The sequence below is a fragment of the Nonomuraea sp. NPDC050691 genome (assembly GCF_040654455.1).
Taxonomy (GTDB): Bacteria; Actinomycetota; Actinomycetes; order Streptosporangiales; family Streptosporangiaceae; genus Nonomuraea.
Genome location: NZ_JBFAIA010000034.1, coordinates 1 through 57,297 on the forward strand (window position 1 = coordinate 1; position 57,297 = coordinate 57,297).

The 57,297-nt window shown below is 71.8% G+C and carries 49 protein-coding genes and 1 pseudogene; 26 read left to right on the plus strand and 24 right to left on the minus strand.

Annotated features, from left to right (window positions below):
* Positions 1-156 precede the first annotated feature (156 nt).
* Positions 157-1,548, minus strand: coding sequence for a sigma 54-interacting transcriptional regulator (locus AB0H81_RS16015; RefSeq protein ID WP_358374780.1), 1,392 nt, complete (start codon positions 1,546-1,548; stop codon positions 157-159).
* 171 nt (positions 1,549-1,719) lie between these two features.
* On the opposite strand from AB0H81_RS16015, the gene AB0H81_RS16020 reads away from it, so the two are divergent.
* Both AB0H81_RS16020 and AB0H81_RS16025 read left to right on the plus strand, forming a co-directional pair.
* Complete coding sequence (locus AB0H81_RS16020; protein ID WP_358374904.1) at positions 1,720-2,898, plus strand: FIST N-terminal domain-containing protein; 1,179 nt, start codon at positions 1,720-1,722, stop codon at positions 2,896-2,898.
* 184 nt (positions 2,899-3,082) lie between these two features.
* Positions 3,083-4,636: a serine hydrolase domain-containing protein gene (locus tag AB0H81_RS16025; protein WP_358374783.1), complete on the plus strand. Its 1,554-nt coding sequence runs from the start codon at positions 3,083-3,085 to the stop codon at positions 4,634-4,636.
* A 197-nt stretch (positions 4,637-4,833) separates the two neighbouring features.
* Here the strand turns inward: AB0H81_RS16025 and AB0H81_RS16030 are convergent, their stop codons facing one another.
* The gene (locus tag AB0H81_RS16030) at positions 4,834-6,072 is read right to left on the minus strand and encodes a hypothetical protein (RefSeq protein ID WP_358374786.1); all 1,239 of its coding nucleotides are present in this window, start codon (positions 6,070-6,072) and stop codon (positions 4,834-4,836) included.
* A gap of 195 nt (positions 6,073-6,267) precedes the next feature.
* On the opposite strand from AB0H81_RS16030, the gene AB0H81_RS16035 reads away from it, so the two are divergent.
* Together AB0H81_RS16035 and AB0H81_RS16040 are read left to right on the plus strand one after the other, a co-directional pair.
* Positions 6,268-6,588: a sigma-70 family RNA polymerase sigma factor gene (locus AB0H81_RS16035; protein ID WP_358374791.1), complete on the plus strand. Its 321-nt coding sequence runs from the start codon at positions 6,268-6,270 to the stop codon at positions 6,586-6,588.
* Positions 6,585-7,208 (plus strand): hypothetical protein, encoded by a 624-nt coding sequence (locus AB0H81_RS16040; protein WP_358374793.1) that lies wholly within the window; start codon positions 6,585-6,587, stop codon positions 7,206-7,208. The genes AB0H81_RS16035 and AB0H81_RS16040 overlap by 4 nt, the downstream gene beginning before the upstream one ends.
* A 12-nt stretch (positions 7,209-7,220) precedes the next feature.
* On the opposite strand, the gene AB0H81_RS16045 is transcribed toward AB0H81_RS16040, so the two are convergent.
* Positions 7,221-8,651, minus strand: coding sequence for a M1 family metallopeptidase (locus tag AB0H81_RS16045; protein WP_358374796.1), 1,431 nt, complete (start codon positions 8,649-8,651; stop codon positions 7,221-7,223).
* 99 nt (positions 8,652-8,750) lie between these two features.
* On the minus strand, positions 8,751-9,860 hold the full coding sequence (hppD, locus tag AB0H81_RS16050; RefSeq protein WP_358374799.1) for a 4-hydroxyphenylpyruvate dioxygenase: 1,110 nt from the start codon (positions 9,858-9,860) through the stop codon (positions 8,751-8,753).
* A 103-nt stretch (positions 9,861-9,963) separates the two neighbouring features.
* On the opposite strand from hppD, the gene AB0H81_RS16055 reads away from it, so the two are divergent.
* Complete coding sequence (locus tag AB0H81_RS16055) at positions 9,964-10,461, plus strand: Lrp/AsnC family transcriptional regulator (RefSeq protein ID WP_358374802.1); 498 nt, start codon at positions 9,964-9,966, stop codon at positions 10,459-10,461.
* 81 nt (positions 10,462-10,542) lie between these two features.
* Positions 10,543-12,663, plus strand: a complete 2,121-nt coding sequence (locus AB0H81_RS16060) for a transglycosylase domain-containing protein (RefSeq protein WP_358374805.1) — start codon at positions 10,543-10,545, stop codon at positions 12,661-12,663.
* Between the two features lie 64 nt (positions 12,664-12,727).
* Here the strand turns inward: AB0H81_RS16060 and AB0H81_RS16065 are convergent, their stop codons facing one another.
* Positions 12,728-14,689 carry a thioredoxin domain-containing protein gene (locus AB0H81_RS16065; protein ID WP_358374808.1) on the minus strand — a complete coding sequence of 654 codons (1,962 nt, stop codon included), beginning with the start codon at positions 14,687-14,689 and terminating at the stop codon, positions 12,728-12,730.
* 107 nt (positions 14,690-14,796) lie between these two features.
* Here AB0H81_RS16065 and AB0H81_RS16070 point away from each other — a divergent pair, with 107 nt between their 5' ends.
* Positions 14,797-15,951, plus strand: coding sequence for a hypothetical protein (locus tag AB0H81_RS16070; RefSeq protein ID WP_358374811.1), 1,155 nt, complete (start codon positions 14,797-14,799; stop codon positions 15,949-15,951).
* Between the two features lie 5 nt (positions 15,952-15,956).
* Here AB0H81_RS16070 and AB0H81_RS16075 read toward each other — a convergent pair whose 3' ends face one another.
* From AB0H81_RS16075 to mca, 3 genes are all read right to left on the minus strand, one after another.
* Complete coding sequence (locus AB0H81_RS16075; RefSeq protein WP_358374814.1) at positions 15,957-16,247, minus strand: GNAT family N-acetyltransferase; 291 nt, start codon at positions 16,245-16,247, stop codon at positions 15,957-15,959.
* The gene (locus tag AB0H81_RS16080; protein WP_175603033.1) at positions 16,248-16,412 is read right to left on the minus strand and encodes a hypothetical protein; all 165 of its coding nucleotides are present in this window, start codon (positions 16,410-16,412) and stop codon (positions 16,248-16,250) included.
* Positions 16,413-16,473: 61 nt separating this feature from the next.
* Complete coding sequence (gene mca, locus AB0H81_RS16085) at positions 16,474-17,358, minus strand: mycothiol conjugate amidase Mca (protein WP_358374817.1); 885 nt, start codon at positions 17,356-17,358, stop codon at positions 16,474-16,476.
* 134 nt (positions 17,359-17,492) lie between these two features.
* Between mca and AB0H81_RS16090 the strand changes: the two genes are divergently transcribed.
* From AB0H81_RS16090 to AB0H81_RS16130, 9 genes are all read left to right on the plus strand, one after another.
* Entirely contained in the window at positions 17,493-17,912 is a 420-nt protein-coding gene (locus AB0H81_RS16090; protein ID WP_358374820.1) for a DUF4307 domain-containing protein, read from the plus strand.
* A 106-nt stretch (positions 17,913-18,018) separates the two neighbouring features.
* Entirely contained in the window at positions 18,019-18,519 is a 501-nt protein-coding gene (gene greA, locus AB0H81_RS16095) for a transcription elongation factor GreA (protein WP_175592775.1), read from the plus strand.
* 203 nt (positions 18,520-18,722) lie between these two features.
* A complete protein-coding gene (locus AB0H81_RS16100; RefSeq protein WP_358374823.1) occupies positions 18,723-19,871 on the plus strand; it encodes a C40 family peptidase in 1,149 nt (382 codons plus the stop codon).
* A 68-nt stretch (positions 19,872-19,939) separates the two neighbouring features.
* Positions 19,940-20,461 carry a hypothetical protein gene (locus AB0H81_RS16105; protein WP_358374826.1) on the plus strand — a complete coding sequence of 174 codons (522 nt, stop codon included), beginning with the start codon at positions 19,940-19,942 and terminating at the stop codon, positions 20,459-20,461.
* A gap of 250 nt (positions 20,462-20,711) precedes the next feature.
* Positions 20,712-22,505, plus strand: coding sequence for a phosphoenolpyruvate carboxykinase (GTP) (locus AB0H81_RS16110; protein ID WP_358374829.1), 1,794 nt, complete (start codon positions 20,712-20,714; stop codon positions 22,503-22,505).
* A 157-nt stretch (positions 22,506-22,662) separates the two neighbouring features.
* Entirely contained in the window at positions 22,663-23,490 is an 828-nt protein-coding gene (locus AB0H81_RS16115) for an amidohydrolase family protein (RefSeq protein ID WP_358374831.1), read from the plus strand.
* A gap of 70 nt (positions 23,491-23,560) precedes the next feature.
* Positions 23,561-24,079 (plus strand): hypothetical protein, encoded by a 519-nt coding sequence (locus tag AB0H81_RS16120; protein WP_358374834.1) that lies wholly within the window; start codon positions 23,561-23,563, stop codon positions 24,077-24,079.
* Positions 24,080-24,187: 108 nt separating this feature from the next.
* Positions 24,188-24,952: an isoprenyl transferase gene (locus AB0H81_RS16125; RefSeq protein WP_358374837.1), complete on the plus strand. Its 765-nt coding sequence runs from the start codon at positions 24,188-24,190 to the stop codon at positions 24,950-24,952.
* Between the two features lie 207 nt (positions 24,953-25,159).
* Positions 25,160-26,479, plus strand: coding sequence for a PhoH family protein (locus tag AB0H81_RS16130; protein ID WP_358374839.1), 1,320 nt, complete (start codon positions 25,160-25,162; stop codon positions 26,477-26,479).
* A 9-nt stretch (positions 26,480-26,488) separates the two neighbouring features.
* Here AB0H81_RS16130 and AB0H81_RS16135 read toward each other — a convergent pair whose 3' ends face one another.
* The 3 genes from AB0H81_RS16135 to AB0H81_RS16145 are packed head-to-tail and all read right to left on the minus strand — an operon-like array spanning position 26,489 to position 29,135.
* Entirely contained in the window at positions 26,489-26,983 is a 495-nt protein-coding gene (locus tag AB0H81_RS16135; protein WP_358374842.1) for a hypothetical protein, read from the minus strand.
* A gap of 44 nt (positions 26,984-27,027) precedes the next feature.
* Positions 27,028-28,464 carry a HAMP domain-containing sensor histidine kinase gene (locus tag AB0H81_RS16140; protein ID WP_358374845.1) on the minus strand — a complete coding sequence of 479 codons (1,437 nt, stop codon included), beginning with the start codon at positions 28,462-28,464 and terminating at the stop codon, positions 27,028-27,030.
* Positions 28,461-29,135 carry a response regulator transcription factor gene (locus tag AB0H81_RS16145; RefSeq protein WP_175603042.1) on the minus strand — a complete coding sequence of 225 codons (675 nt, stop codon included), beginning with the start codon at positions 29,133-29,135 and terminating at the stop codon, positions 28,461-28,463. The genes AB0H81_RS16140 and AB0H81_RS16145 overlap by 4 nt, the downstream gene beginning before the upstream one ends.
* A 262-nt stretch (positions 29,136-29,397) precedes the next feature.
* Between AB0H81_RS16145 and AB0H81_RS16150 the strand changes: the two genes are divergently transcribed.
* Together AB0H81_RS16150 and AB0H81_RS16155 are read left to right on the plus strand one after the other, a co-directional pair.
* Positions 29,398-30,105 (plus strand): lytic transglycosylase domain-containing protein, encoded by a 708-nt coding sequence (locus tag AB0H81_RS16150; protein ID WP_358374848.1) that lies wholly within the window; start codon positions 29,398-29,400, stop codon positions 30,103-30,105.
* 70 nt (positions 30,106-30,175) lie between these two features.
* The gene (locus AB0H81_RS16155; protein ID WP_358374851.1) at positions 30,176-32,173 is read left to right on the plus strand and encodes a glycosyltransferase; all 1,998 of its coding nucleotides are present in this window, start codon (positions 30,176-30,178) and stop codon (positions 32,171-32,173) included.
* A gap of 3 nt (positions 32,174-32,176) precedes the next feature.
* Here AB0H81_RS16155 and AB0H81_RS16160 read toward each other — a convergent pair whose 3' ends face one another.
* The 8 genes and pseudogenes from AB0H81_RS16160 to aceB form a co-directional block, all read right to left on the minus strand.
* Positions 32,177-33,340 (minus strand): tannase/feruloyl esterase family alpha/beta hydrolase, encoded by a 1,164-nt coding sequence (locus tag AB0H81_RS16160; RefSeq protein ID WP_358374854.1) that lies wholly within the window; start codon positions 33,338-33,340, stop codon positions 32,177-32,179.
* Complete coding sequence (locus AB0H81_RS16165) at positions 33,340-34,458, minus strand: alpha/beta hydrolase (protein ID WP_358374856.1); 1,119 nt, start codon at positions 34,456-34,458, stop codon at positions 33,340-33,342. Before AB0H81_RS16165 ends, AB0H81_RS16160 begins: the two co-directional genes overlap by 1 nt.
* Positions 34,455-35,726, minus strand: coding sequence for an MFS transporter (locus AB0H81_RS16170; RefSeq protein ID WP_358374858.1), 1,272 nt, complete (start codon positions 35,724-35,726; stop codon positions 34,455-34,457). Before AB0H81_RS16170 ends, AB0H81_RS16165 begins: the two co-directional genes overlap by 4 nt.
* A 54-nt stretch (positions 35,727-35,780) precedes the next feature.
* Entirely contained in the window at positions 35,781-36,002 is a 222-nt protein-coding gene (locus tag AB0H81_RS16175) for a helix-turn-helix domain-containing protein (protein WP_358374905.1), read from the minus strand.
* Positions 35,988-36,419 (minus strand): annotated as a pseudogene (locus AB0H81_RS16180) (4Fe-4S dicluster domain-containing protein); the annotation flags it as partial. The gene AB0H81_RS16175 and the pseudogene AB0H81_RS16180, both read right to left, overlap by 15 nt.
* 1 nt (position 36,420) lies before the next feature.
* On the minus strand, positions 36,421-37,599 hold the full coding sequence (locus AB0H81_RS16185; RefSeq protein WP_358374861.1) for an FAD-binding oxidoreductase: 1,179 nt from the start codon (positions 37,597-37,599) through the stop codon (positions 36,421-36,423).
* Entirely contained in the window at positions 37,599-39,059 is a 1,461-nt protein-coding gene (locus AB0H81_RS16190) for an FAD-linked oxidase C-terminal domain-containing protein (RefSeq protein WP_358374864.1), read from the minus strand. The genes AB0H81_RS16185 and AB0H81_RS16190 overlap by 1 nt, the downstream gene beginning before the upstream one ends.
* A gap of 10 nt (positions 39,060-39,069) precedes the next feature.
* Positions 39,070-40,647, minus strand: coding sequence for a malate synthase A (gene aceB / locus AB0H81_RS16195; RefSeq protein ID WP_358374867.1), 1,578 nt, complete (start codon positions 40,645-40,647; stop codon positions 39,070-39,072).
* A 159-nt stretch (positions 40,648-40,806) separates the two neighbouring features.
* On the opposite strand from aceB, the gene AB0H81_RS16200 reads away from it, so the two are divergent.
* The 5 genes from AB0H81_RS16200 to AB0H81_RS16220 all read left to right on the plus strand — a co-directional run bounded on the left by AB0H81_RS16200 (position 40,807) and on the right by AB0H81_RS16220 (position 47,384).
* A complete protein-coding gene (locus AB0H81_RS16200) occupies positions 40,807-41,505 on the plus strand; it encodes a DUF4097 family beta strand repeat-containing protein (RefSeq protein ID WP_358374869.1) in 699 nt (232 codons plus the stop codon).
* Positions 41,506-41,616: 111 nt separating this feature from the next.
* Positions 41,617-43,029: a GTPase HflX gene (gene hflX / locus AB0H81_RS16205; protein WP_358374872.1), complete on the plus strand. Its 1,413-nt coding sequence runs from the start codon at positions 41,617-41,619 to the stop codon at positions 43,027-43,029.
* 428 nt (positions 43,030-43,457) lie between these two features.
* Positions 43,458-44,666: an imidazolonepropionase gene (gene hutI / locus AB0H81_RS16210; RefSeq protein ID WP_358374875.1), complete on the plus strand. Its 1,209-nt coding sequence runs from the start codon at positions 43,458-43,460 to the stop codon at positions 44,664-44,666.
* A 42-nt stretch (positions 44,667-44,708) separates the two neighbouring features.
* Positions 44,709-45,524, plus strand: coding sequence for a DegV family protein (locus AB0H81_RS16215; RefSeq protein ID WP_358374878.1), 816 nt, complete (start codon positions 44,709-44,711; stop codon positions 45,522-45,524).
* Between the two features lie 225 nt (positions 45,525-45,749).
* A complete protein-coding gene (locus AB0H81_RS16220; RefSeq protein WP_358374880.1) occupies positions 45,750-47,384 on the plus strand; it encodes a helix-hairpin-helix domain-containing protein in 1,635 nt (544 codons plus the stop codon).
* Between the two features lie 349 nt (positions 47,385-47,733).
* On the opposite strand, the gene AB0H81_RS16225 is transcribed toward AB0H81_RS16220, so the two are convergent.
* Positions 47,734-48,063 carry a hypothetical protein gene (locus AB0H81_RS16225; RefSeq protein WP_358374882.1) on the minus strand — a complete coding sequence of 110 codons (330 nt, stop codon included), beginning with the start codon at positions 48,061-48,063 and terminating at the stop codon, positions 47,734-47,736.
* 90 nt (positions 48,064-48,153) lie between these two features.
* Here AB0H81_RS16225 and AB0H81_RS16230 point away from each other — a divergent pair, with 90 nt between their 5' ends.
* Both AB0H81_RS16230 and holA read left to right on the plus strand, forming a co-directional pair.
* Positions 48,154-50,304: a ComEC/Rec2 family competence protein gene (locus tag AB0H81_RS16230; protein ID WP_358374884.1), complete on the plus strand. Its 2,151-nt coding sequence runs from the start codon at positions 48,154-48,156 to the stop codon at positions 50,302-50,304.
* 662 nt (positions 50,305-50,966) lie between these two features.
* Complete coding sequence (gene holA, locus AB0H81_RS16235; RefSeq protein ID WP_358374887.1) at positions 50,967-51,950, plus strand: DNA polymerase III subunit delta; 984 nt, start codon at positions 50,967-50,969, stop codon at positions 51,948-51,950.
* 538 nt (positions 51,951-52,488) lie between these two features.
* Here the strand turns inward: holA and AB0H81_RS16240 are convergent.
* Complete coding sequence (locus tag AB0H81_RS16240; protein ID WP_358374890.1) at positions 52,489-52,974, minus strand: MarR family transcriptional regulator; 486 nt, start codon at positions 52,972-52,974, stop codon at positions 52,489-52,491.
* A 102-nt stretch (positions 52,975-53,076) separates the two neighbouring features.
* Between AB0H81_RS16240 and AB0H81_RS16245 the strand changes: the two genes are divergently transcribed.
* On the plus strand, positions 53,077-54,294 hold the full coding sequence (locus AB0H81_RS16245) for an MFS transporter (RefSeq protein WP_358374892.1): 1,218 nt from the start codon (positions 53,077-53,079) through the stop codon (positions 54,292-54,294).
* On the opposite strand, the gene AB0H81_RS16250 is transcribed toward AB0H81_RS16245, so the two are convergent.
* The 3 genes from AB0H81_RS16250 to AB0H81_RS16260 all read right to left on the minus strand — a co-directional run.
* Positions 54,224-54,922 (minus strand): ABC transporter ATP-binding protein, encoded by a 699-nt coding sequence (locus tag AB0H81_RS16250; RefSeq protein ID WP_358374895.1) that lies wholly within the window; start codon positions 54,920-54,922, stop codon positions 54,224-54,226. The genes AB0H81_RS16245 and AB0H81_RS16250 overlap by 71 nt on opposite strands.
* Entirely contained in the window at positions 54,912-55,835 is a 924-nt protein-coding gene (locus AB0H81_RS16255) for an ABC transporter ATP-binding protein (RefSeq protein ID WP_358374898.1), read from the minus strand. The genes AB0H81_RS16250 and AB0H81_RS16255 overlap by 11 nt, the downstream gene beginning before the upstream one ends.
* A 107-nt stretch (positions 55,836-55,942) precedes the next feature.
* Positions 55,943-57,297, minus strand: a 1,355-nt coding sequence (locus AB0H81_RS16260; RefSeq protein WP_358374901.1) for an FtsX-like permease family protein, incomplete at its 5' end; no start/stop codon positions are given.

The window sequence follows — 57,297 nt, forward strand, 5'->3', positions numbered from 1 at the left end:
CCCGGCCCGTGCGGCGGTGGCGGCGGCCGGTGCCGCGGGCGCGCAGAGGAGAGCGCACAGGGCGAGAGCTGTGGCGTGGGCGAGCAGGCGCATGGGACGGTCCCCCCGGTCAGAGTGCTGGATCCTTCACTCTGACGCGGGAGAGGCCCCCGATGTTCACGTGCGGTAGACGGTCATCCCGTCGAGGTCGTCCTTGGACAGCCGGCGCATGAGGTACAGGCCCTCCAGGGCGAACTCCAGCGCCGCCGCGGCGTGCCCCGGGGACTCCTCGCCCTCGCCCATGCCCAGCCGCGACATGATCTTGGCGAGGCCCTCGACCGGGCCGATGCGGTGCAGCAGCTCGCCGGCCGGCACCAGCTCGCCCGACTCCACCTGGTTGCCCTCGGCGAACTTGTCGGTCAGCGCCGACAGGTCCATCCCGCCCAGCCGGCTCCGGAACGTCTCGGCCGTGGCCCGGCGCAGCAGGTGGGCGAGGATCTCGGTCTCCCGGCCCTCCTCGCTGACCTCGAACTCGACCTTGCCCCGCAGGCTGTGGACGACGCAGGGCAGGTCGCACACCCGGGTGACGGGCCGTTCCTCGCCGGTGATCGCGGCCCTGCGCACGGCGGAGGCGGCCGCGGTCTCGGCGGCGGCGATGGAGAAGCGCGCCGAGACGCCCGAGCGGGCGTCGACGGACGTGGACTCGCGGACCAGGCGGGTGAACCGGGCGATGGTCTCGACCAGGTGCTCCGGAACGTCGGCGCCGATGTCGGGCATCGACTCCTGCCGGATCAGCGCCAGCTCGTCCTCGACCGTCATCGGGTAGTGGGTGCGGACCTCCGCGCCGAACCGGTCCTTCAGCGGCGTGATGATCCGGCCGCGGTTGGTGTAGTCCTCGGGGTTGGCGCTGGCGATGAGCAGGACGTCGAGCGGGAGCCGCAGGTTGTAGCCGCGTACCTGGATGTCGCGCTCCTCCAGCACGTTGAGCAGGGCGACCTGGATGCGCTCGGCCAGGTCGGGCAGCTCGTTGACGGAGAAGACGCCCCGGTTGGTGCGCGGGACCAGGCCGTAGTGGACGGTCTCCGGATCGCCCAGCCGCCGGCCCTCGGCGATCTTGATGGGGTCGACGTCGCCGATCAGGTCGCCCACGGACGTGTCGGGCGTGGCGAGCTTCTCGCCGTAGCGCTCGTCCCGGTGCTTCCACGCGACGGGCAGCTCGTCGCCCAGCTCCTCGGCGAGGGCCCGGCAGCGTGTGCAGACCGGCGCGTACGGGTGGTCGTTGATCTCGCAGCCCTCGACCACCGGGGTCCACTCGTCGAGCAGCCCGGTCACCGTGCGGATCAGCCGGGTCTTGCCCTGGCCGCGCTCACCGAGGAGGACCAGGTCGTGCCCGGCGAGCAGAGCCCGCTCGAGGTGGGGCAGGACGGTGTCGTCGAAGCCCACGATGCCTGGAAAGCGGGGCTCGCCCGCCCTCAGCCTGGCCAGCAGGTTCTCGCGGACCTCTGCTTTCACGGTGCGATGAACGTGACCGCTTTCTCGCAACTCGCGGAGATTTAGAGGCTGATGCACGGGATCGAGACTACGTCCCCCAGGACGAATGCGGCAGAGGTTTCGCGTCCGGCGCAGATTACGGATCTTGAGGATTGAGTGACGCGTTGTGTGCGTGCTTGTTCCTTTAGTGGGGAGAATCGGAGCCTAGGGAACTTGGAGCTGCCGAGGGAGGCGGGAAGCGTGGCCCTGATGACGAGCCGCTTCGCGGACGGCCTCGCCGTGGGTGCGGACCTTGAGGAGATCGCCGAGCGCGCCGTCGGGCAGGCGCTGTCACGACTCGGCGAGCAGGCCGATCTGGTCTGTTTCTTCATCTGCGGCGACGACCCCGACGACGTCGCGAGAGCCGGGCTGCGGGCGATGGCGCTCGCGCCCGACGCGCACGTGATCGGCTGCAGCGCCACGGGAGTGATCGGCGGCGGGCAGGGGGTCGAGCTGACGCCCTCCGTGAGCGCCTGGGCGGCCACGCTCGGCGAGGCGCGGCTGACGACGTTCGCGCTGGAGACCCTGAACGCCGAGGACCGGTTCGTGGTGGTCGGCCTGCCGGACCGCAACCCCGACGACCACGTGGCGATCCTGCTGGCCGACCCCTACTCGTTCCCGACCGACGCGTTCGTCGAGCGCTCGGCGGACGTGCTCGGCGACCTCCCGCTGATCGGCGGCCTGGCCAACGGCGTCGGCGGGCGCGGCTCCGTCCGGCTGTTCGCCGACGGCGAGGTCTACACCGAGGGTGCGATCGGCGTCGTGCTCAGCGGTCCGGTGCGGATCCGCACCGTGGTCAGCCAGGGCTGCCGCCCCATCGGGCCGTCCATGGTCGTCACCCGCGCCGAGGACAACCTCCTGCTGGAGCTCGCCGGGCAGCCCGCGCTGGCCCGCCTGGAGGACATCGTCAGCGAGCTGGACGAGGACGACCGCGAGCTGGTCGCCGCCGGCTTGCAGATCGGGATCGCGATCGACGAGTACGCCGAGCGCCACGAACGCGGCGACTTCCTCATCCGGGGCGTGATCGGCATCGACCCGGAGCGCGAGGCCGTGGCCATCGGCGACATCGTGGAGATCGGGCGTACCGTCCGCTTCCAGGTGCGCGACGCCGCCACCGCCGACGAGGACCTGTACGACCTGCTCGACGCGCACAAGGCCGAGTTCGGGCAGGCGGACGGAGCGCTGCTGTTCTCCTGCAACGGGCGGGGCTCGGCCATGTTCGGCAGCGCCGACCACGACCCGGTGGCGCTGCGCGAGACGCTGGGCCCGATCGGCATGGCCGGCTTCTTCGCGGCGGGTGAGGTGGGACCCGTCGGCGGCCACAACCACGTGCACGGCTTCACGGCGTCGGTGCTCGTCTTCTCGTCGGGGGCGGCGGACGGCGCGTGATCCTCGGGATCGACGTCGGCGGCACGTGACCGGCCGCCGGGCTGGTCGGTCACGACGTCTGTCTCGGAACCCCCGAAGTCGCTGTGAGCCAGATCACGGTTGAGGTTGACCTTGGGTCAGGGTGAAAGCTCGGCGCAGCGGCGGACGCCGCGCCGGAAACACCAGACCCGAAGGACGGACCGCCATGACGCTCACCCTTTCCGACCAGGACAAGCACACCCTGCGGATCGCCGCGTACGGCGCCGTGTCGCTGATGGCCGCCGCCGGTGCCGCCGGCAAGCCGAACAAGATCGCCGCCAACGGCAGCATCGCGCTCGGCTCGGCCACCGGTCTGATCGGGCACGTGCTCGCCGACCACCCCAAGGGCAAGGACCTGGCCGGCGCGTCCGTGGCCGAGATCGCCGACCGCGTGCTGCCGGCCCTGACCGCGGCCATGAACCTGCTGAAGGAGCAGGACCCGGCCGAAGCCGACAACTTCCGCGGCACCGTTGTCATCGCGGTCGAAACCGCCCAGCTGCACCAGGACCGGCCGAGCCCCGCCACGGCCGAGATGGCCCGCAAGATCACCGAAGCCCTCGACGCCGCCGGAGCAGCCACCGCGGACAGCGCGGCCGCGACGGGCCAGGACCGCCCGCACCTGCAGAAGGCGCTCGAGGAGATCGTCGAATCCGGCTTCGTCGGGCTGTCGCTGCGCGTGCACGACGAGCGCGGCCAGTGGGCCGGCAGCGCCGGCGCGGCCGAGCTGGGCGGAAGCGCCAAGCCGCCGATCAACGGACACGTGCGGATCGGCAGCAACACCAAGACCTTCACCGCGACCCTGGTGCTGCAACTGGTGGCCGAGGGCAAGGTCGGGCTCGACGCCCCGGTGGCCGGCTATCTGCCCGAGTTCGGGCTGGACGAGCGGATCACGGTGCGGATGCTGCTGCAGCACACCAGCGGGCTGTTCAACTTCACCGGCGAGGTCCACGCCGACGGCACCATCGTGCCCGGGATCCCCATCCCCTACGGCACCACCGGCCGGCAGTGGATGGACAACCGGTTCATGATCTACCGGCCGCAGGAGCTGGTGCAGCTGGCGCTGTCCAAGCCGGCCCGGTTCGAGCCGGGAACGGGCTGGAGCTACTCCAACACCAACTACGTGCTGGCCCGGCTGCTGATCGAGAAGGTCACCGGCCGCTCCTACGCCGAGCAGATGCAGCGGCTGATCCTGGGGCCGCTCGGACTGTCGGGCACCGTGGTGCCCGACACCTCGCCGGAGATCCCCGCGCCGCACGCCCACGCCTACTACCGCTACACCGACGCCGGCGAGCACAAGACGATCGACATCACCCGCCAGAACCCCTCCTGGATCTCCACCGGCGGCGACATGATCTCCACCACCCAGGACCTGCACACGTTCATCTCCGCGCTGCTGGGCGGCAAGCTCCTGCCGGCCCCGCTGCTGGCCGAGATGTGCACCCCGCACCCGACGGGCATCCCCAACATGGACTACGGCCTGGGCGTGTTCGTGGTGACCACCGACGACGGCGACACCCTCATCTCCCACAACGGCGCCGCCGTGGGCCACGCGGCGCTGATGTACAGCACCCCCGACGGCAGCAAGACCCTGACCGCCGCGCTGAACTGCGTGGACGACGCCGACCTGTCCATCGCGGCAGCCTTCCAGAAGGCCCAGCACAGGCTCCTCAACGAGGTGTTCGGCACCGGCCAGGCCGACCCCGCCCAGCCGACGGGCTGAGCATCCATGCCCCGTACACCTCAAGGGGTCCCTTCCGGGACGTCCTCGGGACGTCCGGGGCACGGAGCCGCGCCGGGCCGCGTATCGGGAGGATCGGGGCGTGACCGCGCAGGTGCTCGCCGCGGACGCGCGGGCGGGGGGCGCGGTGGCGATACCGGGCTGGTCGGCGCGGCGGCGCTCGTCCTCGCGGGCGACCGTTACCGGCCGAGCCCCCAGGTCGCGGCCAGCCGCTCGGCCACCGCCTCCTGCCTGGGCCGGTAGACGGCGAAGAACCGCTTGCCGCACTCCAGGTCGTCGAGGGCGGAGGCGATCTCCCGGCGCAGGTACGGCTTCGCGAGGCGCGCGGGCAGCGCCGTGGGCGACTCGGCCGACACGTCCATGGAGGACGGCTGATCCTCCGCGCGCCCGCCACGGCCCACCCTGGCGGCGTCACGGCGGTCCTTGAGGTCGTCGCGGCGGCCCCGGAGGTCGCCATGGCCGTCCCTGCGCTCGCCCTGGCTGTCCTTGTGGCGGCGGGCGGCGGCCTTCTCCAGCTTCTCCCTGAGCGCGGCGAAGCGGTCGCGCTCCAAGGTGGCCAGCTCGGTGGGCGCGGTGGTGGCGACCTCGTACCCCTCGCCGGTCAGGCAGGTGGCGTAGGAGCCCGCCAGGGCGACCAGCCCGGGATCGGTGTCCAGCTCGTTCTTCCAGGCCAGTTCGAGCGCCCGGACGTACTTCCTGCGCAGGTGGGCCGCGTCGGTGACGTCCCGGCCGAGGGTCTGCTTGATGGTGGTGACGTAGCACTCGCCGCCGGCCGCGGCGTACGCGGCGGAGCCGCCGTCCATCCCCTGCTCGCTCACCGGGGGAGTGCCGGGCTCCACGGCGACGGGCGTTCCGATGGCCGGGGGCGTGTCCGGGTCCTCCGCGGTGTCCGGGTCCTCCGCGGTGTCCGGGTCCTCCGCGGTGTCCGGGTCCTCCGCGGTGTCCGGGTCCTCCACGGGGGCGTCGGGGACGCGGGCCTCCACGGTGGGGGTGCCGATCGCGGGCGGCTCCGGGGCGCGGCTGCGTGTGGGGGTGGCGCCGGGGACCTCGGGCCGTTCGGGGGCAGCCGTCGCGAGCAGCGGGTCGGCGTCCGGGAGGGCCGCCGGCGGCGGAGGCGTCTCGGGGACGTGCGCGAGCGGATCGCTCGGGTGGACGAGCGGGGCGAAGATCCCGTATCCGTACCGCGCCCGGTACTCGCGCATGGCCGCGTAGTCGCCCGAGCGGCGCCGCGACTCGTCGGCGGCCGGCGGCGCGGGAGTCCCCGGTACGGCAGGCGTGTACGCGAAGCCCCGTCCCTGCATGCACGCGGCCATGACCTGCTGCTGCCGCCCCAGCACGCCCGGGGCCGGAGAGGGCGGGGGCACGCCGCACCCGGTCGCCACGGCGGCGACGCCCAGGAGGGCCACGATCTTGCGCATGACGGCCAGGGTAGAGGCTCCCGCGCCCAGCCCCGGCACGGTCCGCACGCGGCGGCGCGTGACTGGCACGTGATCCGCACGTGGCGGCGGCCGACGGGCGGGCGATTCGTGTCATAGGTCACTCCTGTCAGGCTTGTAACGCTTCGGTGGGCTCCTTCCAAGCACGGGTGTAGATCGACGAAGGGAGCTTGGCCGGTGCGTCGCAAACAGGCGGGGATCGCCACGGATCCCGTGGCCTTCGAGGCCTTCTACCGGCGGCTGCTGGACTCCGACGACGTCGCCCGTCTGGAGGAGCAGATCGACGCGGAGAGCAGGGCCAGGCGGGCCTTCGAGGCCATGGCCGGGCTGCCGGAAGGGGAGCGCGCCGTGCTGGAGCTGGTCGCCATCGACCAGCTCACCGTCACGGAGGCCGCGCAGGCCCTCGGCATCCGGCACGGGACCGCCCGGGTCCGGCTGCACCGCGCGCGCCGCGCGCTGCGCGACGTTCCCCTCGTCATGGAAGGAACCACAGGATGAGTTTCGAGGAGCGCCTGCTGATGGAACTGAAGACCGAAGTCGCCGCCCGCGGGGCGGAGCACCGCCGACGGGTGACCGTCCGCCGTCTGTTCGCGGGGGCGGCGGTGGCCGGGGTGGCAGCCGCGGCCGCCGTGGCCGTGCCGCTGCTGACCGGCACCGAGTCCCCGGCGTACGCGGTGACGAAGAACACCGACGGCACGATCCGGGTCCAGATCAAGGAGTTCAGGGACGCCGACAAGCTGGAGGCGGACCTGGCGCGCATGGGCGTCACGGCCGATGTGACGTTCCTCAAGCCCGGCACGTGGTGCAAGGACGGCAGGGGCAAGGTCGCGGGGGACGAGGTCAAGAACCCCGAGGAATGGGACAAGTCGATCTCCGGCCGGGCCGTGCGCCATCGCAGGGCGGGAGTGGACATCGACCCCAGGTACATCGGCAAGGGCCGGACCCTGGTGCTGATGTACACCGAGAACGAGGACCAGACCTCCGGGCCGGAAAAGCCACGGGCGCTCTGGCAGTACGCCGGCCTGGTGATCGAGGGCCCGGTCAAGCCGTGCGTCGTGGTGAAGAACCCGAGCTGGGACGACGTCGACGGCGAGGGTCAGCCGCCGCCCGGCAACTGACCTCGCGCGCCGTCACACCTCGGGACGGCTGGGCTGGTAGAGCCAGGTGTCGAACAGCGAGTCGAGCTGCTTGCCCGACAGCCGCTCGGCCAGCGCGATGAACTCGTCGGTGGTGACGTTGCCGTACTTGTGGTCGGCCACCCACGTGCGCAGCAGCGTGAAGAACGTCTTGTCGCCGACGGCGCGGCGCAGCACCTGCAGCGTCATGGCGCCGCGCTGGTAGACCGACTGGTTGAACAGGTCGCCGGGCCTGGCCCGGCCCGGCGGGTACTTCCAGATCGGGTCGTTCTTCGCGGCGTACTTCCGGCGGAACATCTCCTCGGCCGTGGCCCCGCCGGTGTGCTCCGACCACAGCCACTCGGCGTAGGTGGCGAAGCCCTCGTTGAGCCAGAGGTCCTTCCAGCGCTTGATGCTGACGCTGTCGCCGAACCACTGGTGGGCCAGCTCGTGGGCGATGATGCTCGTGTCGGGGTCGAAGCCGCCGTACATGGGCTTGGTCTGGTTCTCCAGGGCGTAGCCCGCGGAGAAGTTGTCGACGACGCCCCCGGTCGAGGAGAACGGGTAGGGGCCGAAGACCTTGCTCCAGTAGTCGGTGACCTCGCCGGAGACGCTGTAGAGCTTGCCGAGCGCCTCGTGGTAGGCGGGGTCGACGGCGGCGAGGTTGGGGATGCCGCCGGGGGTCCTGCCCTGGCGCAGCTCGAACTTGCCCAGCGTCGCCGTGGCGAGGTAGGTGACCATCGGGTGGGTCTCGCGCCAGGTGAACGTGGTGCGCCCGCCCGGGGCGGCCCTCTTGCCGGTCAGCTCGCCGTTGGCCAGGGCGGTCAGGCCCCGCGGCACGGTGATCCGGAAGTCGAAGGTGGCCTTGTCGGCCGGGTGGTCGTTGTTGGGGAACCAGGTCTTGGAGCCGGAGGGCTCGGAGGCCACGAACGCGCCGTCGGTCGTGGGGATGAAGCCGTAGGTGCCGAGGTTGGACGGGTCCTTGATCGGCTTGGGCTCGCCGGCGTAGGTCACCTTGACCGTGAAGCGGGCGCCGTCGGCCAGCGCGGTGGCAGGGGTGATGACGAGCTCGTCGCGCTGGCGGGAGAAACCGGCCTTGGCGCCGTCGACGGTGACCTCGCTCACCTCCAGCCCGTGCAGGTCGAGGTCGAAGCGCGACAGCGCCTGGGTGGCCGTGGCGTCGATCGTGGTGACCCCGTCGAGGCGCTTGGTGGCGGGCGTGTAGCCGATCGTGACGCCGTAGTGGCCGACGTCGTAGCCGCCGTTGCCGTCGAGCGGGAAGTCGCTGTCGCCGATGCCGGGCGCCCCCGCGCCGGCGTCGGCGACGGGGGCGGGCGTGCCCTTGCCGGAGGCCGCCGGGGTGGCGGCGGCGCCGTCGCTCGGCGCGCAGGCGGGCAGGGTCAGGAGCGCGACCAGCGCGGCGGTCGCCTGGCGGGTGAACCTCATCGGAGTCGCGCTCCCCCTTCGTAGCGTGACACGTAGCTTACGCGGTGTCACGAGCGCGCAGGGAGCTCCGCGGCGTCGGCGCGGTCACGCTCGGACCTCTCAGAGGTTACCTCTGCGCTCCTGCTCGCGCTCGATGGCTTCGAACAGCGCCTTGAAGTTGCCCTTGCCGAAGCCCAGGGAGCCGTGCCGTTCGATGAGCTCGAAGAACACGGTCGGCCGGTCCTGCACCGGCTTGGTGAAGATCTGCAGGAGGTAGCCGTCCTCGTCGCGGTCCACCAGGATGCGGCGCTTCTTGAGCTCCTCGATGGGCGCCCGCACCTGACCGATCCGTTCCCGAAGTTCCGGGTCGTCGTAGTACGAGTCGGGCGTGTCGAGGAACTGCACGCCGGCCGCGCGCATGTGGTCGACCGTGGTGAGGATGTCGTTGGTGGCCAGCGCGATGTGCTGGACGCCGGGGCCGCCGTAGAAGTCGAGGTACTCGTCGATCTGCGACTTCTTGCGGCTGATGGCCGGCTCGTTCAGCGGGAACTTGACCTTGCGGGTGCCGTCGGCCACGACCTTGGACATGAGCGCGGAGTACTCGGTGGCGATGTCGTCGCCGACGAACTCGGCCATGTTGGTGAAGCCCATGACGCGGCGGTAGAACTCCACCCACTCGTCCATCTTGCCGAGCTCGACGTTGCCCACGCAGTGGTCGACGGCCTGGAACAGCCGGCCGTTCTTGACCGCGGGCGCGGCCACGAGCGGCTCGGCGGGCTGGTAGCCCGGCAGGTAGACGCCGCCGTAGTTGGACCTGTCCACGAGCGTGTGGCGCGTCTCGCCGTAGGTGGCGATGGCGGCCAGCGTCACCTTGCCGCGCTCGTCCTCCACCGTGTATGGCTCGGCGAGCCCCTTGGCGCCGTGCCGTACGGCGTGGGCGTAGGCGGCCTCCACGTCGGGCACGTCGAGGGCGAGGTCGATCACCCCGTCGCCGTGCTCGGCGACGTGCCGGGCCATGTCGGTGCCGGGCCGCACCGACGAGCGCAGCTCGAACCGGGCCGAGCCGGAGGTCAGGACGTAGGCCACCTCGTCGCGGCTGCCGGTCTCCGGCCCGCGGTAGGCCACCAGTCTCATGCCGAAGGCGGTCGAGTAGTAGTGAGCGGCCTGCTTGGCGTTGCCCACGGCGAACACCACGGCGTCCATGCCGTTAACCGGAAAGACATCAGTCATGCCACTAAATCTCGACTTATCTGGGCCGGTTGTGCAAGAGTTGCTTGGATCGGTGGACAACTTGTCCAGTGAGTCAGCGAAACCGCCGGAGTGTCTGTACACCATGACGATCGACGATCTCGACGCCCGCCTCATCGCGCTGCTCGCAGCCGAGCCGCGCCTCGGCGTGCTGGAGTGCTCGCGCCGCCTCGGCGTGGCCCGGGGCACCGTCCAGGCCCGGCTCGACCGGCTGCTGGCCAGGGGAGTGATCACCGGGTTCGGGCCCGACGTGTCGCCCGTGGCCCTCGGCTACACGGTCACGGCGTTCGTCACGCTGGAGATCAGGCAGGAGGCCGGGCACGATCCCGTGTCGCACGGCCTCGCGCGCATCCCCGAGGTGCTGGAGGTCCACACGATCACCGGCGGCAGCGACCTGCTCTGCCGGGTCGTGGCCCGCACCAACGCCGATCTGCAGCGGGTCATCGACCAGATCGTGGACGTGCGGGGCGTGCGCCGCACGTCCTCCGTCATCGCCCTGGACACGCCCGTTCCGTACCGGGTGCTCCCGCTGGTGGAGGATGTTCCGCGCCATGCCGGGAACCAGTACATACGATCGCGGTAGGGACGAGGCACCGTCTTCGGTCGTCTAACCTTGACGTTCGCCCAGCATACGGGGGTTTGCGAGGTGCGGAGCGGTGGTGGGATGGCCAAGCGGAAACATCGGATCCTGAGGCGGCTGCTGATCGCCGGCGGCGCCGGGCTCCTGCTCGCGATCGTCGCGTTCGGCATCGCGTACGCCATGACGCCGATCCCCGACAGCACCCAGAAGCAGGCCACGGCCCAGGGGTCGGTCATCTACTACCGCGACGGCAAGAGCGTCATCGCCCGGCAGGGCGTGGACCGCCGCGTCGTCGAGCTGGCCAAGGTGCCGCAACACGTGCGCGACGCGGTCATCGCGGCCGAGAACCGCTCCTTCTACGAGGACGCCGGCGTCTCGGTCAAGGGCACCGGCCGCGCCGTGTGGTCCACGCTCACCGGCCAGCAGCTCCAGGGCGGCTCCACCATCACCCAGCAGCTCGTGCGCAACTACTACAGCGGGCTCAGCCAGGAACGCTCCATCACCCGCAAGATCAAAGAGATCATGATTTCGATCAAGGTGGACCAGTCGAAGTCCAAGGACTGGGTGCTGGAGCAGTACCTCAACACCATCTACTTCGGCCGCGGCGCCAACGGCATCCAGGCCGCCGCCCAGGCGTACTTCGGCAAGGACGTCGGCAAGCTCACCGTGGCCGAGGGGGCCTACCTCGCCTCGGTGATCCAGCAGCCCAGCCGCTTCGCCGACCCCAAGGGCGCCGACCTGGAGGCCGCCCGGGCCCGCTGGGGGGCGGTCATCGAGGCGATGCGCCAGACCGGCACGCTCGGCGCCCAGGAGGCGGCGGCCCAGACGTTCCCCACGCTGAAGGCGCCGAAGAAGCCGTTCGTGCTCAGGGGCCAGGCGCAGTACATGCTCGACCAGGTCACCGCCGAGCTCAACCGGCGCGGCTACAGCGACGAGACCATCAGCAGCGGCGGCCTGCGGGTCGTGACCACGTTCGACAGGAAGCTCATGCAGGCGGCCGAGCGGGCCGTCAAGAACACCGTGCCCGCCGCCGCCCCGAAGGCGGTCCGCACCGGCCTCGCGGCCGTCGACCCCGCCACGGGGGAGGTCGTCGCCTTCTACGGCGGCAACCCCAAGCTCACCGGGTACGACAACGCCTTCTCGGCCAAGGTGCCGGCCGGTTCCACGTTCAAGGCGTACACGCTGGCCGCCGCGCTCAACAACGGGTACGACCTGTCCACCCAGGTCAACGGCAACTCGCCGATGCGCGTGGCCTCCGACCCCACGCATCCCATCCCCAACGACGGCGGCCGCTCGTACGGCACGATCGACCTCGTGCGGGCCGCCCAGAACTCCGTCAACACGGCGTTCGTGGACCTCGGCCAGAAGGTCGGCCTCGACAAGGTGGCCGCCACCGCCGAGGCGGCGGGCATCCCGGCGGCGCAGCTCCAGCCGCACCAGGCCGCGGCCACCTTCCCGCTGGGCGTCGCCTCGGTGAGCGCCGCGCAGAACGCCTCCGGCTTCTCCACCTTCGCCAACAAGGGCGTCCACGTGGAGGCGCACGTGGTCAAGTCCGTCACCGACGCCAAGGGCGTCAAGAACGTGATCAAGCCCTCGTCCCGGCAGGTGATCGGCGAGCAGGCCGCCGCCGACACCACGTACGCCCTCCAGCAGGTCGTCAAGTACGGCACCGGCACCGCGGCCCGGCTCTACGACCGCCCGGTCGCCGGCAAGACGGGCACCACGGACGACTCCAAGTCGGTCTGGTTCAACGGGTTCACGCCGCAGCTCGCCGTCGCCGTCGACATGTTCCGCTCCGACAACAAGACGGTCACCATCCCCGGGTACGGCGTGCAGTTCGGCGGGCAGCTCCCGGCGCAGGTGTGGCGGGCGTTCATGACCGAGGCCATGCGCGGCAAGCCCGTCGAGGAGTTCCCCGAGCCGTCCGACTACGGCTACCGTGCCCCCACCTCGCCGTACGACGACCCGTACGGGCAGCCCGACCCGCGCGTCCCCGACGACGGCTGGGAGGAGCCCGACCCCCAGCCGAGCGGGCCCCCGGAGACCACGCAGCCCGACTTCACCGACCCGCCGCAGACGCAGCGACCGGACGAGCAGGGCCCGCCGGACCTCCGCGACGACGGCGGCGGGTTCACCCAGGAGCCCGAGAACCCGACCGGCCGGCCCGACGACCAGGGCGGCCCCGCCCGGTCACCCTTCGGCTAGAGCCCGCCCGGCCGCTCCCGAGGTCACCCCGGGCGGTCCCGAGGCCACCCGGGCGGTCCCGAGGTCACCCGCCGGCCAGCTCGCGGCGCAGCTCCTCGGGCGTGGTGACGGGCATGCGGCAGGTGAAGCCCCGGCACACGTACGCGGCGGGCGCCCCGCCCACGAGCCCGCGCCCCTCCAGCAGAGCGGGCCCGTCCGGCGCGGAATCGGCCCCCAGGGCCACGACGAGGCCGGGTGTGTCCGCCAGGAGCGCCTCATGGTGCAGCGCCCGCGTACGCGCGTCGTCCGGCGGCCCCACGACCGCCACCTCCACCGGCCCGTCCAGGGCCGCCCGCGCCACCGCGAGCCCCCACCCGGCGAAGCGCGCGTGCGCGCCGGCCAGCACCGACACGGTGCCGAGCGCCGAGTGCGCCGCCTCCCGGTGCCGTCCGGACCCGGTCAGCGCCGCGAACGACAGCAGGGCGCCCGCGGCGGCGTACTGCCCCGACGGCGTGGCGTTGTCCGTGGGGTCCTGGGGCCGCTGGAACAGCCGCTCGGCGTCGTCGGCGGTGTCGAAGAACCCGCCCGTCCCGTCGGCGAACCGGCCGAGCACGGCGTCGAGCAGCGTCGCGGCGAGCCGGAACCAGTGGGTGTCGCCGGTGACGCCGTAGAGCGCGATCAGTCCCTCGGCGACGTTCGCGTAGTCCTCCAGCACCCCCGCGTTCGCCCCCGCCCGGCCGTCGCGCGAGGTGCGCAGCAGCCTGCCGTCGCGCAGGTGGACGCGGTCGAGCAGCCCGGCCGCGGCCACGGCGGCCTCGACCAGGTCGGGCCGGTCGAACACCGCGCCGGTCTCGGCCAGCGCCGCGACGGCCAGGCCGTTCCAGGACGCCACGACCTTGTCGTCGCGCCCCGGCCGCACCCGCGTCTCCCGGGCGGCGAGCAGCCGGGCGCGCACCGACGCGAAGCGCTCGGCGTCGTCCGGGTCCTCCAGGAGCTGGAGCACCGACGTGCCGTGCTCGAACGTGCCGGTGACGGCGAACAGCCGGGCCGCCCAGGCGCCGTCGTCCTCGCCGAGCACCTCGCGCAGCTGCTCCGGCGTCCAGACGTAGAACCGGCCCTCCTCGCCCTCGCTGTCGGCGTCGAGCGCCGAGGCGAAGCCGCCCTCGGGCGTGCGCATCTCCCGCAGCAGCCACTCGGCGGTCTCCAGCGCGATCCGCCGGGCCCGCTCGCCCCCGCCGGCCTTCCACCAGTGGGTGTAGACCCGCAGGAGCAGGGCGTTGTCGTAGAGCATCTTCTCGAAGTGCGGCACGACCCACAGCGCGTCCACGCTGTAGCGGGCGAACCCGCCGCCGAGCTGGTCGTAGATCCCGCCCCGCGACATGGCGTCGAGCGTCTTCCCGCTCATCTCGTGCTCGCCCGAACGCAGCAGGAACTCCAGCACCATCGACGGCGGGAACTTGGGCGCCCCGCCGAACCCGCCGTGCGCCGCGTCGAACGAGGCCCGCAGGTCGTCCATGGCCCGCTCCAGCGTCTCCGCCGTGGGCAGCGGCCCGCTGGGCAGCGCCGTCTGCGAGGTGAGCGCCGAGACCACCTGGGAGCCCTGCCGCAGCACCGCCTCCCGCTTGTCCGTCCACGCCTCGTGGACGGCTGCCAGCAGCCGCTGGAAGTCGCGCCGCGGGAAGTACGTGCCGCAGTAGAACGGATGGCCGTCGGGCGTGGCGAACACGGTCATGGGCCAGCCGCCCTGGCCCGTCATGGCCTGGGTGGCGCCCATGTAGACGGCGTCCACGTCGGGACGCTCCTCGCGGTCCACCTTCACGTTGACGAAGTTGTCGTTCATCAGCCGCGCCGTCTCGGCGTCCTCGAAGCTCTCGTGCGCCATGACATGGCACCAGTGGCACGCCGAGTAGCCGACGCTGACCAGCAGCGGCACGTCACGCCGCCGCGCCTCGGCGAACGCCTCCTCGCCCCACGGATGCCAGTCGACCGGGTTGTCCGCGTGTTGGAGCAGGTACGGGCTCGTCGAGTCCTTCAAGCGGTTCATCATGACCTCCCCGGGGTCACCCTACGGGGCGTACCTGCCCCCGGCTCCCGCTCACATACCGGCTTCGCGCACGTACCGGGGCGTGGAGGCGTAGGTTACGGAGAGTGGACATGGAGTACGTGCGCGCCCACGCCGGGCGCCGCGTCACGGACCTGACCCGCAGGGACGTGGCGCGGGCGCTGCTGTCCGTGCCGTCGGGCATGGCCCTGGTGGCGCTGCCCGACCTGCGGCGCGCGATGGACGCGGCGGGCAACCCGCTGTCGCCGGTCTTCTGGGAGTCGGCCAAGCAGATGCTGCTGCTCATCGAGGCGGGCGTCGCCACGGTGGGCGAGGTGCAGCGCTGGGTCGAGTCCACCGGCACCGAGCCGATCCTGCTGACGCCCGGCTTCTTCATCTGGCCCGAGGAGGACGAGCGGGGGCCGGTGAGCGAGGAGATGTACTCCCGGCTGGTGCGCCACCTGGAGGAGCGCCTGCACGCCGGCGAGATCGACTCCGACGCGCTGCTCCAGGGCGACCAGCGGGCCCGGCGCGCGTACGAGGAGCTGCAGGACCGGTGGCTGAACACGCCGCTGCCCGACGGCCGGGTCCCGGGCCACGCGGTCGCCGACGAGCAGAACGAGGAGATCATGGCCGCCTTCGACGAGCAGGAGGCGACGGCGCTGAGCGAGCTGCGCCGCATCGTCGTCGGCCTGCCGAGGCAGCCGGAGCTGCCGGTCGCCGAGCTGGAGGGGGCGGCGGCGCGGCTGCGGGTGCTGCTCGGCCAGCCGGGCTACCCGGCCAACGTGCTGCGCGCCTGCGCCGGGTTCGAGGAGCGGCCGATGCCCGACGACGACATGGAGCTGTGGCTGTCGGTGGCGGCGGGCATCGCGGGGCCCATCTCCGACCTGTCGGAGGAGGACGACACCGTCGAGGAGTTCACCGACCTGGACGGCGAGGTGAGCCACGAGGACGAGGTGCTCGCCAACCTGTGCGAGATCCAGTTCGCCGACTGGCTCGCGGCGGTCGCCGCGCTGGCCCGGCTCGGCCCGGGCGTGCTGGCCTCGCCCGAGCGGATCGCGCGGCTCATCGCCGAGTCGCCGGACATCACGACCGAGATCGACATGAGCGACCCCGACGAGCTGCGCGCCAGCGAGCGGCTCTTCACGGCCGTGGTGACGCTGTGGGGACATCTCGGCGTCGTGGACGCCGACGACGTGCTCACGCCCCTCGGATGGTGGGGGCTCCCGCTGGCGCTGGAACGCGCGTGGTCACCGAAGGAGTACTGACCGGCTCAGGGCCGCTCGGTGTCGACGAGGTCCTTGTACTCGGGGTGACGCTCGATGTACTTCCCGACGTACGGGCAGAGCGGCACGACGCGCAGGCCGGTGTCGCGGCTCAGGTCGAGGGCGTGCCCGACCAGCCGCCCGGCGAGGCCCTGGCCCTGGTACTCGGGGCGTACCTCGGTGTGGGTGAAGACGATCTTCTGGGGCAGCAGCCGATAGTCGGCGAACCCGGCCACCTCGCCGTCCACGAGAACCTGGAACCGGCTCCGCGCCGGGTCGTCGACTACTTCGATGGTCATCTACTCGGCTTTCCTGTCGTCCGTGTCGCCCTCGTGCGGGACCTTGATCTTCGACATCTGCTTGTTCATCGACTTGATCAGAAAATACAAGGCCAGCCCGATGAGGGCGACGACGACGAAACCGAGCAGGCCCGGGCTCACGTCACCGGCTGCGAGAACTGTCACCTTTCCAGTGTGCCACCGGGGTGCCGTGGTCGGCCCAGGGGCCGAGCCGGGGCAGGCCGGCTCAGGGGCAGGCGGGCGAGACCTCGTCGGCGTGGATGCCCGTGAACAGGTCGTCCTCGGGCAGCTCGGTGTCGACCAGCGAGCGGGCCAGGTGGTAGTCCTCGGTCGGCCAGATCTCCTGCTGGAGCTCGCGCGGGCAGACGAACCACCAGCTGTCGGGGTCGATCTGCGTGGCGTGCGCCTTGAGCGCCTCGTCACGGATCTCGAAGTAGTCGCCGCACGGCACGCGGGTCGTCACCGGCCACTTGGCGGGGCGGTCCTCCCAGCGCGCGATCCAGTCGGCGTACGGGGAGCCCATGCCGCGGGAGGTCATGGCCTCGTGCAGCGCCTCGAACCGCTCCTTGGTGAAGCCCATCTGGTAGTAGAGCTTCAGCGGCTGCCACGGCTGGCCCGTGCCCGGGTAGCGGTCGGGGTCGCCGGCGGCCTCGAACGCCTCCACCGAGACCTTGTTCGTCATGATGTGGTCGGGGTGCGGGTAGCCGCCGTCGTCGTCGTAGGTGATGATGACGTGCGGCCGGAACTCGCGCACGGCGGCGACGAGCGGCCGGGACGCGTCCTCCAGCTTCTGCAGGGCGAAGCAACCCTCGGGCAGCGCCTCGTCCTCGTTCTCCGGCAGGCCGGAGTCGACGAAGCCGAGGAACTCCTGCCGCACGCCGAGGATCTCGCGCGCCCGGTCCATCTCGGCCTTGCGCACCTCGGCGATGTTGGCCACGATCTCGGGCCGGTCCATCTTCGGGTTGAGCACCGAGCCCCGCTCACCGCCCGTGAGCGTGCAGACCAGCACCTCCACGCCTTCGCGGACATAACGGGCCATCGTCGCGGCGCCCTTGCTGGACTCGTCGTCAGGGTGGGCGTGGACGGCCATCAGCCTCAGCGGTGCACTCACGGGCTCGATGTCTCCTCAGTCGGACCGAACAGGCGCCCAGAGAGGTTACTTTCTGCTGGGCGGTCGCGAGGGCACGCCCCCCGCGGGCGACAATTGTCTCGGATAACGCTGAGGGAGTGCAGGGAGATTCCGCCATGGCCACCAGAGATGTCGGGAACGGGCCAGTTCTCGGCACACCCGACGACTACCCGGACCGTCCCAAGCGAGGCGGCCGTCTCGTCGTGCACGTCGTGATCGGCGTGCTGGTGGCCATCATCGCGGGCGGATGGGGCTACGTGATGTGGTCGATGACCGGCAGCACGTCCGGCGCCGTGGCGCAGGTCGTGTCGTTCACCGTGGAGCCCGGTCAGGCCGAGATCGTCTTCACCGTGGCCAAGCCGGACGACCGCGCGGCCGTCTGTCAGCTCAGAGCCCTGGACTCCAGGCATGCCGAGGTGGGCACCAAGGACGTAAGAATCGGGCCGGGAGCGGGTAGTAAGCAGCTCAAGGAGCGGCTGGACACCAGTGCCGAGGCCGCTTCAGTCCACATCCAGTACTGCCATCTCATAGAATAAGACGTTTGGGGAAGCGTTGGCGCGGCCGGCTTGTTAGCCTTTCGCAATTCGACCGCGCAGGCGCGTCCTCAGTGTTCCAGGGCCCCTAGGCAAGCAAGGAGAACCCGTGGCCGACTCTCGCGATGAGAACGTCACATGGCTGACGCAGGAGGCGTACGACCGCCTGAAGGCGGAGTACGAATATCTCTCGGGCCCAGGGCGCGTCGACATCGCCAAGAAGATCGAGGCCGCCCGCGAAGAGGGTGATCTGAAGGAGAACGGCGGCTACCACGCGGCCAAGGACGAGCAGGGCAAGATGGAGGCCCGCATCTTCCACCTCCGCCAGATCATCGACAACGCGAAGGTCGGGGAGGCTCCCAAGACCGAGGGCGTCGTGGGTCCGGGCATGACCGTGACGATCCGGTTCGTCGGCGACGACGACGAGGTGACCTTCCTGCTCGCCTCCCGCGAGGAGAGCGGCGCGCCGATCGACGTGTACTCGCCCAAGTCTCCGCTCGGGGCGGCGATCAACGGCAAGAAGATCGGCGAGAAGGCCACGTACAGCATGCCCAACGGCCGTCAGAACACGGTCGAGATCCTCGAGGCCGTGCCGTACATCGGCAACTGACTCCCGGAGAGACGCACCGCCGGGCCCACGACGGCCCGGCGGAGCCTTCTGCTGCCCTGGGGCCGCGCCGGGGCTCGGCCATCAAGCAGGACCTGACCTACCTGCTCCGCTCACAGACGCCCCCGCCCCATCACGGCCACCCGCATGGTCCGTACGGCCCGTACGGCGGGCCTCCGCGCCGTCGGCGTGACCACACCCGGCTGGTGCCCATCATCGTGGTGGCGCTGGTCGCGGTGCTGACCGCCGACGTGCTCCTGCTGGTGCAGCCCCGCACCCCGAGAGTGCCGCCGCGCCAGGGGCAGGCCGCGGCGACGGCGCCCGCCCAGGCCAGGTCCTCGCCGGGCCAGGCACTGGTCGCCGAGTCCGGCCCGGCACCCGAGGTCAAGCCGCTGGGCACGCTGCACAAACCCAACCTGTTCGTCGTCACGCGCAAGCCGTTCACCACCAAGCTGCTGGAGAAGGTGGCGCGCTTACGCGGCGTGCGGGCGCTGGAGCTGGCCGACGCGGCCTCCATCACGCTCGACGGCAAGCGGGTGCAGACCCTCGCGGTCGACCCCTCGACGTTCCGCGCCTACACGCCGAAGGTGACGGCGGCCTCCGACGCGTTGTGGAAGAACGTGGCGTCGGGCGACGTCGCGGTCTCGTTCGTGCTCGGCAACGACGGCGGGTTGTCGCTGCACAGCCGCGTGAGCGGCCCGACCGGCCCGCTGCGCATCGGCGCGTACGCCACGACGGGCTTCGGCGCGGTGGACGCCGTCGTCTCCAAGCGGACCGGGCGGGGGCTCGGCCTGCCCCGCGACAACGCGCTGATCGTCAGCGCCCCCAAGGCCGACTCCACCAAGCTGCGCGACGCCCTGCTCAAGGTGCTGCCCAAGGGCACGCAGGTGGCCATGGTCAACCCGGTGCTGCCGCCGGCCAGGAAGCAGGCCCGCGTGTGGGCGGCCGGTGCGCTCGTCTCGGCCCAGCAGATCACCGTGGCGCTGAAGGCGGCGGCCTCGAAGCTCGGCCGGCCGTACGTGTGGGGCGCCGAGGGGCCCGACACGTTCGACTGCTCGGGCCTGGTGCAGTGGGCGTACGCGCAGGCGGGCGTGAAGATGCCCCGCGTGACGCATCAGCAGTGGGTGGCGGGCCCCCAGGTGCCGCTGTCGCAGGCGCAGCCGGGCGACCTCATCTTCTGGCGCAGCGACCCGACCAATCCCGGCTACATCTCGCACGTGGCCATCTACTGGGGCAACGGCAAGATGATCCAGGCGCCGCGCACGGGCGACGTGGTGAAGTTCAGCCCCGTGCACACCCGCAATCTCGCCGGCGTCGTCCGGGTGAGCCCTGCCCTCGCGGCCAGGGTCAGATAACCCCGCGGAAATCCGCTTCATACCCTCCAGTGCGTGCGTACGCCTAGCAATGGTGTAATCCTGATTACATGGAAAGCATAGAAAGCACCGCACAGGTACGCGCGTGGTTCACCGGCCGCCTGCCCGAGGGCTGGTTCGCCGGCGCCCCCGAGATCGTCCGCGACCGCGAGGAGATCGCGGTGATCGGCACGCTGCCCGAGCCGTCCGGCGAGACGGCGGAGGAGGAGCGGGCGGCCCTGGTCGAGGGGCTCGTCCTGCGCTTCAGGGAGGAGACCCGGGAGCGCCGCATCGAGATCGCCCGGGAGGCCGAGCGCAGGTTCCGGCAGAAGGTGTCCTGGGGCGTCTCCTGCGGCGGCGAGACTGTGATGTTCACCACTCTGTCCGTGCCGGTGATGACCCGCCTGCGGCAGTCGGAGCGGCAGGTCCTCGACACGCTCGTGGCCGCCGGCGTGGCCCGGAGCCGCAGCGACGCGCTCGCATGGTGCGTGCGACTGGTCGGCCGACACACCGACACGTGGCTGGCCGATCTCAGGGACGCTCTGAGCCACGTCGACCGCGTCCGCTCCTCCGGACCGGACGTCCAGAACTGAGAGTACGCAGCGAGAACGAATCGGGAAATGGTTTATACCACTCCGGGAATTGGTTTAGACCATGCTCGGGAGACCCGTCGAGGTGCCGGATGAATTTCTTTTAAAACCGTTCCCGATGGGTAGGCTCCCTCAATCGTCAAGGCCCCTGCCTGCGGCGACACCGGTGTGAAGAGGTCTATGCCAATTGGCTTTCACACGGCTTCGTCGTTAATGATGACTGGGCCCTGAACACTGTGGAGGAGCCGGAGCCGTGTCGCTTTCCGTCGAAGTACCCGCCCCGACGAGCAATGCCGAATTGGTCGCCTGGGTGAACGAGATAGCCGCCCTGACCCAGCCCGACCGGATCGAGTGGTGCGACGGCTCGGAGGCGGAGTGGACCCGCCTGACCAACCTGCTGGTCGAGCAGGGCACGTTCACCCGACTGGCCAAGCGGCCGAACAGCTTCTACGCCAAGTCCGACCCGAGCGACGTCGCGCGGGTCGAGGACCGCACGTACATCTGTTCCGAGCGCGAGGAGGACGCCGGGCCGACCAACAACTGGATCGCGCCCGCGGAGATGCGCGCCACCTTCGGCGAGCTGTTCAAGGGCTGCATGCGCGGCCGGACGATGTACGTGGTGCCCTTCTGCATGGGCCCGCTCGGCGGCGAGATCTCCCAGCTCGGCGTGGAAATCACCGACTCGCCGTACGTCGCCGTCTCGATGCGGATCATGACCCGGATGGGCGAGCGGGCTCTCAGGCTCATCGAGGAGCGCGGCGAGTTCGTGCGCTGCGTCCACAGCGTCGGCGCGCCGCTGGAGCACGGCCGGCAGGACGTGCCCTGGCCGTGCAACTCCACCAAGTACATCAGCCACTTCCCCGAGACCCGCGAGATCTGGTCGTACGGCTCCGGCTACGGCGGCAACGCGCTGCTCGGCAAGAAGTGCTACGCGCTGCGCATCGCCAGCACCATGGCCCGCGACGAGGGCTGGATGGCCGAGCACATGCTCATCCTCAAGCTCACGCCGCCCTCCGGCGAGGTGCGCTACATCGCCGCCGCCTTCCCGAGCGCCTGCGGCAAGACCAACCTCGCCATGCTCCAGCCGACGATTCCGGGCTGGAAGGTCGAGACCGTCGGCGACGACATCGCCTGGATGCGGTTCGGCAAGGACGGCACGCTGCGCGCGATCAACCCGGAGGCCGGGTTCTTCGGCGTGGCCCCCGGCACCGGCGAGATCACCAACGCCAACGCGGTCAGGACGCTCTGGGGCAACAGCATCTTCACCAACGTCGCCCTGACCGACGACGGCGACGTGTGGTGGGAGGGGCTCACCGACGAGCCCCCGGCGCACCTCACCGACTGGAAGGGCCGTTCCTGGACCCCTGACAGCGCCGAGCCCGCCGCCCACCCCAACGCCCGCTTCACCACGCCCGCCTCCCAGTGCCCGACCATCGCACCGGAGTGGCAGGACCCGGAGGGCGTGCCCATCTCGGCGATCCTGTTCGGCGGGCGCCGCGCCACCGCGGTGCCGCTCGTGACCGAGTCGCTGAGCTGGGAGCACGGCGTCTTCCTCGGAGCCAACGTCGCCTCCGAGAAGACCGCCGCGGCCGAGGGCAAGGTCGGCGAGCTGCGCTACGACCCGTTCGCGATGCTGCCGTTCTGCGGCTACAACATGGGCGACTACTTCGGCCACTGGCTGGAGATCGGCCGGCGCGAGGGCGCGAAGCTGCCGCGCATCTACTACGTCAACTGGTTCCGCAAGGACGCCGACGGCCGCTTCATCTGGCCGGGCTTCGGCGAGAACAGCCGCGTCCTCAAGTGGATCGTGGAGCGCCTCAACGGAGAGGCGAACGCCGTGCCGACGCCGATCGGCCAGGTGCCCGAGACGCTCGACACCGAGGGCCTGGACCTGCCCGAGGAGGACCTGCGCACGCTGCTGTCGGTCGAGCCCGAGGTCTGGCGGGACGAGGCCGCCCAGATCCGCGCCCATTTCGACACCTTCGGCGACCACCTGCCCAAGGAGCTGTGGGACGAGTACAACGCGCTGCTCGACCGCCTGTCCTGACCGCCTTTCCTGGCGGCGGGGCCGCGGGCTCCGCCGCTAGAGCGCGCCCCTGAACCACTCCCCGGCCTCTCGCGGCCGGCCCGTCAACGGCGCCGGGCCGGCCGCGTGGCATCTCAGCCCCTTGCCCGGCCGGGCCAGACATCCTAGGTTTTGGGGCGTGATCGTGGACGCGCACCAGCACTTCTGGGACCTCGAGACCGGCTCCTACCCGTGGCTGACCCCGGATCAGGGCGTGCTCTACCGCAGCTACCGGCCGGCCGACCTGGCGCCCGAGCTGGCCGCCGCCGGAGTGGACGCCACGGTGCTGGTGCAGGCGGCCGACTCGTACGAGGAGACCGACGCCCTGCTGGCCCTGGCCGACGCCCACGACTTCGTGGCGGCGGTGGTCGGCTGGGTGCCGCTGGCCCGGCCGGAGGAGGCGGGCCGCGCCATCGAGCGGTACGCCAGACATCCGAAGTTTCGCGGGGTGCGGCACCTGATCCACGACGAGCCGGACCCCGACTGGGTGGTCCAGGACACCGTGCTGGAGTCGCTGGGCCTGCTGGCGGAGGCCGGGCTGACCTTCGACGTCGTCTCGCTGCTGCCCCGGCACCTCGACCACGTGGTCACGCTGGCCGAGCGCCACCCCACGCTGCGCGTCGTCGTCGACCACCTGTCCAAGCCGCGCATCAGGGAGCACCTCTGGGAGCCGTGGGCCTCCCAGATCACGCGGGCGGCCGCCCTGCCCAACGTGTACGCCAAGGTGTCGGGTCTGGTCACGGAGGCCGACCACGCGGACTGGACCGTGGAGGACCTGCGGCCGTACGTGGACCACGCGGTGGGGGCGTTCGGCCCGGAGCGGCTGATGGCCGGCAGCGACTGGCCGGTGGCGCTGCTCGCCTCCGACTACGGGACGGTCTGGCAGGTGACGTCGTCCCTGCTGGGGGGCACGGACCGGGACCTGGTCCTGGGCGAAACCGCGCGGCGTTTTTACGGTTTCGGGTGATCGTGTCGAAGGGATTATGGCTGGGCATTTTCCTGGGTTTAGGGAAGTTTGGGATGGATAAGCTGCCGATGTGGGGGGACTACGCTGCGTCGATGGATCTTTCCTGACCGTCACGCCCGTCGCGTGCACGGACAGCGTCGGCATGCCGTACGAGATCACCCTGGAGCTCTCCCGCGACGGCACCCCGTACGGCACTGTGGGCGAGCGGTGCGGCTGGCTGCTGCGGCGTCTGGCGCGCGGCGTGGACGAGGCCCGTGCCGGGCACGGGGAGGCCGGGCGCTGGCCCGATCCCGACGACAGGTTCCCGGAGGAGGAGCCGGACAGCGAGCTGTTCGCGTTCCGGTATCGTACGAGGTCGGCCCTGGTGGGAGGCGGCGAGCTGCGCTGCTGGCTGCGCACGATCCCGCTCTGGGTCCCCGGGCGTGACCGGCCCGGGCAGTGGCGGCTGACGCGCCGCGCGATCGTCGAGGCGTGGGGCGCGGAAGGCGTCGGCATGCGGGCGGTGCTCACCTCGGCCGAGCTCGCGGGCTTCGTGCACGCGCTCGTCGACGAGGCGGACGGCTGTCTCGGTGGCCCTGTGAAACGGTGACGTTCCGGGGAGGATCTCAGCCCGTGAGGCGCGGACACAGCGAAACGCGGTGATAATTGCCTGTTAGGTCACTCGACCGAAGGCACAGCACCGCTGGGGAGGGACTCCGTGGGCCTGCGCGACCTGGTCTACCGGCTGTACGAGCGCCGGTTGGAGGCCAAGCTGTCGAAGGAAGACAGCGTCCCCCGGCATGTCGGGGTCATCATCGACGGCAACCGCCGCTGGGCACGCGCCATGGGCATGCGCGACGTGTCCCGCGGGCACCGCAAGGGCGCGGACAAGATCTCCGAGCTGCTCACCTGGTGCCGCGAGAGCGGCGTCGAGGTGGTCACGGTGTGGATGCTGTCCAACGACAACCTCAACCGGCCCAGCGAGGAGCTGGAGCCGCTCCTGCGGATCATCGAGGACGTCACGCAGGAGCTCGTGGACCAGGGCTGGCGCATCAGTCCGGTGGGAGCGCTCGATCTGCTCCCCGACCGGACGGCTAATGTCCTGAAAAATGCGAAAGAAGCGACATCGCACCGTCCTGGCCTGATTGTGAACGTTGCAGTTGGGTATGGAGGAAGACGTGAGATTGCCGATGCGGTGCGCTCACTCCTCCAGGAGCAAGCCAGCAAGGGGGCCAGCATCGAGGACCTCGTCGAGGTACTCGATGTGGAGCACATCGCGGAGCATCTCTACACTCGCGGCCAGCCCGACCCGGACCTTCTCATCCGGACCTCGGGCGAGCAGCGGCTGTCCGGCTTCATGCTCTGGCAGAGTGCTCACTCCGAGTTCTACTTCCACGAGGCTTACTGGCCTGACTTCCGCAGGGTCGACTTCCTGCGGGCGCTGCGCGACTACGCCGCGAGGCACCGGCGTTACGGTTCCTGACCCGACATCTGGGTATCCAAGACGTAACGTTGGAAGTGTCCGGCCACAGGCCGGACACTCCGGAGAGGGCCCCATCCTTGCGCCAACACCTGCCGAGGGGGCCGGAATCCGGCGTCGCCGGCACGTCGCGGCCGGGGACACGGGTCCGGTCCGATTCCCACCTCGTCTGCAGGGTGCCCCCCGCCAGGGGCGCCCGGGGGAGAACGTGTGGCAGTGTCCTCGAGCAACCCGTCCACTCAGCCCGGTAAGCGCACGTACGTGCTCGACACCTCGGTCCTCCTCGCCGACCCGGCGGCGATGACCCGCTTCGCCGAGCACGAGGTCGTCCTCCCGATCGTCGTCATCACCGAGCTGGAGGCGAAGCGGCACCACCCCGAACTGGGCTACTTCGCGCGCAAGGCTCTGCGTTACCTCGACGACCTGCGCGTCAGGCACGGCCGGCTGGACGAGCCCATGCCGGCCGGGGACGGCACCCTCAGGGTGGAGCTCAACCACAGTGACCCGTCCATCCTGCCCGTGGGCTTCCGCCTGGGAGACAACGACACCCGCATCCTCACGGTGGCCCGTGCCCTGGCCGCCGAGGGCTGCGACGTCGTGCTGGTGTCCAAGGACCTGCCCATGCGGGTCAAGGCGGCCTCGATCGGGCTGGCCGCCGAGGAGTACCGCGCGGAGCTGGTCGTCGAGTCGGGCTGGACCGGCATGGCCGAGGTCCAGGTGACGGACGACGACGTCCAGACGCTGTTCGACCAGGGCTCGGCCGACCTCGACGAGGCCAGGGACCTGCCCGCCCACACGGGTTTGCGGCTGCTGTCGAACAAGGGCTCGGCGCTCGGCCGCGTGCTCCCCGACAAGTCGGTGCGCCTGGTGCGCGGTGACCGCGAGGTGTTCGGCCTGCACGGCCGGTCGGCGGAGCAGCGGATCGCGCTGGACCTGCTGATGGACCCGGACATCGGCATCGTGTCGCTCGGCGGCCGGGCCGGCACCGGCAAGTCCGCGCTGGCGCTGTGCGCGGGCCTGGAGGCGGTGCTGGAGCGCCGCCAGCACCGCAAGGTGATCGTCTTCCGGCCGATCTACGCGGTCGGCGGCCAGGAGCTCGGCTACCTGCCCGGCACCGAGGGCGAGAAGATGGGCCCGTGGGGCCAGGCGGTCTACGACACCCTGGGCGCGATCACCACCCCCGAGGTGATCGAGGAGGTGCACGACCGCGGGATGCTGGAGGTGCTGCCGCTCACCCACATCCGCGGCCGGTCGCTGCACGACGCGTTCGTGATCGTGGACGAGGCGCAGTCGCTGGAACGCGGGGTGCTGCTGACCGTGCTCAGCCGCATCGGCGCCAACTCCCGGGTGGTGCTCACCCACGACATCGCCCAGCGCGACAACCTGCGCGTCGGCCGGCACGACGGCGTCGTGGCCGTGGTGGAGAAGCTCAAGGGCCATCCGCTGTTCGCGCACGTCACGCTGACGCGCTCCGAGCGCTCGCCGATCGCCGCCCTGGTGACCGAGATGCTGGAGGACATCAACCTCTAGCCGCCGCGCTCACTTCAGGTCGCCGCAGATGAACCGTCCCTCCACGATGGAGGGACGGTTCTCGTACCTGTGAATGATCTTGACCTGCTCGAACGCGGCGTCCTGCTGGGCGGTGCACACGATCTGGGCCTTGGCCGGCCGTGACAGCGTGCCCTCGCCCTTGACGATGACCGTGAGCGTCGAGGTGCGGGGGAGCTGCACCTCGTCGCGCCGGACCGGGTTGAGCGAGTCCTTGATGCCCTCCAGCGTGAAACCGCGCAGCGCGGTGTCACGGCCTTCGAGCGGCTGCGTGGAGGCCGCGAACAGGGCTGTCAGCAGGCTCTCCACGGTGTCGGACTCGACGTCGGCCGGCTCCTTCGTCAGCCTGCCGTCCTTGAGCAGGTAGATGGTCTTGGACGGCGGCGGCACCTGGACGGTCGGCGGCCTGGCCACCTCCCGCACATCGGTCGGCGCGATGCCGCAGCCCGCCACCACCACCGGCACGACACCCGTCAGCAGGGCCATGGCTCTCGCGCGCCGGCCGCGGCACCCCCGCCTCGTGCGGCCCCTCATGCGCGCGGCAGCCAGACCGTGAAGAGCGTGCCCGGCGTCTGCGGGCGCACCGAGATCGTGCCGCCGTGGAGCTGGGCGTTGGCCCTGGCGATGGCCAGGCCGAGGCCGCTGCCCTGGCTGCGGGTCCGCCCGGCCCCCGCCTTGAAGAAGCGGTCGAAGACGTGAGGCAGGGCCTCGGGCGGTATGCCCTTGCCGTGGTCGCGCACCTTCACCTCCAGGCCGTTCTCGGTGCCCCTGGCGCTCACGGTGACCGGCGGCCGGCCGTGCTTGAGCGCGTTGCCGACGAGGTTGGCCACGATGACGTCGAACCTGCGCGGGTCCAGGCTCGCGGTCAGGGCCGGTGAGGCGGTCACCCCCACCTCCTCGCCCCAGCCGCGCACGTCCAGACAGCCGTGGATGGCCTCGGCGACGTTGACCGGCTCCAGGTTGAGCGTGGCCGTGCCCGCGTCGAACCGGCTGATCTCGATGAGGTGCTCGATCAGCTCGCGCAGCCGCTCGATCTCCTTGAGCACGAGCCGGACGGCCTGCGCCGTGTCGTCCGGCAGCCGTTCCACCTCGTCGTTGAGCACGTCGGCCACGGCGGTCATGGCGGTCAGCGGGGTGCGCAGCTCGTGGGAGACGTCGGCGACGAACCGGCGCGACATGGCCTCCAGCGCCCGCAGCTCGGACACGCTCAGCTCCAGCGCCGCCGCCGCGTCGTTGAACCGGGCGGTCAGCTCGGCCAGCTCGTCCTGCCCGTGGACCGGCAGGCGGGTGTCGAGCCGGCCCTGGCCGAGCGCCTGGGCCGCCGCGCTGAGCCGGCGGACCGGCAGCAGCACCTGCCGGGCCGACAGCAGCGCCACGACCAGGGCGATGGCCACGATGCTGGCGCCGCCCTGGGTGAGCTTGCTGCGCAGCGTGGCGAGCTGGCTCTGCTCGTCGCGCAGCGGGAAGAAGACGAACGTGCGCAGCGCGGTGGGTTCGGCGACGGTGTCGGTGCGCCGGTAGACCTCGGCGCCGACGATGAGCCACAGCTCGTTGTGGATGACCCTGCGCTGGGTGACGATGTTCTGCTTGGCCCGGCCGTACAGCTCGTTGGGCACGTCGTCCATGGTCATGGGGCCGTCGGCGTAGAGCAGGCCGCGGTACTCGACGACGACGCTGCGGCCGGGGCCGTCGAGCGACTGGCCGAGCTGCTCCAGGTTCTTCTCGGTGGGCGGCGCCTCGCCCGGGCGCAGCCGGCCGATCGGGAACGCGATGCGGTCGAGCTCGCGCTCGACCACGTCCACGGCGGTGTCCTCGGCCCGCTCGACCAGCGCGGTCTTGGCCAGCTCGAAACCGATGGTGGCGACGAGGACCGAGGCGGTGACGGCGACCAGCGTGAACGTGATGACGAGCCGCGCGCGCAGTCCGGTGGGCAGCCTGACCACGCGCCCGAGAAGCTTCTTGATCATGGGGGGCTGAACCGGTAGCCGAACCCGCGCACGGTGTGGATGAACACCGGTTCGGCGGGCTTCGGCTCGATCTTCGCGCGCACGCGCTGGACGCAGGCGTCCACCAGGCGGGAGTCGGCGACGTGCGTGTGGTCCCACACCTCCCGCAGCAGGTAGCGCCGGTTGAGCACCTGGCCGGGGTGACGGACCAGCTCCAGCAGCAGCCGCAGCTCGGTCGGCGTCAGGTGGATCTCCTTGCCGGCCAGCGTGACCTTCAGCGCGCCCCGGTCGATCACGAGGTCGCCGAAGGTGATGCGGTCGGACGCCGCCGACTCGGCGCGGCGCAGGATGGCGCGGATGCGGGCGTCGAGCACGCGCGGCTCGACGGGCTTGACCACGTAGTCGTCGGCCCCGGCCTCCAGGCCCACCACGATGTCGAGGTCGTCGCCGCGGGCGGTGAGCAGGATGACGGGGAGCTGGTCGAGCCGGCGGATGCGGCGGCACACCTCGACCCCGTCGATGCCCGGGAGCATGACGTCGAGGATGGCGATCTCGGGCCGGCGCGACCGGATGTGGTCCAGGCCCTCCTCGCCCGTGGCGTAGGAGGTGACGGAGTGCCCCTGCCGTGTCAGCGCCAGCTCCAGGGCTGTGCGCACGGAGGCGTCGTCTTCGATGAGGAGGATGCCGGCCACCTGCACATTATTCGTCCAGGTGAGGGATGCATCAGACGTGCGTCATAGAACTGTGACATCTCACTCACATGACCACAAAAAACCTAAGGGTCGCGTCAGGGCCGGTAAAGCCTCCGTCAGGTGTGACCAAAATCACATGCTGCGGGAAATGGCACGCCAGGTGGCTGGTGGGGCCACTGTTGTCCTGCCGAATGTCCCGTTTCGGTTGCGGACCACCCCCCAGGACAGGGCAAGCTCATTGCTCGTGAGCCCAGGTCCGCAGTTGAGTGAGCGCCGCGCCCCCGAAACCCCCCGCTCGGCACGCCGACCGGCCCGTTCCTCGCGCCTGAGCCCGAAGAAGGTGCTCGGTGTCGGCCTGGCCGCGGTCATCGTGCTCGGCGGAGGCGGCTACACCGCCTTCCGCGCCGTCCAGAACGCCAACGCCCCCCGCGACGCCGACCCCATGTCGATCACCGACATGGGCGCCATCGCCAGCGGCGACTTCGGCGGGTCCGACCCCAAGACCGACGCGCTCAAGGAGGCCGCGGTCCAGGCGTACAAGGCCGACAAGCTCAAGGACGCCCGCGCCGGCGCGAAGAGCGGGTTCGACTGGGTCGAGGTCAAGAAGAAGGCCCCGGGCGGCAACGGCTTCCCGCCGGCCAACTTCCCGCCCGGCAGCACCCCGTCACCGGGCACCAACAAGGCCGTCGCCCGGGGCATGCTGGCCTCCTTCGGCTTCGGGGCCGACCAGTGGGGCTGCCTCGAACGGCTCTGGACGAAGGAGAGCGGCTGGAACGAGCGGGCCATGAACCGCTACTCCGGCGCGTACGGCATCCCCCAGTCCCTGCCCGGCAGCAAGATGGCCTCGGCCGGCGCCGACTGGCAGACCAACGCCGCCACCCAGATCAAGTGGGGCCTCGGCTACATCAAGGGCCGCTACGGCACGCCGTGCGGAGCCTGGGGACACTCGCAGTCCACGGGTTGGTACTGACAGGTCATCTTTCCCTCAGCAATCGGCAAGCCGCCGCGTCCGTCCACGCGGGCGGGCGCACGCTGGCCCCATGGCTGTGAAGGTCAGTGTGATCGTCGATGTCCACAACCCGGGTGATTCGGCCGACGCGTGCCTGCGGTCCGTCCTGGACCAGACGCTGCCCGCCGACGACTACGAAGTGATCTTCGTGGACGACGGGTCCACCGACGGGATCGCCGAACGGCTCGACACCGTCGCCGCCGTGCGCCGCAACGTCCGCGTCCTGCACCTGCCGCACAGCGGCTCGCCCATGCGCGGACGCAACGTCGGCATCGCCGCGGCCAAGGGCGAGTACGTCTACCTGATGTCCCAGGGCGACCGGCTGGCCCGCGAGGCGTTGGAGCGCATGTACGAGCGGGCGGTGGAGACGGACGCCGACGTGCTGGTCGGGCGGCTCGCACGCGACTCGGGGCCGCCCATGGGCGCCTTCCAGCAGAGCCGGGCCCGCGCCGACATCCTGCGCGACCGACTCTTCTCGCTCCTCACCCCGCACAAGCTCTACCGGCGGGCGTTCCTGGAGCAGCACGCCCTCGCCTTCGCCGTGCCCGGCGGCCACCTCGCCGAGCAGGCGTTCTCCGTGCGCGCCTACCTCGACGCCAAGGTGGTCGCCATCCTCGCCGAGCAGGTCTGCTGCCACCTGGGGGAGCGGCCCGAGCCCGACGAGGACCCCGGCACGGTCGTGGCCGAGCTGCGCGAGCTGCTCGACGGCATCGACGCCTGCATCGGCGAGGGCCGCCACCGCGACCGCATGTACGCCTACTGGTTCCGCTCCACCGCGCTGCGCCCCTTCCTCACCAGCAGGTTCGCCGGCTCCTCCATCGACCGGGGCATGCACTTCACGCTGCTCAGGGAGCTGGTCCTGGAGCGCTTCCCGGAGCGGCTCGACCGCTACCTGCCGGTCCACCTGCGGGCCGTGGCGGCGCTCCTGCGGGCGGGCCGGCTCGACCAGCTCGTCGTCCTGGCCAACTCCACCCGCCGCGCGGGCCTGGGCGCCGACCTGACCGAGGTCCGCTGGGACGGGCAGGTGCTCGTGCTCGGGCTCACCGTCGAGGTGCTGGGCGGCGACGGCCGGCCGACCGTCTTCCGCGCCGACGGTGACCGGCTGCACTGGATCCCGCCCCGCTCGCTCGACACCGCTCTGCTGCCGGACACTGTCACCGACGTCACCCCGGCGGTCGAGCGGGCCCGCATCGAGGTCTACGTCCGGCACTCCGGGACGGGCGTCATCCACTTCCTGCCCGTGGCGTACCGGGTGGAGCGCGTCCCTGACGGGCGCCGCCACACCCGGGTGCGCATCGTCGGCGAGGCCCGCGTGGACGCCACCGAGGCCGCCATGGGCCGGCCGCTGCGCTCCGGCCAGTGGGAGGTCCACGTCCGCATGTACGGCGGCGCGCACCAGGCCCGCAGCCGCGTGCGCCGCCCCGAGGGCCCGCTCAACTGCCTCGGTGTGCTGGCCGAACGGCCGAAGACCCGCCTGGTGGTGCCCTGCTGGACCGACGAGGGCGAGCTGGGCCTGGCCGTCGAGCCGCGCTCGTTCGCCGAGTCCATCGCCCTGGTCTCGCCGGGTGTCACCGTCAGGAGGCAGGAGGGGCACCTGTACGTGGTGCTGCCGGTGCCGTACGTGCCGCCGAGCGGAGGACCGCCGCTGGAGCTGGTGCTGCACGGCACGGGCCGCAGGGCGCGCGAGGTGAGCGCTCCGGCCCTCGTCGAGCCGGGACTGGCGGGCCGCATCGCCGGCCAGCTCGTGGCCAAGCTGCCGATCCGGCGGATGTTCGCGCCGCCGGACGTGCTCGGCCCGGGCCGGTGGCTGCCGTCGCTGCGCACCGCCGAGGAGGAGGTCGGGCTGCGGTTCGGGCTGGAGATCCGCAGGGGCGCCGTCATGGTGCGCCCGACCGCCGCCGTGGACCCCGCGCGCCGCTCGCCGCTCGGCCGCGACACGGCCCTGCACCGCATCGGCCGGCGCCTGCCCGGCGCCCGCCACCTCGTACGGCTGGCACGCGCGGGCAGGCACCGCTACCTCAAGGACTGACGCCTACCGGCCGGTCCACTCCTCCAGCTCGGCGAAGGCGTCGCGGAAGGCCGGCAGCATCGGCCTGAGCCGGTCCGGGTAGACGTCCACCAGGCTGTCGAGGTGGTTGCCGCCCTCCACCCGGTGGTAGCGGAAGGGCCGGTGCGGGCCGACCATCCGCGCGTACACGTCGGAGTCGCGCTCGATGGGCAGCAGCGAGTCGAGCGTGCCGTGCAGCGTGATGAGCGGCTTCGTGATCCGCCCGGTCAGCGCGATCCTCGCGACCGCCGCATAGGGGCGGCGCGCGTCGTAGTCGTAGTCGGCCGCGGCGCCGTCGTAGGACGGGTCCAGCTCCTTCTGGTAGAGCTGCTGGGTGAGCTCCCAGTAGTACTGCCGGTGGAACGGCCACAGGAACTCCGAGCCGGCCGCGAAGCCCGCCTCCCGCACCCCGGTCTCGTCCGGGTACGCCCTGAGCGCCTCCGGCAGGTAGTTCAGCAGGTTGTCGCCCTTGACCCGCCAGAGCGTGCCCTCCCAGTCGACGCCGCCGTCGTAGAGCCACCCGCGGTTCTCCAGCTGCCACCTGACCAGGTAGCCGCCGTTGGAGATGCCGGCCATGTACGTGCGCCTGGGGGCCCTGCCGTACCTCTGGGCGGCGACGGCCTTGGCGGCGACCGTGAGCTGGGTGACCCGCTCGTTCCACTCGGCGATGGCGTCGCCGGGGCGCCGGCCGTCGGTGTGGAAGTTCAGGCCGGTGTTGCCCTTGTCGGTGGCGGCGAAGGCGTAGCCCTTGGCCAGCACCCAGTCCGAGATCGTGAAGTCGTTGGCGTACTGCTCCCGGTTGCCGGGCGTGCCGGTGACGACGAGGCCGCCGTTCCAGCGCTCGGGGAGCCTGATGACGAACTGGGCATCGTGGTTCCAGCCGTGGGTGGGGTTGGTGGTCGAGGTGTCGGGGAAGTAGCCGTCGATCTGGACGCCGGGGACGCCGGTGGGATTCACCGTGGCGGCCGAGTGCAGGCCGGCCCAGTCGGCGGGATCGGTGTGCCCGGTCCGGGCGGTGCCGGCGGTGGTGAGGTCGTCCAGCTCGGCCGTGACGGCGTGCTCGGCGCCCGGCACGGTCGACGGCCGGGCCTGGGCGGGGGCGGGTAAGGGCGTGAGCAGGCTCGCGACGAGGGTGAGGGCGACGAGCATCAGGCCTCCAGAAGGTGCCGGGCCAGCAGGCGCCGGAAGTCGTCGGGGCGTTCCAGGTGCGGGCTGTGCCCGCACTTGTCCAGCACCGCCTCGCGGTACGGGCCGTAGCGGCCGAGCACGGCCCGGGTCTGGGCGATCATGGGCTGCGCGGGGGTGCCGGGAGAACCGGGCACCACGCCGATGGCGCCCAGGTGGGCCAGGTCGAACAGGGATGTGTCGGAGACGATCACGTCGTCGGCTCCGCGGATCCACAGGACGGGCGGCTTGGGGGTGATCTCGTGCAGGTCGTCCAGGCGGAAGCGGGTGGGCGCCGCCGCGTTGAGCACGCCGCGCAGGCCGGGCGCGACGCCGGGCCAGGCGGGCGAAGTGGCGGCGTCGCCCGGGTAGTGGTCGTCGCCGACGCGGGTGGTGAGCATGGCGGCGACGTAGCGGTCCTCGTCCTCCACGGGGCTCGCCACGTACGCGGCGCGGAACACCGAACGGGGCGAGGCCGGGTCCTCGTCCGACAGGTCGCCGCCCTTCAGCCGGGCCACGAACTCCGGGTTGACCGCGCCCGCGCCCGACCCGGCGCCGTCGGGGTGGGTCAGCCGGCCGTCCGGCCCCTCGGTGCCGCCGAACCCGTACGGCGAGATCGGGTTGACCAGCGTGACGGACCTCACGGCGGCGGGCCGGTCGCGCAGCATCTGCAGCACGATCCCGCCGCCGAGGCTCCAGCCGACGAGGTGGACGGCGGGTAGCTCCAGCGCGTCCACCAGCTCCAGGAGGTCGTCGGAGAAGTCCCGCAGGCCCCGCGTGGCGTCGATCGGCTCCGGGTCCGTCCCGCCGAAGCCGCGCAGGTCCACCGCGAGCGGGCGCAGGCCGTCCGGCAGCGCCGCCATGCTCGCGCGCCAGAACGCCGAGGAGGAGACGTTGCCGTGCACGAACAGCACCGGCGCGCCGGTCCGGCCCTCGACGGTGACGACGTGCTGGGTGAGCCGCGGCGTCGTGACCCGCGTGGAGACGAACGCCGGGGCAGAGCTCACACGCGCCTCCGGCACGGTGCTCACACGCGCCTCCGGCACGGTGCTCACACGCGCCTCCGGCACGGTGCTCACACGCGCCTCCGGCACGGTGCTCACGCGCGCACCTTCTCGGCCAGGTCGCGGCCCTGGGTCTCGCGGGCGGCGAAGACGGCGACGAGGGTGAGGACGGCCGCCGCGCCGAGGTAGACGGAGATCGGCAGGCTGCTGCCGAAGTCCTTGAGCAGGGCCACCGCGATGAGCGGGGCCAGCGCCCCGGCCACGATCGCCGAGAGCTGCGCGCCGATCGACACGCCCGTGTACCTCATCCGCGTGCCGAACAGCTCGGAGAAGAAGGCCGCCTGCGGGCCGTACATCATGCCGTGGAAGAGCAGGCCGACCGTGACGGCCAGCGTGATCGCCAGGAAGTTGCCCGTGTCCACGAGCGGGAAGAACGCGAAGATCCACACCCCGATCCCGGCCGCGCCGGCCAGGTAGATCGGGCGGCGGCCGAGACGGTCCGACAGCGCCCCCCACATCGGGATCGTGACGAAGTGGATGGCCGAGCCGATCAGCACGGCGTTCAGCACGGTCGAGTTCGTGATGCCGGTGGTCTTGGCGTACGTGATGACGAAGACCGTGATCAGATAGAACGAGATGTTCTCCGCCAGCCGCGCGCCGATGGCGATGAGCACGTCACGCCAGTGGTGGCGCAGCACGCCGACGATCGGCGCGGTCGGCTCCGGCTCGGCCTGCTGGAAGACCGGCGACTCCGTGATCGACAGCCGGATCCACAGCCCGATCAGCACCAGCACGCCCGACAGCAGGAACGGCACCCGCCAGCCCCAGCTCAGGAACGCCTCGTCCGACTGCGTGGCGGCCAGGATCGCCAGCACGCCGGTCGCCAGCAGGTTGCCGCCGGGCGCGCCCGCCTGCGGCCAGGAGGCCCAGAAGCCGCGCCGCTCCGCGTCGCCGTGCTCGGAGACGATCAGGACCGCGCCGCCCCACTCGCCGCCGAGCGCGAAGCCCTGCACCAGCCGCAGCGTCGTGAGCAGCAACGGCGCGGCGGAGCCGACGCCCGCGTACGTGGGCAGGCAGCCGATGAGGAACGTGGCGGCGCCCATCATGAGCAGGCTGACCACCAGGAGGGTCTTGCGGCCGACCCGGTCGCCGAAGTGACCGAAGACCAGGCCGCCGAGGGGGCGGGCGACGAACCCGACGGCGTAGGTGAGGAACGCGAGCAGGGTGCCGGTCAGCGGATCGGCCTCGGGGAAGAACAGCTTGTTGAACACGAGGGCGGCTGCCGAGCCGTACAGGAAGAAGTCGTACCACTCGATGGTGGTGCCGATCAGGCTGGCGCCGACGACCTTCTTGATGGAAGTGGCCATGCCGTCACGCTAGGGAGTGACGCGGGTCACTCATATGGGGGCGAAGCCCACAGTCTACCGCTCCGATGTGTGGCCGAGGCGGTGCAGGCGCAGCGCGAGCTGGATCTCCAGGGCCCGCTCCGGATCGGACCAGCCCTCGCCGAGGAGCTTGCCGATGCGGTCGAGCCGCTGCGTGACGGTGTTGACGTGGATGTGCATGACCTCGGCCGTACGGGAGGGCGAGCCGCCCGTGCCGAAGTAGGCGGCGAGCGTGGCGGCCTGCGCGAGCGCGGCCATCGCGCCGAGGCTCGGGTGCGCCCGCTCCAGGAACGGCGCCAGGCGTCGCGTCAGGCCCGTCAGCGGCCTGGACAGCCGCAGCCGGCGCGGATAGGGGAACAGGGCGAAGACCAGCCCGCGCACCGCCCGCTCACGCGGCTCCCGCTCGTGGACGCGCTCCACCTCGGCCCGTGTCTGCTCGATCAGCCGGTCGTAGCGCACCCCGGACGGGCAGGCGGTGACGCAGGCCATGCAGCCCAGGCAGGCGTCGAAGTGCCCGGCCATCTCGGGCGTCACCGGGGTGCCCTCGACGTGCTGCTTCATCAGGTGGATGCGGCCGCGCGGCGAGTCCATCTCCTCGCCCCACAGCACGTACGTGGGGCAGGTGGGCAGGCAGAACCCGCAGTGGACGCAGTCGTCGATCAGCTCCGGGTCCATGTCAGATCCCTCCCGCGAACCGTCCCGGCGACATCCTGCGCCCGGGGTCGAACTGCTGCTTGACCCGCCGCATCAGCGGCAGCGCGCCGACGGGCCCCCACCGGTCCACGCCCGCGTACGGCGCGGCCAGCACGACCACGGCGTGCGCCCGCTCCCGCAGCGCGGCCACGGCGGCGGACAGCCGCTCCTCGGTGACCTCGCCCGCGGGGGACAGGCGCAGGCGGCCCGAGACGGGCGAGCCGCGCAGCCGCATCCCATGGGCGTCCGCGGCCTCCAGCACCCCGTCGAGCGCGCCGGGCAGGAACCGGGCCTCCACCAGCACCTCCTCGTACTGCACCGGTGCGCCCCACCACGGGGGAGGCTCCGGCGAGACCTCGCCGGCCCCCACCGCGTCGCGCAGGGCCAGGGCTCGCGGCGCGGCGGCCGTGCCCTCGATCAGCGCGGCCATCGCCACCGAGGCCCCGGGGGCGGGCCGGTCGAGCTCGACCGCGCTGGGCTCCGCCTGGGAGGCCGCCAGGACCCCAGCCAGCTCGCGGGGCCGCCCGGCGTCCTCCACCACCAGCCAGCGCCGGTCCGGGGGCAGCGGGTGCAGCCGGAACGCGGCCTCGGCGATCACGCCCAGCGTGCCGTACGAGCCGGTGAACAGCTTGCCCAGGTCGTAGCCCGCGACGTTCTTGACGACCTTGCCGCCCGAGCGGGCCACGGTGCCGTCGGCCAGCACGACCGTGACGCCGATGAGCAGGTCGCGCGGCGCCCCGTAACGGAAGGCGCGCGGGCCGCACGCGGCGGTGGCGAGCGTGCCGCCCACGGTGGCCTCGGGCGGCGCGTCCAGCGCCAGCTCCTGCCCCTCGGCGGCGAGCGCGCCGGCGAGGGCGCCCATCGTCACCCCTGCCTGGACGCGCACCACCAGGTCGCCCGCCGCGTGCTCCAGCACCTGGTTCAGGCAGCACAGGTCGAGCAGCACGTCGCACCGCTGCGGCGGCGCGCCCCAGTGCAGTTTCGTGCCGCCGCCCACCGGCGTGAGCGCGAGATCGCCGTCGGCGCAGGCCCGCAGCACGGCCGAGACCTCCTCGACCGTCTCCGGCAGCGCCACCCAGCGCGGCGCCACCCCGGCCACCGCGTCGTCGGCCACGGCGTCCCTGAGTGTCACGCCGGTGTTCTCCAGCAGCTCGAGCGACATCAGAAGTGCTCCGCCTCCCCGGACTCGACCAGCGGATGGACGCCCTTGCGTACGCCCGGCACCTCGCCGCACAGCCGCGGCGTCGGGAACACCTTGCCCGGGTTGGACAGCCCCCTCGGGTCGAAGGCGCAGCGGACGAGCTGCATGGTGTCCAGGTCGTCGCCGGAGAACATCTTCGGCATGTAGCGGGCCTTGTCCACCCCCACGCCGTGCTCGCCGGTGATCGAGCCGCCGTGCTCCACGCACAGGTCGAGGATCGCGCCCGACACCACCTCGGCCCGCTCGCCCGCGCCCGGGTCGGCGTCGTCGAACAGCACCAGCGGATGCAGGTTGCCGTCACCGGCGTGGAAGACGTTGGCCACCCGGATGCCGTGCTCGGCCGACAGCCGGTCGATGGCGGCCAGCACCCGCGGCAGCGAGGTGCGCGGCACCACGCCGTCCTGCACGATGTAGGCCGGGCTGATGCGCCCCACCGCCGCGAACGCCGACCTGCGGCCCTTCCACACGGCCGCCCGCTCGGCCGGATCGGCCGCCACCCGCATCTCGAACGCGCCCGAGCACAGCTCGCGCAACCGGGCGAACTGCGCCTCCACCTCGGCCGCGGGCCCGTCGAGCTCCACGATCAGCACCGCGCCGGCGCCCTCCGGGTAGGAGCAGGCCACGGCCGCCTCTGCGGCCTCGATGGCCAGCGCGTCCATCATCTCGATCGCCGCCGGCACGATGCCCGCGCCGATGATCGCCGACACCGCCCGGCCGCCCTCCTCGATGCCGCGGAACGCCGCCAGCACGGTCATCACCGCCTCGGGCGCGCGGCTCAGCCGTACCGTGACCTTGGTGGCGATGCCCAGCGTGCCCTCGGAGCCGACGAACGCCCCGAGCAGGTCGTAGCCGGGGTCCATGCGGTCGAGCCGGACCAGGTCGCCGTCGGGGGTGACCACCTCGCACGCCTCGACGTGGTTCACGGTGAAGCCGTACTTGAGGCAGTGGGCGCCGCCGGAGTTCTCGGCCACGTTGCCGCCGATGGAGCAGACCTGCTGGCTGGACGGGTCGGGGGCGTAGTAGTGGCCCTGCTCGCGCACGGCCTCGGTGATGGCGAGGTTCGTGACGCCCGGCTCCACCACGGCCCGGCGGTCGGCCAGGTCGATCTCCAGGACGCGGCGCATCTTCGAGGTGACGATGAGCACGCCGTCCTCGCGCGGCAGCGCGCCGCCCGACAGCCCGGTTCCGGAGCCCCGGGCCACGAACGGCACGCCGTGCTCGTTGCACAGCCGCACCACCAGCGCCACCTGCTCCGCGGTGTCCGGCAGCACCACCACGCCCGGGACGGCCCGGTGGTGGGTCAGGCCGTCGCACTCGTACGTGCGCAGCCGCACGGGATCGGTGATCACCGAGTCGCCGGGCAGCGCCGAGCGCAGGGCGGCCGTCAGGGGAGCGATCGCGGGGGGTGGGCTCGGGGTCATACGGCTCCTCCTACGGCATGCGCGCGTACGCGGGAAGCGTGAGGAACTCGGCGAACTCGTCGTCCAGGGCGACCTCCTTGAACAGCGCCGTGGCCTGAGCGTACAGCTCGGCGTCGTGGCCCGGCTCGGCGGCGATCCCCTCCAGCTCCTCGGCGATGATCTGCTCGACCAGTTCCTTGGTCACCGGCTTGCCGGTGTCGGCCAGCGTGATGTCGTTGTGGATCCACTGCCAGATCTGCGAGCGGGAGATCTCGGCGGTGGCGGCGTCCTCCATGAGGTTGTGGATGGCCACCGCGCCCAGCCCGCCCATCCAGGCGGCCAGGTAGCGCAGTGCCACGTCCACGTTGCTCCGCAGCCCCTTCTCGGTGATCTCGCCGGGCGTCTTCGCCACCGACAGCAGGTCGGCGGCCGAGACGCTGACGTCCTCACGCGTGCGGTCGAGCTGGTTCGGCCGGTCGCCGAGGACCCCGTCGAACACCTCGCGGCAGACCGGCACCAGGTCGGGGTGCGCCACCCACGAGCCGTCGAACCCGTCGCCCGACTCGCGGGTCTTGTCCGCGCGGACCTTCTCCAGCGCCACCGCGTTGACCTCGGGGTCGCGCCGCGACGGGATGAACGCCGCCATGCCGCCGATCGCGTGCGCGCCCCGCTTGTGGCAGGTGCGCACCAGCAGCTCGGTGTACGCGCGCATGAACGGCGCCGTCATGGTGACCGCGTTGCGCTCGGGCAGCAGGAACTCCCGGCCCCGGGTGCGGAACTTCTTGATGACGCTGAACAGGTAGTCCCAGCGGCCGGCGTTAAGCCCCGCCGAGTGCTCGCGCAGCTCGTACAGGATCTCCTCCATCTCGAACGCGGCCGGGTACGTCTCGATGAGCACGGTCGCCCGGATCGTGCCCCGCGGGATGCCGAGCAGCTCCTGCGCGCGGACGAACACGTCGTTCCAGAGCCGCGCCTCCAGGTGCGACTCCATCTTCGGCAGGTAGAAGTACGGCCCCTTGCCCTTGTCGAGCTGCCGCTGGGCGCAGTGGAAGAAGTAGAGGCCGAAGTCGAACAGCGACGCCGACACGGGCCGCCCGTCCACCTTCGCGTGCTTCTCGTCCAGGTGCCAGCCGCGCGGGCGCACGACGATCGTCGCCAGCTCGTCGTCGGGCCGCAGCGCGTACGTCTTGCCGCCGGACTCGAAGTCGATGGTGCGGTCGAGCGCGTCGCGCAGGTTGAGCTGGCCGCCGACGCAGTTGGCCCAGAGCGGGGAGTTGGCGTCCTCGAAGTCGGCCAGCCAGACCTTGGCGCCGGAGTTGAGCGCGTTGATGGTCATCTTGCGGTCGACCGGGCCGGTGATCTCGACCCTGCGGTCCTCCAGGCCGGGCGCGGGCGGGGCGACGCTCCACTCGCTCTCCCTGACCGTCCTCGTCTCGGGCAGGAAGTCGAGCGTGCCGCCGGCCGCCAGCTCCTCCTGCTTGGCCTGCCGCGCCTCGAGCAGCTCCAGGCGGCGCGGGCCGAACTCCCTCTGGAGCGCCGCCACGAAGCCGAGCGCCTCCGGCGTGAGGATCTCGTCGAACCGGTCGAGGATCGGGCCGTTGATCTCCATGTCGCTCCTTTGCTTTTCCATTATGCGGAAAATCGCTTCTGGATTATGGAAGTGAAGCTACTTCATGCCCGTGCCAGGGTCAAAGGTGGGGGTACCCCCGGGACCGCTTAGGGGGCATCCCCGATGCCGGGAAGCCCGTGACGGTGGAGGATTCGGGGCATGAAGACGATCGTGATCGCGGGCGGGCTGCTCGCCTCGGCGGCGCTGCTGACGGGCTGCGGGCTCCAGAGCCTGGCCGGCCCGACGAACCAGGACACCGTTGACTACCAGGTCACCGACAAGGTGGCCCGGCTCCAGGTGAAGAGCGGGGCGGGCGACGTCGCGATCACCGAGTACGACGGCTCCGCCGTGCGCGTCACCGAGACCCTCCAGTGGCGCGAGAGCAAGCCCAAGACCACGCACAAGGTCGAGGGCGACACGCTGATGCTCACCTACACCTGCGACGACGGCCGGTCGAGCTGGCGCAGCTGCCACGTCAACTACAAGGTCGAGGTGCCGAAGAGCCTCGCGGTGACGGTGAAGAACGGTTCCGGCGACATCACGCTCCGGTCGCTCACCGGGGCGACCGAGGTCTCGACCGGCTCGGGCGACGTGGACGGCACCGGACTCGCCGCCAAGTCCACCATCGCCGAGGCGGGCTCCGGCGGCATCGAACTCAAGTACGTGACGGCGCCCGACAGCGTGCAGGTCGACGCCGGCTCGGGCGACATCGGGCTGCGCGTCCCCGACGGCTCGTACGCCGTGACCGTCAAGACCGGCTCGGGCGACGAGGCCATCTCCGTCAAGGACGACGACGCCTCGCCGCACAAGCTCACGTTGGAGGCCGGGTCGGGCGACATCACGGTGTCCCCCGCCTAGACGGGGACCGCGCTTGTTGCTCCGATAACCAGGTGCTCGCATCGCGGATGTCGTGTCACCATCGGGGAAGACACCAAGGTGTCCAGACGTTGCCTATTAGAGATGACACGAATGCACGAATACTCCGCGCTCGAACCGTTCGAGACCGGCGAGATGGATCTAGAGGAACGCCAGGCGCTGCGCCGCGTGGCCGGCCTCTCCACCGAGCTCCAGGATGTCTCCGAGGTCGAATACCGGCAGCTGCGGCTCGAGCGGGTCGTCCTCGTCGGCGTCTGGACCTCGGGCACGGCGGAGGACGCCGAGAACTCCCTGCTGGAGCTGAAGCTCCTGGCCGAGACGGCCGGATCCGAGGTCCTGGAGGGCCTCATCCAGCGCCGTCAGAGGCCCGACCCCGCCACCTACATCGGCTCGGGCAAGGCGCTCGAACTGCGCGACATCGTCGAGTCGACCGGCGCCGACACCGTGATCTGCGACGGCGAGCTGGCCCCCGGCCAGCTCCGCCAGCTCGAGGACACGGTCAAGGTGAAGGTCATCGACCGCACCGCGCTGATCCTCGACATCTTCGCCCAGCACGCCAAGAGCCGCGAGGGCAAGGCCCAGGTCGAGCTGGCCCAGTTGCAGTACCTCCTGCCGCGCCTGCGTGGCTGGGGTGGCAACCTGTCGCGTCAGGTCGGCGGCCGCGCCGCGGGCGGCGTCGGCATCGGCGGCCGCGGCCCCGGTGAGACGAAGATCGAGCTGGACCGCCGCCGCATCCGTGAGCGGATGGCCAAGCTGCGCCGCCAGATCAGCGGCATGTCCACCTCGCGCGAGACCATGCGTCAGCGGCGCGCCAAGCGCGAGGTCCCGGCGGTCGCGATCGCCGGCTACACCAACGCCGGCAAGTCCTCCCTGCTCAACCGCGTCACCGGCGCGGGCGTGCTGGTGGAGGACGCGCTGTTCGCCACGCTCGACCCGACCGTGCGCCGGGCGCGCACGCCGGAGGGCAGGCTGTTCACGATCGCCGACACGGTCGGCTTCGTGCGGCACCTGCCGCACCAGCTCGTCGAGGCGTTCCGCTCCACGCTGGAGGAGGTCGGCGACGCCGACCTGATCCTGCACGTGGTCGACGGCTCGCACCCCGACCCCGAGGGCCAGCTCGCGGCGGTCCGCGAGGTCATCGCCGACATCGAGGGCGCCTCCGAACTGCCCGAGATCGTGGTGATCAACAAGGCCGACGCCGCCGAGCCCGAGGTGCTCGACCGGATCGCCCGCCGCGAGCGCGACAGCATCGTGGTCTCCGCGCGCACCGGCGCCGGGATCCCCGAGCTGATGGAGCTCATCGAGCAGCGGCTGCCCCGGCTCGACCACGAGGTCACGCTGCTCGTCCCGTACGAGCGGGGCGACCTGATCTCGCGGGCCCACAAGGAGGGCGAGGTGCTCTCGGTGGACCACGTCGAGGACGGCACCGTGCTCCACGCGCGGGTGCTGGGCAGCCTGTTCCAGGAATTGGAGCGCGTGGGCAAGCCTGTCGAACGCGTCTCTTAGCATCCCATCCGTTGATGGCATGGTTGGGCAGCTCTGTCGAAATAGTTCGCAGAGCTGCCCAAAGGCGACAGTGGCCGTGGAACCCTCGGATTGCTAGGATATGCCGAGCCTTACCACACTAACGTCGCGGGTTTCAGATGACGGCTGATGCGAATCACGGTGCCTGCGGGGGTCTCAGGGAACGATCGGGGCATGGTGACCACTGGGATGATTGGGCTTTCTTCCGAATAACCCTGTACACCGAGCCAGCCTGTGAAATAACGTAACTGAACTGAAATCGCCGGATCATGAGTCCGGCGATACGGTCACCGCACAGCCAAGCGGATGAGAGCAGGAGACTCCCCCATGTCGTCCCTTCCCGGAGCCGACTCAGTGGGCGCCGCGCGTGCCGTGCGCTGGGTGACGTGCTCGTGCGGGGTGGTGATGCGGTGACCGTTCGGCTGCTGACCAACATCGGCCGCCTGTGGACCGGCAACGAGGTCCTCAGCAACGCGGCCATTCTCGTGCACAACGACCGGATCGCGTGGGTCGGACGGGCTCCCGACCTCCCGCAGAGCGTCCCCGGTGTCGTCGACGACATCGTCGACGTCGACCACGTCGAGAACCTCGGCGGCGCCCTGGTCACCCCCGGCCTCATCGACGCGCACACGCATCCCGTCTACGCCGGCAACCGCTACGCCGAGCTGGCCATCCGCACCAGCGGCTCCACCTCCTCCGCCATCACCGCCGCCGGCGGCGGCGTGGGCTCCACCGTCACCGTGACCCGCGGCACCGACCCGTGGACCCTGTGCAACGGCGTGCGCGAGCGCCTGCGCGGCTGGCTGCTCAGCGGCACCACGACCGTCGAGGCCAAGACCGGCTACCACCTCACCCGCGACGGCGAACTCGCCGACGTGCGGCTCCTGCGCGAGCTGGAGAAGGAGCCGATGATGCCGCGGGTGCACGTCACGTTCCTCGCCGGGCACGTCGTGCCGCCCGAGTACTTCGGCCGCCAGCGCGAATACGTCGAGGCCGTGGGCGCCTGGTGCGCCGACGCCGCGGCGGCGGGCGCCGACAGCGTCGACGTCTACTGCGACGAGGGCCACTTCACCACCGAGGAGTCCCGCTGGGTGCTCGCCTCGGGCCGCAACGTCGGCCTGCTGCCGCGCATCCACGCCGGCCTGTTCAGCCGCCGGGGCGCCGTGCAACTCGCCGCCGAGCTGGGCTGCGCCTCCGCCGACGGCCTCCACCACATGTCCGACGAGGACATCGCGATCATGTCCCGGTACGGCGTGCCCGCCGTGGTCAGCCCGGCCACGGCGCTCCAGCGGGGCAAGCTCCCGCCGGTGCGCCAGATGATCAAGCACGGCGTGCAGATCGCGCTCGGCAGCGACCACAACCCCGGCTACTGCGGCATCACCTCGATGTCGCTGGTCATCGCGCTGGCTGTGTCGGCGTTCGGGATGAGCGTCAACGACGCCCTGCGCGCGGCCACGCTCGGCGGCGCCACGGTGCTCGGCGCGCCCGACCGCGGCGTCCTCGCCCCGGGCCGGCTGGCCGACATCGTCCAGTGGGACGCCGACCACGAAGGCGCCTTCGCCTGGTCCTTCGGCCTCAAGCCGCGCCGGGTGTGGCGAGGCGGCACCCCGGTCCAGTAGGCGTTGAAGGTTGAGCCGGCCGTGACTGGCTACTCTCCCTCCATGCCGCTCTCGGTCGCCGTGGTCACCGACTCCACCGCCTACCTGCCCCCGACGCCGGGAGTCTCGGTCGTCCCCGTTCAGGTGCTGTCGGGCGGCGTTTCCTGCGACGAGGACGCGTTCACCGGCGACCTGCACGCGGCCACCACCTCCCGTCCCGCGCCCGCCCGCTTCGCCTCGTGCTACGCGGCCCTGGCCGCCGCGGGAGCCACAGGGGTGGTGTCGATCCACCTGTCGAGCGAGCTGTCCGGAACGGCGGAGTCGGCCCGGCTCGCCGCCAAGGAGGCGCCGCTGCCGGTGGAAGTGATCGACAGCGGCTCCATCGCCCTGGGACTCGGCTTCCCGGTCCTGGCCGCCGCCGAGGCCGCCGCCCGCGGGGAGGCGCTGGAGGAGGTGGTCCGGGCGGCGCTGGGATGCGCGTCCCGCACCGAGACGTTCTTCTACGCCGACACACTGGAGTTCCTGCGCCGCGGCGGCCGTGTCGGCACGGCGGCGTCGCTGTTCGGCTCGGCACTCGCCATCAAGCCGTTGCTGCACTTCGTGGACGGGCGGGTGACGCTGCTGGAGAAGGTCCGCACGGCCGCGCGGGCCATCGCCCGCCTGGAGGACCTGGCGGTCGCGGCGGCCGGCCACGGCTCGGCGCGGGTGGCGGTCCAGCACCTGGCGGCCTGGGACCGGGCCAGAGCCCTGGCGGAACGCCTGCCGAAACGGCTGCCCGGGGTGACCGACTTACGGCTCGTGGAGGTGGGGGCGGTGATCGGGGTGCACGTGGGGCCGGGCATGCTCGGCCTGACGGTGTGCCCGGACGAGCCCTCGTAGGCGCTCCTCCTCTTTGGAGGTGATCTCCCTGGGCGGTCTGTCTACGCGGTTTGTCCGGGGCGGTGTATCCGACGTGGTGTACCTGGGGCGACGTGTCCGGAGTGTTGTACCTGGGGCGATGTGTCCGGGGTGGTTGTCCACAGCGGGGCGCGGTGATCGAGCCCTCATCCCCAGAACCCCCTTCGCCCGATATCGCCGGTCGGGTGCGGCCGTACGTTCTGGGGCGTGCGTTCCCAGGACCTGATCGACGAGCGGACCGTGGCCGAGGCGCGGCTGCGCTCCCTCACGATTCCTGCTCGCCGCCGCCCCCGCCCGATAGCCGCCCTCCAGAACACCCCAGGCGCGCAGAACGCATCCGCGCCCCCCAACAACCGGGGTGCGCAGAACGTACCTCCGCTCCGGGGCACTCCGGGTGCGGAGAACGTGTCCACGTTCCCGGGCACTCCGGATGCGCTGAACGCCTCCCCGCTCACGAACACCACCCCCGCCCTCCAGCAGCCCCCTTCAGGCCGGCTCCCGGCACACGCACCGGCCCTACAAGCCGAGCCCCAGGCCAAGGCCGCGCAGCAAGACCACCCCCAGCCCGCCACCCCAACCGCCCCCTCCATCCGCACTCCCAGCCGCCGACACCCGTACACGCGCGCCACCGACCAGGCAGCTACCGACCAGGCAGCCACCGACCAGCCGGCCGCCCACTCCGCTGACGTTCATCCTGTTGACATCGCCCCGAGCGACGCCGCCCCTCACGAGGTTCACGACGTACACGGCGTTCACGACGTTCACCAAGCACAGGCCGGCACCCACGCCCATCGAGACGTCCACTTCTCGAACGCCGTCCCTGACGACAGCCGTCCTCTCAACGCCGACCGATCACACCCCCACCCTCATGTCGCCCACCCGGGAATCGCCAACCCCCGCGACACCAACCCCACAGACCGGCGATCCCTGACCGCTACCTCCTGGGACGCGCTCACTGACAACGGCCACGCCAGGGACACGCACGCCCATGTCCCGCATGTCTTGGACACCCACGCCCATGACCCGCACCCGCATCCGCACCGGTACCCGCACGCGCACGACATCGCCATCCCGAACAGCCACCCCCAGAGCACCTACGCCCTCATCCCTCACGCCGCCGACACCGAGACCCTGGGCGATGAGATGACGACGGCGACACCGGACCCACTGGCACCCCCTCCACCACTGGCCCCGCGCCTGCCCCCCTCCTTCGAGGCGTTCCGCGCAGCCGTCTCCGCCAAGGCCCCAGCCCTTGACCCCGGCCGCCCGGGCCTGCGCGTACTCCCTCTCCTGGCCGTCCTGGCGGCACTGGCCGCAGGCGTCTTCCTCTGGCGTTCAGAACCAACCCCGGAGCCGCTCCCCGTCGCATCTCCCGCACCGCAGGTGTCCCGTCCAGCGCCGCCTCACTCGCCGACCCCCACGGCAGAGGTCACCGTCCACATCACCGGCAAGGTACGCAAGCCCGGCATGTACACCCTCCCCATGGGCGCCCGCGTGGCCGACGCGGTGAAGGCCGCCGGGGGAGTGCGTCAGCCCGCAGCGGCGGCCTCGGTCAACCTCGCCAGACGCCTCGTCGACGGCGAACAGATCACCGTGGGCGCCCCCGGTTCCGGCAACGCCCCCGCCCCACCTCTCGCGGACCCCGCCGCCACGATCCTCGACCTCAACACCGCCACCCCCGACCAGCTGGAGCAGCTCCCCGGCGTAGGCGAAGTCCTGGCGGCCCGCATCGCCGAGTTCCGCACCGCCCACGGCGGTTTCACGAGCGTGGCCCAGCTCCAGGAAGTCCCAGGCATCGGTGCCAAGAAGTATGAGGAAATCAAGGACAAGGTCCGCATCTGACATGCCCCGCCACCCCACCCCCAGGTCAGCCTCCGATGCGCCCTGCGATTCCGCCTCCGCATCGGCCGTCGACGCGCCGTACGACTCCGCCCCCGGGCCGGCCGTCGACGCGCCGCACGACTCCGCCCCCAGGTCGGCCCTCGACATGCCCCGCGATCGAGTCCCCAGCCGACGCCCAGTCACGACACCAGCCCCGGAAACAGATCGAGCGGCCGCCGGCGCTCACATCTGGCTCCTCACGGGCCCCGCCCTGGCCACCTGGGCCGTAACCCTGGTACTCCTTCACAGTTCTCCCGCTGTCGGTTTCACCGTGTCAGCGTTCGCCGCACTGGGAGCCCTCGCCGCGGCATCAATCACACGCCGCCACCGCCGCCCCCAGGGAGCCGCCCCCCACACAGACGAGCACTCCAGAGGCGTCCTTCGCACAGGCCGCTCCCATGAAGGCCACCTCCACACAGACGAGCACTCCCACGGAGGCCATCTCCGTGCGGACGGTCACCCTCACCCAGCAGACCAGCTCGGCGCGGACGGCCACTCCCGCCCAGGAGTGCACCACCCCCATGCAGGCGAGCACCACGTAGGCAATCGACCCCGCGGCGGCCAGCACCCTCACCAAGAAGACGTTTATGAAGGAAGTCACCAAGGAGACCTTTGTGAACGGAGTCACGGAGACGTTCACGAAGGCAACTGTCACGGGAGGGAGTGCCACCAGAGCCATGCATACCGCCCACGGCCTTGGCGCAATCTGATCATCGCCACCCTGGCCTGCATGGCCGCCGCCTCCATGTCCGTGGCCGTGCGCGTTCACGCCGTCACCACCGGCCCCGTCGCCGTGCTCGCCCGCCAAGGCGCGACGATCAACGCCGAGATCACCCTCACCGACGACCCCAAGATCAAGCTCGGCCGGTTCCACCAGGAGCAGGTCGTCGTCCACGCCACACTCGATGTCTACCGGACACCCCGCCGCCGCGAAGCCGTGAGCCTCCCCGTCCTCGTCCTCGCTCACGGCCCCGCATGGCGTCCCCTCCTCCCCAGCCAGCGCGTCGAGGTGACCGCGCGCCTAGCCGCCCCCACGCCGGGCGAGCTGACCGCCGCCGTCCTGCTCGTCCGTGGAACCCCCAGCGTCCTCACGCCCCCGAGCCGCGTCCAAGCCGTGGCGGGCACCCTGAGAGAGGGCCTGCGCACAGCGGCCGACGTCCTCCCCGCCGACCAGCGCGGCCTCCTGCCGGGCCTCGTCGTGGGCGACATCTCACGCATGGACCCCCAAGTCAGTGCGGACCTCAAGGACTCCGGCCTCAACCACCTCAATGCCGTGAGCGGCACCAACCTGTCCATCGTGGCGGGCGCGGCGCTTGCCCTCTCCCGCCTCGCCGGACTACCGCTCACCCTCAGAGCAGGTTTCGCCGCCGTGGCGATGATCGGTTTCGCCGTGGTCGCCAGACCCTCGCCGAGCGTGCTGCGAGCCCTCCTCATGGGACTGGTCGCCGCCATCGCCCTCGGCACCGGCCGCCCCAGGGACGGCATCGCCGCTCTCTCAGCGACGGTGCTCCTGCTGATCCTCTTCTCACCCGACCTGGCGGTCTCGTACGGCTTCGCCCTCTCCGTCTGCGCGACGGCCGGTATCCTCCTCCTGGGGCCCCGCTGGCGCGACCGGCTGACCCTGAGGACGAGATTGCCCGGGTGGGCGGCCGAGGCCGTCGCCGTGCCCGCCGCCGCGCAGGTCGCCGTGACACCGGTGCTCGTGCTCATGGGCGGTCAGGTGTCCCTGGCCGCGATCCCGGCCAACCTGCTCGCCGGCCCGGCGGTGGCGCCCGCGACACTGCTCGGGTTCGCCGCCGCGCTGGTGGCGCCGTTCTGGCCGGCGGCGGCACAGCTGATCGTCGTCCCTGCCGGCTACGCGGTGGGCTGGATCATCATGGTGGCCCGCTGGGCCGTGGGGCTCCCGCTCGCGACCCTGCCCTGGCCCGGTGGCGTCACGGGTCTCGGCCTGCTCGCCCTGGCGGCCGTCGCCGTGACGCTGTTGCTCAGGAGCCGCGCCTGGAGGGGCGCGGCGCTGGCGATAGCGGCGGGCGCGCTGGTCGTGCTGCTGATCGTACGACCGATCGTCGCTCCGTGGCCGCCGAAGGCATGGCTGATGGTGGTGTGCGACGTCGGCCAGGGCGACGGCCTGGTCCTCGCGGCGGGCCCGGGACGGGGCGTCGTGGTCGACACCGGCCCCGACCCCGTCACCATGGACCGCTGCCTGCGACGGCTGGGCGTGACCGACGTCCCGCTGGTCATCCTCACCCACCCGCACGCCGACCACATCGACGGGCTGTCCGGCGTCCTGAGAGGCAGGCGGGTGGGGGCCGTCGTCGTCAGCCCGCAGCGCAGTCTCGCCCAGCAGGCGTCCCGGCTGTCGGCGGACCTGGCCCGGCGCCGCATCCCGCAATGGACGGCGCCGCCGGGCACCCATTGGCGGCTGGGCCCGTCCGAGCTGACCGTCCTGGCCCCCGAACCCACCCGCTCCGCGTCCGCCGGCCAGGGCGAGGGCAGTGCGGCCAACAACTCCAGTGTCGTCGTCCACGTCCGCTGGCGGGCAGGCTCGGCGCTGCTGAGCGGCGACATCGAGACCGAGGCCCAGGACGACCTGCTGCGCGGCGGCCTGCTTCCCCCAGCCGACATCCTCAAGGTCCCGCACCACGGCTCTCCCAGACAGGACCCCGCCTTCTTCACCGCCGTGGGCGCCCGCGCCGCCCTGATCAGCGTGGGGGCGGACAACGACTACGGCCATCCGGCGCAACCCACGCTGTCTCTCCTGCAGCGCCTCGGCGCCCGCGTGTACCGCACGGACCACTCGGGAGATCTCGCGGTGGTGGAACGGGAGGGACGCCTGGCCATCATGTCCAGGGGCCGCCAAGAGGCGGCTCGACCTCCGTGACCGTAGCGGCCAAGAGGCGGCTCGACCTCCGTGACCGTAGCGGGCAAGAGGCTGCTCGACCTCCGTGACCCTAGCCGGTGCGAGGTGGCCGGCTCCCTGCCCTGAGAAGGGGAGCTCAAGCCTGGGGACGGCGAGTCGTGGATCGCTCGTGCCTCGACGGCCGTGACATGGAGTCAAGAACGCGTTCGGGGGGATCACACGTGCCCGTTCCGGGACTCGCACAGTCAATGACGAAGTCCGGGGATCGGCGAGGATCTCCAAGGCACTCGCATCGGGCTGATGACCGACTGGGTTCTCAGGCGATGGCCTGGCTCACGGAGCAGAACGCAATGGTGCCCCGATCGAGAGTTCGGCCGGCTCGGCGAACAGCTCGTCCGCTGTGGGGGAGCCAGCTACTCCCCATCGGGAAGGGTGGACGTCTCCTTCGGGTAGGCCGTCCCGGGTTCGTGCATACTCCCGGGGCGCCCATCAGGGCGATGGTGTCTTGGGTGCTACGGGAAAGGGTGTCTCTGGGGGACCGGGGTGATGATGACCCGGCGGCACCGCTTGGACGACGGTGAACCGCGACACAGCCAGGGCGATTCGCGGCGCCGCGCCCGCCCAGTGGTGTCGGCGTCGGCGAGTGCCTGGTTGCGAGTACCAGGTTGTCGGTGGAGCGTGGGATGCTGCTCGACATGGCGGGAAGCGATCCAGCACTGGTGACCCTGGTCGTCGGCGACGAGGAGTTGCTGGCCGAGCGGGCCGTCGGCGCCGTCGTGGCGGCGGCGCGGGCCACAGACCCGGGAGCCGAGGTGCATGACCTCGTGGGGTCCAAAGTGGCGACCGGGGAACTGGTCCAGCTCACCTCGCCGTCGCTGTTCGGCGACCGGTCCGTGGTGGTGATCAGGTCCGCGCAGGACCTGGCGAAGGAGGTCGCCGCCGAGGTCGTGACCTACGCCTCCCATCCGTCGGGCGACACCGTGCTCGTTCTGGCGCACCCCGGCGGCGCGAAGGGCAAGGCGCTCGTCGACGGGCTCAAGAAGGCCAAGGCGCACGTCGTCACCGTGACCAAGCCGACCAAGGCGGGGGAGCGGCTCGACTTCATCAAGAACGAGTTCAAGCGGGCCGGCCGCTCGATCGCCCCCGACGCCGCGCAGGCATTGCTCGACGCCGTGGGCAACGATCTTCGCGAGCTGGCCGCCGCGTGCAGCCAGCTCAGCTTCGACACCGAGGAGAAGACGGTCAGCGTCGCCGCCGTGGCCCGTTACCACAAGGGGCGGGCCGAGGTCACGGGGTTCAACGTGGCGGACGCGGCGGTGGAGGGGCGGCTGGCCGAGGCCCTGGAGCAGTTGCGCTGGGCGCTCGGCACCGGGGTCGCTCCCGTGCTGCTGGTCAGCGCGCTGGCGGGTGGGCTGAGGTCGATCGCCAAGGTCGCCGGGGCTCCTCGCAACCTCCGGGGTGGCCAGCTGGCGAGCCACCTGGGCATGCCGCCCTGGAAGATCGATCGCGTCAGACGGCAGGTCAACGGCTGGGGTCCGCAGGGGTTGTCGCGGGCGATCCAGGCGGTGGCCGACGCCGACGAACAGGTCAAAGGCGGCGGCGCCGACCCGGCGTACGCGCTGGAGCACGCGGTCCAGGTCATCGTGGCCAGCCGCACAGGTCGCTAGGACACTCACAGGGCGTGGACTCGTTCTCGCTGGGGTCCTTGCAGGCGTGGCCCTGCGCAGGGTCGCTAGGGTCCCGTGGGCGTGCGCTGGGGGGCTAGGGCCTCCTGGGGGCGTGGCTCCGCGCGGTCGCTCGGGTCCTGTGGGGCGTCCGCTGGGTCGCCGGGGCTCTCAGGGCGTGGCTTGGGGCGGTGGTTCGGGTCCTTGGGGCGTGCGCTGGGTGGCTAAGGCCCTCGCTCGGGTGTGACACTGGGTCCCCAGGATCCCACGAGTGTGACAAGGCGCCAGGAACTCACGGCCCGTTCGCGTAGTGTTCCCGGTGTTGTGAGTTCGGGCAGCGGTCGGTGATCGACGCGTGCGGACGTGCTGGTGGGCAGTGACGGTGCCCGTCTCTTCACAGAGGATGACAGGGCCTGACCTTCCTCGGGGACCCGACGGCGCTGATCTCTCCCCGGGGAGCGCTCGTCCCTGAGCGCGAGCAGGGTGGGTCGGGCCACCACACGCGAGCCGTGGCCGGTGAGGCACGGCACGGCCGGGCGGGTCAGCGGTGGGATTCGGCCTGGTGGAGGAGGCGTTTGAGGAGGGCGTCCAGGGTCTGCTGCTCGCTCGGGTCCAGGATCGACACCAACTCCGACTCCACGCGCCCCCGGATGGCCATCGCCTCCGTCCACAGCTCGTGCCCCTTGGGGGTCAGCTCCACGTCCACCCGGCGGCGGTCACCCGCCCCGCGGACGCGGCGTACCAGGCCGGAGCGCTCCAGCGTGTCGAGGCGGCCGGTCATTCCCGCCGGTGACAGCAGGAGTTCCGCCGCGAGCTCCGACGGCGTGGCGGAGCCTCCGGCCGCCGCCAGCCGGTGCAGCGTCTCGAACTCGAAGTCCTGCATCCCCACCTGGGCCAGCGCCGCCTCCTTGGTGTGCAAGAGGTGCTTGACCAGGAACTGCATCCGCGTGACGACGCCCTCCACCCGCTCGTCGTAGGGCGCCTTGCCGCGCCAGCGCGCCAAGTGTCGATCGACCGAGTCCTCCACGACCCTGATCATACGTCCCACGAATCATTCGGCAGCGAAGGATGAGGCGACCACAAGTAATTCGTTGACGAAAGGTTTGCTGGCGAAATATGCTCCCGGCTCATGACACGTCGCCTGCTGTGGGGTCGTGGGCTGTCCGCCCTGGCCACCGCACTGATCCCCACGACCCTCACCCTCGCCGTCCTCCGCATCCCGGGACAGGGTTCCGGCGGTCTGGGGGTGGTGCTCGCGTGCGAGCTGGTCCCGCTGCTCGTGTTCCTCCCCGTCGGCGGGGTGCTGGCCGATCGGCTGCGTCCCGAGCGGGTGATCCTGCTGGCCGATCTCGTACGCTGCCTGGCCCAGGTCGCGATCGGCGCCGAACTGATCGCCGGGTCCGGGCGCCTGGCCGTGCTCGCCGTGCTGTCGGCGGTGTCCGGTGTGGCCATCGCGTTCGGCCTGCCGGCCGTGCCACGCCTGGTGGCGGCCGTGGTGCCCGCGTCCGACCGGCTGCGCGTGAACGCCCGCATCGGCGTCGTGACGAGCGTGTCGGGCGTGGCCGCCCCCGCGCTGGCCGGAGGCATGGCGATGGCCGTGGGCCCGGGCTGGGCCGCCGCGCTGACGGGCCTGCTGTTCGCCGGCTCGGCCCTCACCCTGGGAGGGATACGCACACCGGCGGCCTCCACGGAGTCCCGGAACGAGGCGAAGCGGTTCGGGCGGGAGCTGGCCGAGGGGTGGCGGGAGGTCAGGGTACGGCCCTGGTTCCTGCGCAGCGTCCTCGGCCACGGCGTCTGGCACTTCACCGCCGGCCTCTTCCTCACCCTCGGTCCCCTGACCGCCGTCGGCAGGCTCGGCGGCGAGGGCGCGTGGGTCCTGGTCGCGCAGGCCGGCACGGCCGGGCTGGTCCTGGGGGTGCTGCTGGCGCCGCGCCTGCCGATCCGCCGGCCGATCGTCGTGGTGCAGGTCGCCGCCGCCCTGTACGCCCTGCCGCTGGCGGCCCTGGCCGTCCCGCTGCCCGCCTGGGCCGTGGCGGGCGCCTACTTCGCGGCCATGTGCGGCCTCGGCGTGCTGAGCCCGCTGTGGGAGACCGTCGTGGCGCAGGAGATCCCGGAGGGCGCGCTCGGCCGGGTACGGTCGCTGGACCAGCTCATCTCGTTCGCGGCACGGCCGTTCGGGCTGGCCGTGGCCGTGCCGCTGGCCGGGCTGACCGGCGCGGCCGGGCTGCTGCTCGCGGCCGGGGCGCTGGTCGCCGCGGCGAACCTGGCGGCGATCGTCAGGACTCCTGCGGCACCACTTCCCGCAGAACCCCGTCGGCGATCTCCAGCACCCGGTCCGCGAGCGTGATGAGGCCCGGGTCGTGGGTGGCGACCAGGGCCGTCACGCCCTCGCCGCGCACCAGCGCCCGCAGCAGCTCCATGATCTGCCGCCCGGTCTGCGAGTCGAGCTGCGCGGTGGGCTCGTCGGCCACCAGCAGCCGCGGCCGGTTGGCGAGGGCCCGGGCGATGGCCACGCGCTGCCGCTGCCCGCCCGACAGCTCGTACGGCCGCTGGTTGCCGTGCTTGTCCAGCCCCACGAGGGCGAGCAGCATCCGCACCCGCTCCTCCCGCTCGGCGGCCGGCGCGCGGTTCAGCCGCATCGGCACGCCGACGTTCTCCGCCGCGGACAGCACCGGCACCAGCCCGAACGACTGGAACACGAACCCGACCACCTCCCGGCGCAGCCCCACCAGGTCGTCCTCGGCCATGGCCGTGACCTCCTGCCCGGCGACGACCACCCGGCCGGCGTCGGGCCGGTCGAGGCCCCCGATCTGGTTGAGCAGCGTGGTCTTGCCCGACCCGGAGCGCCCGCGGATCGCGATCAGCTCGCCGGGGAACGCCTCGAACGTCACCTCCCGCAGGGCCACGACCTCCTTGGGCCCGGTCCGGTAGACCTTGCGCAGCCCCTCGACCACGACCAAGGGCTCACTGCTCACCCGAGGGCTCCTCTCTGGCGGGCCATACGCCGATATGGTCGGATTCGAGCTCCAGGCGTACCCGTCGCTCCATGTTCAGGGCGTTCATGAAGTCGCGCGGGAGCTGCAGCCGCCCGACCCGGTCGAGCACGGCGTACTCCTCGGCGACGACCTGCCCCTCCGCGCCCTCCCGGCGCAGCGTCTCGCTGCTGGTACGGCCGTCGCGGATGCCGATCGTCCGGTCCACCTGCTCCGACACGAGCGGGTCGTGGGTCACGATCACCACGGTCACGCCCAGCTCCCTGTTGGCCGTGCGCAGGGCGTCGAACACCTCCTCGGAGGTGTCGCTGTCCAGCTCGCCGGTGGGCTCGTCGGCCAGGATGAGCTGCGGGGAGTTGGCCAGCGCGACGGCGATGGCCACGCGCTGCTGCTCGCCGCCGGACAGCTCGCCGGGTCTGCGCCCGGCCCGGTCGGCGACCCCGAGCAGCTCGAGCAGCTCCATCGCCCGGCCCTGCCCGCGGCGGCCGGCCAGCCGTACCGGCAGCTCGGTGTTCTCGCGCGCGGTCAGGTACGGGAGGAGGTTGCGCGCCGTCTGCTGCCAGATGAACCCGACCACCTCCCGCCGGTACCGCAGCCGGTCCTTGGCCGTCATCGACAGCAGGTCCATGCCCGCCACCCTGGCCACGCCCGCGGTGGGCACGTCCAGGCCGGACAGCACGTTGAGCAGGGTGGACTTGCCGGAGCCGGACGCGCCGACGACGGCGACCAGCTCGCCCTCGTCGATGAGCAGGTCCAGGCCCTGGAGGGCGACCACCTCGACGCCCTCGGTCTTGTAGATGCGGACGAGGTTGTCGCACACGATGTGGGCGTCGCCGCCGAAGGAGGCCCTGGGCGCACCGGCCCGGGCCTCCAGCTCGGACAAGGTGGGATTCATGGCGGGATCACCTGCTCGCGAAGGGGGCGGGGTCGGTCGTATGGAGCCTGCTCGCCAAGGGGCGGGGTCGGTCATGTGGAGCCTGCTCGTGAAGGGGGCGTGGCGGGTCATGTGAGGTCGCCCGTTCGGAGGAGCGCCGCCCCGGAGCCGCGCCCGCGCCCCGTCGCCGCCTGGAGGTACGCGCCGAGCCCGGCGGCCGCCGCGAGCCCCGCCGCCAGCAGCAGCGGTACGGCCAGGTCCGGGGCGTACCCCTGGACGGCCACCCCGCCCGCGTACGACGACAGGTCGATGCCGGGCCCGAGTGCCGCCGGGAGGGCGAGCCCCAGCCCGAGGCCGGCCAGGGCGGTGACGAGCACCAGCGGCAGGATCTCCAGGGTGGTCAGCCCGCGCGCCTGCCGCTCCGACAGCCCGAGCGGACGCAGGAAGGCCAGCGCCCGCGTCCGGTCCGCCGCCCCGATCACCAGCATGACGACCACGGCGACCAGCGCGTACGCGGCCAGGGCCAGGGTAGTGATCCACAGGACGGCCCGCACGGTGCCGGTGAGCGGGGCGTTCCGGATCGCGGCCAGCTCGTCGGCCTGGGAGGTCACGACCGCGAGCGGCTGCCCGACGGCCCGGGCCACCGCCGCCGGGTCGGCGTCGCCCTTGACGAGCAGCGTGTTCACGGACGGCCGCGCGTTCACCCGCGGCGGCGCCACCAGGAACTTGCCCCGCGTGAAGAACCCGGGCACGGCCGTGACCACGCCGGCCTCGGTGACCTTCGTGCGGGCGTGCCAGCCGATGTCCATCGTGCCGCGCCCGCGCAGCTCCGGCGACACCAGCACGGGCAGCCCCGAGGCGGACGCGGGCGGCGCGGGCAGGCCGACCGGCGAGTCCTCCAGCACCCGCCGCCAGGCCGCCACGTCCACGGCGACGGCCTCGGCCCGCTCGCCGGTGTAGCCGAGCTGCACCTGCCCGGTCTGCGCGGGCACCACCAGCTCCACGCCGGGCACCGCCCTGACCCGTTCCACCGCGCCGGCGGGCAGCTCGACCCGGGACGTCACCTTGATCGGCGCGCCGACGGCCTGCCAGGCGGCCTGCCGCTGCGCCTTCTCCACACCACTGGAGATCACCGAGGCGAACACCGACACGGCCAGCGCCGGCAGCAGGATGAGCACCGGCAGCACGCTGGCCGGCCGCGCCCTGGCCGCCCGGGTCAGGCCGAGGTACGGCACGGCCGCCCGGCCGCGCGAGGCCAGCCGTACGAGGAGGCGGAGGGGGTACGGGTAGCAGCGGATCGTGATCAGCGCGGCGGCCACGGTCAGCGCCACCGGCACGACCAGCAGGAACGGGTCGTCGCCGGCCGCGCCCGCGAGGCTGCGGGAGCGCAGCAGGTACGCCCCGGCCAGCGCGAGCACCACGACCAGCGCCTCCAGCGTGGTCCGGCGCAGCGGCGGCCGGGCGGCGGCGACGTCGTCGCGGC

Coding starts and splice junctions, on each gene's coding strand:
- AB0H81_RS16020 (WP_358374904.1), top strand. CDS start 1,720: ATGACGAGCCGCTTCGCGGACGGCCTCGCCGTGGGTGCGGACCTTGAG.
- AB0H81_RS16025 (WP_358374783.1), top strand. CDS start 3,083: ATGACGCTCACCCTTTCCGACCAGGACAAGCACACCCTGCGGATCGCC.
- AB0H81_RS16030 (WP_358374786.1), bottom strand. CDS start 6,072: ATGCGCAAGATCGTGGCCCTCCTGGGCGTCGCCGCCGTGGCGACCGGG.
- AB0H81_RS16040 (WP_358374793.1), top strand. CDS start 6,585: ATGAGTTTCGAGGAGCGCCTGCTGATGGAACTGAAGACCGAAGTCGCC.
- AB0H81_RS16045 (WP_358374796.1), bottom strand. CDS start 8,651: ATGAGGTTCACCCGCCAGGCGACCGCCGCGCTGGTCGCGCTCCTGACC.
- hppD (WP_358374799.1), bottom strand. CDS start 9,860: ATGACTGATGTCTTTCCGGTTAACGGCATGGACGCCGTGGTGTTCGCC.
- AB0H81_RS16055 (WP_358374802.1), top strand. CDS start 9,964: ATGACGATCGACGATCTCGACGCCCGCCTCATCGCGCTGCTCGCAGCC.
- AB0H81_RS16060 (WP_358374805.1), top strand. CDS start 10,543: ATGGCCAAGCGGAAACATCGGATCCTGAGGCGGCTGCTGATCGCCGGC.
- AB0H81_RS16065 (WP_358374808.1), bottom strand. CDS start 14,689: ATGATGAACCGCTTGAAGGACTCGACGAGCCCGTACCTGCTCCAACAC.
- AB0H81_RS16070 (WP_358374811.1), top strand. CDS start 14,797: ATGGAGTACGTGCGCGCCCACGCCGGGCGCCGCGTCACGGACCTGACC.
- AB0H81_RS16075 (WP_358374814.1), bottom strand. CDS start 16,247: ATGACCATCGAAGTAGTCGACGACCCGGCGCGGAGCCGGTTCCAGGTT.
- AB0H81_RS16090 (WP_358374820.1), top strand. CDS start 17,493: ATGGCCACCAGAGATGTCGGGAACGGGCCAGTTCTCGGCACACCCGAC.
- AB0H81_RS16105 (WP_358374826.1), top strand. CDS start 19,940: ATGGAAAGCATAGAAAGCACCGCACAGGTACGCGCGTGGTTCACCGGC.
- AB0H81_RS16135 (WP_358374842.1), bottom strand. CDS start 26,983: ATGGCCCTGCTGACGGGTGTCGTGCCGGTGGTGGTGGCGGGCTGCGGC.
- AB0H81_RS16140 (WP_358374845.1), bottom strand. CDS start 28,464: ATGATCAAGAAGCTTCTCGGGCGCGTGGTCAGGCTGCCCACCGGACTG.
- AB0H81_RS16155 (WP_358374851.1), top strand. CDS start 30,176: ATGGCTGTGAAGGTCAGTGTGATCGTCGATGTCCACAACCCGGGTGAT.
- AB0H81_RS16160 (WP_358374854.1), bottom strand. CDS start 33,340: ATGCTCGTCGCCCTCACCCTCGTCGCGAGCCTGCTCACGCCCTTACCC.
- AB0H81_RS16170 (WP_358374858.1), bottom strand. CDS start 35,726: ATGGCCACTTCCATCAAGAAGGTCGTCGGCGCCAGCCTGATCGGCACC.
- AB0H81_RS16175 (WP_358374905.1), bottom strand. CDS start 36,002: ATGGCCGCGCTCGCGCAGGCCGCCACGCTCGCCGCCTACTTCGGCACG.
- AB0H81_RS16185 (WP_358374861.1), bottom strand. CDS start 37,599: ATGTCGCTCGAGCTGCTGGAGAACACCGGCGTGACACTCAGGGACGCC.
- AB0H81_RS16190 (WP_358374864.1), bottom strand. CDS start 39,059: ATGACCCCGAGCCCACCCCCCGCGATCGCTCCCCTGACGGCCGCCCTG.
- aceB (WP_358374867.1), bottom strand. CDS start 40,647: ATGGAGATCAACGGCCCGATCCTCGACCGGTTCGACGAGATCCTCACG.
- AB0H81_RS16200 (WP_358374869.1), top strand. CDS start 40,807: ATGAAGACGATCGTGATCGCGGGCGGGCTGCTCGCCTCGGCGGCGCTG.
- hflX (WP_358374872.1), top strand. CDS start 41,617: ATGCACGAATACTCCGCGCTCGAACCGTTCGAGACCGGCGAGATGGAT.
- AB0H81_RS16215 (WP_358374878.1), top strand. CDS start 44,709: ATGCCGCTCTCGGTCGCCGTGGTCACCGACTCCACCGCCTACCTGCCC.
- AB0H81_RS16230 (WP_358374884.1), top strand. CDS start 48,154: ATGGCCGCCGCCTCCATGTCCGTGGCCGTGCGCGTTCACGCCGTCACC.
- holA (WP_358374887.1), top strand. CDS start 50,967: ATGCTGCTCGACATGGCGGGAAGCGATCCAGCACTGGTGACCCTGGTC.
- AB0H81_RS16245 (WP_358374892.1), top strand. CDS start 53,077: ATGACACGTCGCCTGCTGTGGGGTCGTGGGCTGTCCGCCCTGGCCACC.
- AB0H81_RS16255 (WP_358374898.1), bottom strand. CDS start 55,835: ATGAATCCCACCTTGTCCGAGCTGGAGGCCCGGGCCGGTGCGCCCAGG.